This window comes from Pseudomonas sp. 3296, from assembly GCF_031456615.1.
In the GTDB taxonomy this organism is placed as follows: Bacteria; Pseudomonadota; Gammaproteobacteria; order Pseudomonadales; family Pseudomonadaceae; genus Aquipseudomonas; species Aquipseudomonas mucoides.
The window spans coordinates 173,015-230,685 of record NZ_JAVDUY010000004.1 but is presented as its reverse complement, the minus strand read 5'-3'; the positions used below and the strand labels follow the sequence as shown (position 1 = coordinate 230,685).

Here is a 57,671-nt window from a genome sequence, read left to right as displayed (position 1 = left end):
GGCTCGCGTCGATTTCCTGGGCACTGTTGGCCGGGTGGCCGAGGCCGGTGAGCACGGCGCGCAGCACCGACGGGCCGACTTTTTGCGGGCGGCCATTGGCGTCGATCCAGTCGACGGCCAGGCCAGCGCGGCTGGCCAGTATTTCAAGTTGCGCATCGCTCATAGGCGCTCTCCATCCGAGGGTAGCAAAGGGGCTGCGGCCGTGAGACTGACTAGCGCGCAATACGGGGCAAGTTTGCCCTCGTGCAACAGGCCGGCCGAGTGGGGCGGGTGTTCGAACAGCAAGATTGTGTCGGCCTGTGGGGTGTGGACCACTGGCGTGTCGCTGAGGTTCAGGTCAATGCGCAGCTCACTGCCGTCGCCCAGTCGCCAGCGAGCGCTGACTGCCCCGTGGCCGAGCACATCGGCGCCCAATGCCTGGGTACCGGGCAGGCGAGGGATGAGGTGCTGATGGCGCAGCTGTAACAGGCGGCGATACAGGTCGTGAATGGACGGTAGTGCGCTGGCCCCCAGCTTCGGTTGCGACACGTCGAAGGTCCGGGGCGCATTCGGGTCCGGAATCTGTTCGCGTTTATGCGGATCGGCAAAGGCGCTGAACGCCGCAAACTCGTTGCGTCGACCTTCGCGCACCAGCTCTGCAAGTTCACCGTGGTGGCTGGTGAAAAACAGAAACGGCGCCTGCGCGGCGAATTCGTCCCCCATGAACATCAGCGGGATCATCGGCGACAACAGCAGCAGTACGGTGGCCGCATAGAGTGCATCGGGGTGAGTCAGTTGATGCAGCCGTTCACCCAGCGCACGGTTGCCGATCTGGTCATGGTTTTGCAGGAACAGCACGAAGGCGGTCGGCGGCAAGTGACCACTGGGTTCACCTCGCGGCGTGCCGTGGCGGTTGAGATGGCCCTGAAACACAAAGCCCTGGCTCAGGCAGCGGGCCAGTTGTTCGGTGGGCTGCTCGGCATAATCGGCGTAGTAGGCGTCGGTTTCACCGGTCAGCAACACATGCAGGGCGTTGTGGCCGTCATCGTTCCACTGCGCATCGAAACCTTTTTCCAGCAGGCTCGCCTCGTTGTGCTCGTTTTCTACCATCAGCCACACATGACGGGAGGGGTCGGTTTGCTGGCGAACGCGCTGCGCCAGCTCTTCAAGGAAGTCCGGGCTTTCAATGGCGTGCACGGCATCCAGGCGCAAGCCGTCGAAGCGGTACTCCAGCAACCACATCAACGCATTGTCGATGAAGAAATCCCGCACCTCGCGCTGCCGGAAGTCGATGGCCGCCCCCCATGGCGTGTGTTTGTCTTCGCGGAAAAAGGCCTTGGCGTAGTGGTGCAGGTAATTGCCATCCGGGCCGAAGTGGTTGTAGACCACGTCGAGAATCACCGCCAGGCCAAGTCCATGGGCGGTGTCGATCAGGTGCTTGAGTTGTTCCGGCGAGCCATAGGACGCCTGCGGCGCGTAGGGCAAGACGCCGTCGTAGCCCCAATTGCGATCACCGGGGAATTGCGCCAGCGGCATCAGTTCAATCGCGGTGATGCCCAGTTCGACGAGGCGCGACAAGTGTTGTTCGACGGCACTGAAACCGCCGAGCACACCGACGTGCAGCTCGTAGATGACCGCCTCGTTCCATGGCCGGCCCTGCCAGGTGTTGTGTTGCCAGCGATAAGCCAGCGGATCGACCACCACGCTGTGGCTGCCAATATCGCCGGCCTGCGCGCGAGAGGCCGGGTCCGGCACCTCCAGCTCGCCATCGATGTTGAAACGGTAGCGGGTGCCCGCGGGGCAGCGGGTCTTGATCACGAACCAGCCATTACCTTGGGGCAACAGCGGCAAGGATTGTCCATTTTCCAGTTCGACACTGACGTAAAACGCATCCGGCGCCCACAACGCAAAACGCGTGTGCTCTGCGTCCAGCATGATTGCGCCGTGGGGCCAGGTCTCAAGGGTCCGTAACGGCATCGTTGAAAACCTCTTACTGTCGGCCTGATTTACCCAAGGCCTTGGCCACAAGTTGTTCGTAGAGTTCGGCGTAGGGTTCCACTGCCTTGCACCAGTTGAACGGCGCAGCCATGGCCCGGCACCGCATGGCATGCAGCAGGTCGGGGAAGGCGAACACCTTGAACGCACGGCTCAGGGCTTCCTGATAACTCTCGACGGTGGATTCATCGAAGAGGAAACCGGTCACACCGTTTTCAATGGTGTCGGCCAAGCCGCCGGTGTTGCGGGCGACCGGCAACGAGCCGAAGCGTTGGGCGTACATCTGACTCAGGCCGCAGGGTTCATAGCGCGAAGGCATCAGCAGGAAATCGCTGCCGGCGAACATGCGTCGGGCATCGGTCTCGTTGAAGCCGATGCGCACGCCGATCTGCCCCGGAAAGCGCAGGGCCAGTTCACGCATGGCCTGTTCTTCTTCCGGTTCGCCACGGCCGATGATTGCAATCTGGCCGCCGGATTTGACGATGTACTCGGACACCGCTTCGGTCAGGTCCAGGCCTTTTTGATAGACCAGGCGCGAAACCACGGCAAACAGCGGACCTTCGGAATCGGCCAGGCCGAACAATTCGCGTACGTGCGCAGCGTTCACGGCCTTGCCGTCCCAATCACCAATGCTGAACGGGCGGAACAGGTGTGTATCCGTCGCCGCGTCCCAGCTTTCATCAATACCGTTGGGGATACCGCTGAGCAGGCCTTGCTGGGTCTTGGCGGCGAGAAAACCGTCGAGACCGCAGCCGAAGGCCGGCGTGGTGATTTCCTGGGCGTAGGTGGCGCTGACGGTGGTGATGTGGCTCGAATAGGCCATGCCGGCCTTGAGGAACGACATCTTTCCGTAGAACTCCATACCTTCCTGTTGCAGGGCGTGCGCGGGAATCCCCAGTTCAGGGCAGGAGCCGAGGCTGGTCACGCCTTGATAGGCCAGGTTATGGATGGTGAACAGCGTCGGGGTGCGCTGCCCACGCCAGTGCATGTAGGCCGGCGCCAGGCCAGCAGGCCAGTCATGGGCGTGCACCAGATCCGGGCACCAGTGAATTTGTGCGAGATTGGCGGCGATATCAGCGGCGGCGAGGCCCAGGCGGGCGAAGCGAATGTGGTTGTCTGGCCAGTCGCGGCCATTGTTGGCGCCGTAGGGCGAACCTTCACGCTCGTAGAGTTCGGGGCAGATCAACACGTAGATGACCAGACCGTCCGGCATGTCCATGCGCCCGATCTTGCAGGGCGGAAGTGCGGCGTGCCCACCCAGTTCACCAATGATGTGGATCGGGTTTTCGCTGTGCAGCACCTGCGGGTATCCGGGAATCAGCACCCGCACATCGTGCAGATGCGACATGGCTCGTGGCAGGGCGGCGGAGACGTCGCCCAGGCCGCCGGTCTTGACCAGGTCGGCAATCTCGGAGGTCACGAACAACACTTTCTTTCTATTTGGATTCTGACTGGCAGCCGGTGCCAGCGTCTTGGTTCCCGGGACGCTGATGGGTTGCGCGCTCGGTGCATTGACGGCGCTCGATTCGCCGACCTGCTGATGAGCACGCTCTCCCTGAATATCTAAAGCCGCACTAATCATATGAATCTCCCGTGGTGTTGATCTAAAGCTTAGGTCTGGCACAAACGGTGTGGCCAATTCCTGTGGCCGGGCGCAAACGCGCGCGCATCGTGGCAAATGCTGCCCAATGCGGTGAAGCAGATGGGTTGGAGGGGCCGTTGCAAGGAATGCACCAGTCGCGTTAGCCCTACCTTTAACCTGACCCATGGCCAGGACCGAAAGTTTCGAGTTTTTTACAGCCAGATGACCGACCGGTTTTACCTCGCGAAAATGAGTCTAGGCCAGATCCTAGAGCGGGGCGGGTCAAGTGGTGAAATTGTTCGACAATCAGTTTCAAGAGGGTAAAAGAACCGCGCGCGCACGGGGAAGCGCACCGACGAAGGGCAGGTTTATTTTTCGGGATGGGTCAAAATGGGACTGGTAAGTCACGAAAATGGGCGGGTGGGGAGGGGGTGGCGCACTGTTGTGGTGCGTTTGGTTCGGGTTGATGGGGTGTGTTTGATGGCCTCATCGCGAGCAGAATCACGCCTACACGGGGACGCGGTCCCTTGTAGGAGTGAGCCTGCTCGCGAAGAACGATAACTCGGTATCAGGTGAACAATCGAATGGGTTTACCCGCCGACCACGCCTGAATGTCTTCGATCATCTGCGAAAAGAACAGCTGGTAGTTCTGCCGGCTCACATACCCGACATGCGGCGTCGCCAGCACATTTTCCAGCGTTCTGAACGGATGATGGTCAGGCAGAGGCTCAACTTCGAACACATCCAGCGCCGCCCCGGCCAGGCGATTCTTCTGCAACGCCTTGATCAGCGCGGCCTCGTCCACGATCGGTCCGCGGGCAGTATTAACTAGCAGCGCTGTGGGTTTCATCCAGTCAAGCGCCTGTGCGTCGACCAAACCACGGCTGCGATCACTGAGCACCAGATGCACCGACAGCACGTCGGCCTGCTCGAACAGCTCCTGCTTGCTGACATAGGTCACGCCCACTTCGGCAGCGGCTTCGGTGGTCAGGTTCTCGCTCCAGGCAATCACCTGCATGCCGAACACTTGCCCGAACTGGGCGACGCGCTTGCCGATGCTGCCGAGCCCTAGGATGGCCAAGGTCTTGCCGTGCAGATCACCACCCAGTCCCTGCTGCCAAAAACCCGCGCGCAAGGCGTTGGCTTCGGCCACGAGGTTGCGGGTCGCGGCCATAATCAGCGCCCAGGTCAGTTCCGGCGCTGCGTGTTTGTAACTGTCGGTGCCGCAGACCTGAATCCCCAACGCAGCGGCCGCTTTGAAGTCCAGCGCCGCATTGCGCATACCGCCAGTCACCAGCAGCTTGAGTTTCGGCAACCGACGCAGCAGGTCCTCATCGAACCGGGTGCGTTCGCGCATCACGCAAATCACCTCGAAGGCACCCAGACGCTCGGCCAGTGTTTCGTTGTCGGCCGGGTAGTCATGGACGAAACTCACCTCGCCAACGCTGTCCAGCACCGACCACTCCACCACGTCGCGTGCGACGTCCTGCCAGTCATCGATCACCGCAATCTGCACCGCCATCAGCCTTACCTCATCAATGAACGGGGTTGGTTCTGTTCAGCCAGTCGAGCAAGGCCTTGTGGAATTGCGCCGGTTCTTCCATTTGCGGCGCGTGGCCCATGCCGGGGAATTCAACCAGGGTCGACTGTGGAATCAGTTTTGCCACTTGTTTACCCAGCACGTCGTAGTGACCGAGCTTCGCCTTGACCTCAGGCGTGGCGATGTCACTGCCGATGGCCGTGGTGTCGGAGGTCCCGATCAGCAACAGCGTCGGCATCTTCAGGTCTTTGAATTCGTAATACACCGGTTGAGTGAAGATCATGTCGTAGATCAGCGCCGAGTTCCACGCGACCTGCGTATGCCCCGGGCCTTTGTTCAGGCCGGCGAGCATGTCGACCCAACGATCGAATTCCGGCTTCCAGCGGCCACCGTAATAGGTGTTGCGCTCATAGGTGCGGATGCCGTCGGCGTTGAGTTTGAGCTCACGCGCGTACCATTGATCGACGGTGCGGTAGGGCACGCCGAGGGCTTTCCAGTCTTCCAGGCCGATGGGATTGACCAACGCCAATTGCTCGACCTGCTCGGGGTATTGCAGCGCATAGCGGGTAGCGAGCATGCCACCGGTGGAGTGGCCGAGAAGGCTGGCTTTCTGGATGCCAAGGGCTTTGAGCAGTTGCTGGGTGTTGGTTGCCAGTTGCTGGAAACTGTATTGGTAGTGCTCGGGTTTGCTCGAGGTGCAGAAACCGATCTGGTCCGGGGCGATGACCCGATAGCCAGCCTCGCTGAGGGCTTTGATCGAACTGTCCCAGGTCGCACCGCAAAAGTTCTTGCCATGCATCAGCACCACGCTGCGGCCATTGGCCTTGCCATGGGCGGCGACGTCCATGTAACCCATTTGCAAGGATTTGCCTTGAGACTCAAAGGCGAAATGCTTGACGGTGTAGGGGTAATCGAAGCCCTGCAATTGAGGGCCGTATTCCGGCCCGTCGGCGTGGGCGACGAGGGGTAGTACGGCGGTCAGCAGCAGGCTGGGCAGCCAGCGGGAGAGGGCGAGGGGCATGGGTGAACTCCAAAGAAAACCTGCCGATGCTGGATCGGCCTGATTAGGGCGACATTAAACACAGGCAATCGCCGCGCTCGATCGTTCAACCCATCCAGCCCAGCGTGGCCAGGGCCAGCACGCCATAACGGGCGGCCTTGGCCAGGGTCACCATCAGCAGAAATCGTCCCAAAGGTTCGCGCATGACGCCGGCCACCAGCGTCAGCGGGTCACCGATAATCGGCACCCAGCTCAGCAGCAGAGACCAATGGCCGTAGCGCTGATAGTGCTGTCGAGCCTGTTCCAGGTGGCGAGGGCTGACCGGAAACCAGCGTCGGTCGCGAAACCGTTCGATACCGCGTCCCAACCACCAGTTCACCAGCGAACCCAGCACGTTGCCCAGGGTGGCGACGGCCAACAGCGACCAGAGCCAGTACTTGTCGCTCAGCAACAACCCCACCAGCACCGCTTCGGACTGCAGCGGCAGCAGCGTCGCGGCACCGAACGCCGCGAGAAACAGCCCGAGGTACGCACCGGACATCAATGGGCGGGGTAATCCGCCACCACGACATCACTGCCGTCCTTTTTCAGGCCGATCACCTGATAGGCATCGCTCATGCCATCCATTTCCATCCCGGGCGAACCCATGGGCATGCCGGGTGCGGCAACGCCCAGCAGGTCATCACGCTTGCTCAGCGCCAGCACCTGGTCCGCCGGGACATGGCCTTCGACGAACTTGCCATTGATCAGCGCGGTATGGCACGACGCCAGACGCGGCGGCACACCGTGCTGTTGCTTGAATTCGCTCATGTCGGTTTCGACGTGGTCTTCAACTTTGAAACCGTTAGCTTCGAGGTGACTGATCCATTTTTTGCAGCAACCGCAATTGGCGTCGCGGTGCACTTCGATGGGGATCAGGTCGGCGGCCTGAGCCAGGGAGGATATAAAAAGGACGCTCAGGGCGGCCAGACGCAAAGGGGTTCGCATGGAAAGGTCTCGACTCGGTGGCGGTCAAAAAAAAGAGGCATTTTGACCAGTTTAGCCACGGATGAGGGGCGAGATTGTTTCCAAGTAATACAAAGACAATGCAGCCAATGCAAAACCCTGTGGGAGCGACCTTGCTCGCCCCCACAGGGTTTGCTCCAGGCTTGAGGTACTCAACGAACCTTGAACCGCCCCATGATCGAACTGACGCGCGCATTGGCGTCCACCAGTTGCCGGGTATTCAACTCGCTGGCCTGACCGCTTTTCACCAGTTCATCCACCATGTGACGGATCTGCACCATGCTGCGGTTGATCTCTTCGGTCACCGCACTTTGCTGCGAGGCCGCGGTGGCGATCTGTGTGCTCAGTCCGTTGATGTGGCTGACGGAACCGGCCATTTCATCCAGGCCCGAGTTGACCCGCGCTGTCGCGTCGGCGGCGGACTGGCAACTGGCCTGGGTGTTTTCCATTGCGGCGACCGACGAACTGACGCCTTGGGTCAGGCGCGTGAGCATTTCATTGATTTCCGAGGTGCTGGCCTGGGTGCGGCCGGCGAGGGCACGGACTTCATCGGCGACCACCGCAAAGCCTCGGCCTTGTTCACCGGCCCGGGCCGCTTCGATGGCTGCGTTCAATGCAAGCAAGTTGGTTTGCCCGGCGATGGCGCCAATCACCCCGAGAATCTCGGTGATGCGTTGCGCATCCTGCTGCATGCTTTCGACTTTGTGGGTGGCGCTCGCCACTTCCTCGATCAACGCCACCACGCTGCTCGACGCTTCGCCCACCACCACCCGCGAACGGTCGGCGTTTTCGTTGGCGCGCTTGGTGAAGGCCGCTGTCTCTGCGGCATTTTGTGCGACGCTTTCAGCGGTCGAACTCATCTCGGTAATGGCGGTGACGGTCTGATCGGTTTCCGAGGCATGGCGCACCAGAATCTGACTGGTGTGGGCCGAGGTGCGTTGCAGGTTGTCCAGGCTCGAGGCCATGGCGCCGGTGGCCTGGGTCACTTCGCCGATCATGTTCTGCAAGTAGACGATAAAGGCGTTGACCGAGTGGCCGATGGCGCCCAGTTCGTCTTCGGCGCGGATGGTGATGCGTTTGGTCAGGTCGGCGTCGCCGGCAGACAGCGCATCGATATTGGCCTTGAGGATTTTCAGGCGCTGGACCAGTTGGCGAATCGCGTAGATCTGCAACAGCGCCAGCAGAATCACCATCGGGATTTGCAACAGGCTCAGGGTGCTGAGCACGTCATCACGCTGGGCGGTGATCAGTTTGCTCGGCAGGGCGGTGGCGAGGAACCACGGCGAGCCTTCGATGGGGCGCATGAAGAAGGTGCTGTCTTCGCCGTTGTTGTCGAATTCGACGCGCTGCGATTGGTCACGGTTTTGCAGGCCGGCTTTCACTTGGCTGGCGAACGGTGAGTTGCCCGCCAGTTCACTGATGTTTTTCAGAACGATGGGGCCGCTGATGCGCGAACTGTTGCTGATGATCTTGCCGTCGGCTTCGACGATCAGCATCTCGGCGCCAAGGTCTTTTTCCTTTTGCGCGATCAAGTCATTGAAGAAGCCCAGCGTCACGTCGATGGTCGACACGCCGTACGCCACGCCATTTTTCTGAATGGCCATGGCGCAGTTGGTGCGCGGCTCGGCACTGGCGTCATCTTTATAGGCCGCCGCCCAGGCACATTGGCCACGTGGCGTTTGCATGCCGCCCTTGTACCAGGCCTGGTCGTAGTAGTTCGGCGCGGCGTCACTGTTCCAGAACGTATTGACCGCCAGTTTGCCCGAGGCGTCACGGTGCCAGAAGGTGCTGAATTTATTGCGCCCGGCTTCACGTTGGCCCGGTAACGGCCAGATCCCGCCGCCAAAGACTTTCAATTCACCGTACTGATCCACCAGGCCTGGCAATACCGTGTCAATGCCTGCGCTGTCGAGCAAGGGAATGGTTTGGGTAATGCTGCGCTGTTGTGCCTGAACCTTGGTTAGTTCGCCCTGGATTTGTCGGGCGACGTCGGCGATGCGGTTGAGGGCCACCTGTTCTTCGGTATGGCGCAGTTTAGGCGCGACCAACTGGCTGATTCCGACCACCGTCAGCGCGAACAGCAACAGGATAAACAGGACCAGAAACAGCGTGTAGCGAGCCTGGATCGAACGGAATGTGGGCATGGGACCGGTCCTTGTGTGCAGCACTTTTATTATTAGGTTTGGAAGGGTTATCGCTGCTTCATCGGGCTATCGGCTTGGGCAGGGATAGCTTTAGGCACGATCGTCCAGGAACGGGCCTCAGCGGAAAGCGCGGTAGGTATTGAAACGGATACAAACAAACTGACCGAGACGTACAAAACGCTTGGTTAGTTGTGTAGACCCATCCGGGAAAGTTCGTCTAGACCAATAAAGCCAGGCACTTTCCAGTTTGTATCTGAAATGTACGGAAATTGTAAAAGACAGCAACCAGGGGTTGGAGTGGCCAGTGGCCATGGCCGATACTCGCCCGCTCTAAACCCACTCAAGAAGGATCTGAATATGGTCACGCAATCGGAAGCTCAGTCATGACAATCGGCAATACTGGAGGATGGACGGCCAAGGCGGGTCTACTGGTGCAGAACACTGGCGGCGGCAAGCCCGTGACGCACAGCGCCAGGGTCAAGCAAATGCTCGCGCTGGTGGGTACCAATCCAAATGCGCTGAATGCGGCGAGGATGGATGAGCAGAAAATATTCAGGAACGTTAAAGGCTTCGACCCGGAAAATGTATCGTCCAAACAATTGGGCAATCTCAGTGCATTTTTACGTGGCAGAGGCCTGATCTCCGATATTACGTCGATGACCTTGATGAACGCCGGGGACAAGTTTGACCGGTTCGGGGTACAGAATGATCCGGATGCGAAGTTCAATGCGCTGGAATACTTCGCCACACAACTGGACACCATCCAGAACAACAGCATCAAGGGCGATAAATACGCGGTTGGCCTGATCCCTGAATACAAGACTGCTATCTACGTCCTGCAAAACCTGGCCACTTATGGCAAGGGCAATGGCACGACCGCTCCTACGGACAAGGGTGTCAGCTCCAAGGCGTGAAAGGTTGCCGGCCCGCTCAGGGTGGAGCGGGCCAGGCACTGTTGCTAGCGGTCCAGCAACTTCATGACTTCCTCGGGGTAACGCAAGCCTGCGGTGGCATTGGCGGGGAATATCGACTCCAGCGCTTTCAATTCATCTGCGCTGAGTTTGACCTCCAGTGCCGCAACGTTTTCCTCCAGGTATTTGCGCTGTTTGGTTCCAGGGATCGGGATCAGGTAGTCACCCTGCGCCAGCACCCAGGCCAACGCCAATTGGCCTGCTGTCACGCCTTTTTCTGCGGCCAATGCCTGTACTTGCTGTACCAACAGCAAGTTCTTCGCAAAGTTTTCCCCTTGAAAACGCGGGCTGAAACGACGGTAATCATCCGCCGCAAAGTCATCCGGGCTTTTCAGTGCGCCCGTCAGAAAGCCTCGCCCCAATGGGCTGTAAGGCACAAACGCCACGCCCAGACGCTGACACGCCGCCAGGCAACCATTCTCTTCCTGGTCACGGCTCCACAACGAATACTCACTTTGCAGCGCGCTGATGGGGTGAACCTTGTGCGCGCGTTCCAGGGTAGCGACCGACGCCTCGCTCAAGCCCAGGTAACGCACCTTGCCGGCCTTCACCAGTTCGGCCATGGCGCCGACGGTTTCTTCGATGGCCACCTGCGGATCGATCCGGTGCTGGTAATACAAGTCCAGGGTTTCAACGCCGAGACGCTTGAGTGTGCCGTCGATGGAGGCGCGAATGTAGTCCGGTCGGCCATTGACACCCCGTGCGGTGGGATTGGACGGGGCACGGACAATGCCGAACTTGCTCGCCAGAAATACCTGGTCCCGTTTGCCGGCAATGGCTTTGCCGATCAATTCTTCGTTGGTGTGAGGGCCGTACATGTCGGCGGTGTCGAGCAGGTTGATCCCGAGTTCGAGTGCGCGATGCAGGGTCGCAGTGGCCTCTTGGGTGTCTACGCCGGTGGTGTAGAAATCGGTCATGCCCATGCAGCCCAGGCCGATGGCGGAAACCTGCGGGCCGTTTTTGCCCAATTGACGTGTTTGCATGAAATCAACTCCCTGTGGTGTGAGCGCACAGTGTCAACCTCGACAGAAACAAGATAAACCGGCTAAAACTGCTATCACTGTTCGTCTTTTCTAAATAATCATCAGGAACGCCAGAGTAATGGACCGTTTCAATGCTATGCGTGTGTTTACCCGAATCGTTGAGCTGGGCGGGTTTGCCAAAGCGGCAGACAGCCTGCAATTGCCTCGAGCGTCGGTCACTGTTTTGATCAAACAGCTTGAAGCGCATCTGGGGGTGCAACTGCTGCAACGCACCACGCGACAGATCAGCCTGACCCTCGACGGCGCGGCCTATTACCCCCGTTGTGTGCGGTTATTGGCAGACCTTGAAGAAACTGAAGCGGTGTTTTCCGCCGCTCGACACAATCCCAAAGGGTTGCTGCGGGTGGACATGCCGGCAGGGATTGGGCGCTTGATCGTGATTCCGGCATTGCCGGCGTTCACCCGACGTTATCCCTTGATCGAGCTGGAAATCGGTTTGAATGACCGCCCCATCGATCTGATCCGCGAAGGCGTTGATTGCGTGTTGCGCGGTGGCTCCGCGCTGGATGATTCATTGGTGGCGCGGCCATTGGTCATGCTGGACCAGGTCACCTGTGCCAGCCCTGACTACTTGCAACGCCATGGAATCCCTCAATGTCTGGCAGACCTGGAAGGGCACCGGATGGTGGAGTATTTCTCCGGCACGACCGGTAAGCGTTTTGGGCTGGAATTCCAGGTTGATGACGAGGTGCAACTCATGGATTTGCCCAAACAGGTGGCAGTCAACAGCGCCGACGGTTACCTGGCGGCATGTGAGGCGGGGTATGGGCTGATTCAAACCCCGTATTACCACGTTGCTCGCCAGCTTGATGAAGGCCGATTGTGTGAAGTGCTAGGGAGCGTGCCGCCTCCGGTGATGCCGCTGACGGCGCTGTATCCGCCTCACCGCCAGTTGTCCCGGCGGGTGAGGGTGTTTGTCGATTGGCTGGTGGAGCTTTGCGCGCAGCCGGGCCTTAACGTTTACCGGAAGGGTTCAAGCGGCTGAACAGGTGTTGGCCTGTGCGCTGACGTCGCGCTGCAAGTTATCGTGCAACTGTTGCATGTCAGGGCAATGCAGGGAGAGGTGACGCGGCTGCGCCCCTCGGTGAAACAGCGCAAACCACCCGTTGCTGCTCTGGGCGGGCATCAATCCGCTGAAGGTGAAACCCAGCATGCTCAAACGGTGCAGGTCCTCGGCAAAGTGGCGTGACAGCTCGATTTTGGCCGAGATGAGCCAATGGCTGGGCAACCTCCGGAGTTGGTCCAGCAATGCGTCGCTCAAACGCTGAATGACGACGACGTAGCGCTGGTGATTTTGCCTGATTTGCAACGGCATCGACGCTGGCGACAGCGTGGCCCGATAAGTCCCGAACACATCACACAAGCGTTGCATAAGCCTGCGACAACTTTCAGGCCATAGAACATCGGGCAATGGACGTGTGTGCCCCTCGGCCAGATAACAGCCGAGTACCATGGTTTCCGGCAGCGGCGTTGTGAGCGGGGACGGCGCGTAGTCGGGAAGCAATCCCGTGTTGTGAAACCCGATGCTGTGGGCCATGCGTTGCGTGTGGGGATGGTGCGTGACTTGTTTGATCAAGACGTTCTTGATCTGTTGCGCTTGCGACTGCAACAACAATTCCCGACCCAGGTGTGTCGCGATACGCTGACCTCGAGCCGCGGGATGGACCACGCTCAGCGCCAGCTCGGGGATGTCCGACAGTGGGTCACGGCATAACGCGGCGTGACCCAGCACGCATTCGCCGTCGACCGCCAGCATCGAGAACCATTGGCCGTCGGCGTTGTGCTGACTGATCATGTTCGGCAGATAAACGTCCGGTCGAGGGTAATGATCCCCATAGATCTGGCGAAACAACTGACTTACGGCGCGTGCATCACCTGGCTGGAAGCGACGATAAACGAGGGTCGACATTACTGACGCTCCGTTGACGGCGAGTCGTACACGCGCAAGTCCAGAACCCTCATCTGTTTGCCAGAGCGCGGGTGAAGGTTCAAATCGGTGATTGCACAGGGCACCACGCGCAGTTCCATCAACCCCTGGCGATTCAACTGCCCGATGCCGGGATAATGGACGGCCAGCGCTTCATGCAGCGCGCTGCAGATGGGGTCAATGCCGGTGCATGGCATGGTGGGCACCCACTTCACCGTCACGAGGTCTTTGACGCCCTCTTGCTCGATCACCAACTGCCATTGATCGCTGCCTGCGATGTGCTGCACGATCAACAGGATTTCATCGATCAGCAACGACAATGTCCCTACCCGAACCCGTTGACTGTGAGCACTGCGTCCCTTGAGCGCGAATTTGCGCATCGGCGTGGCGCTTGGCTCGCGCCAGCAAGCGCGGTCACCCACGGGATACCGCAGCAGGGGCATGAGCCGGCGCGTAAGGTTGGTGACCACCAGCAAACCGATACGGTCACACTCTTCGATGACTTCGCCGGTGTGTTCATCGACAATTTCCAGCAGTGTGTGGGGTTCAAACGTCCGATGCTCTCCCAAGGCACAGTCACGGCTACTGGCCCCTATCAGGCCGGCATCGACGCTGGCGTAACCGGCGGAGGCGATGCGCGCATTGGGAAGCGCTGTCTTGAGCATGGCGATTTGCGCGGGGAACAGGCTTTCGCCGCCGTACAGCAATGTATCGACGCCGCACAACACCCGTTGATGCCGACTCAGGTAGTCGGCAAATCGCAACAACTGGGCTGGAACGCCGGCAAGCACGTTGATCCGATGCTGATCTACAGCATCAGCCAGCACGTCCAAGTCGACATTGCCCGTGAAGGGAAACTCGCAAATGGAGTGTGTGACGTGCGCCAGTGAGTCGTGAAAGAACACGAAGCTGGCGTAAAGATCACCGGAAAAAAACAGATTGGCGACCCGGTCGCCGTTCTTCAGTTGAGAGGAAATGCTGTGTGCAAATGTGGTAACCAATGCCTGCCATTCATTGGGGGTATAAACGCTAAGTTTGCCTTGACTGGTCGAGCCCCCGGTTTTAAATACCAGGCCATCGTCGACAGGTCCTGTCAGCACGGCCCAGTTATTCAAGTCGTGACTGTCTGCCCAATACTCATCCACATTGATTAATGGCAGCGCGTTCAAGGTGACTTCGCACAGGGGCGAGTCTTGCAGATGATTGCGGTAAAAGTTCGAGTGTTGCCTTATAAAAGGCACAAGTTGTTCAAGCGTATAAATGGAATTCACGGAGCTCTCTTTATATCAGGCATGTCTACGGTTAAGAGACAGGGTGTTGCTAATCAGCGGTCTGTTTGTATTCGGTTATCAATAACCAAGGGCGTTTTGCCGCTGTGTTTGTTTCTTGTGAAGGCCGACTCCGCACATTCGTGAACTTCTAACATTAAAAAGCAGTTGTTTACCGCGCTCGACAAGGCTTCATCGGTCAATAGGGACTGGCGAACGCTACCACTGTCTGAATTGATTAAAACCCGCAGCCGTTCCATGCCGTTCGGTGCATGGTCCAGCTGAATTTGAATCGGTCTGCCGACACGCTCTTGCAGCGCCGATGGCGAGATGAATTCTGTGCCTATCCGTAGCAACTTGCCGTGGCGCTGAAGCAATTCGAACCGCGGCGATTCAAGTCCGCAAGGACAGGGGCCGGGTACCCAGCGACCGGTATCGCCCACGTCATACCGGCGCACGTCTTGGCCTTGCCGTGCCCGGGAGGTAAACAGCAGTCGTCCGATTTCATCAGCCTGAACGGGCACATCCTGTTCGATCTCGACGATTTCCAGATGCTGGGTATCGCACATCAAATGAAACACCCCATTGGCCGTCGCTGCGCAGGCATGCCCCAGGGGACCGGCATCGACCGAGCCATAAATCGTCGAGCGAATCTGCAACACCCCACAACTTTCCATCAGGCGCAGGCTGGCCTCTGCCGGGTGTTCACCGCCGAGGAACACTTTATGGATGCCGCCGTAAACGCGCAGACGCTCCTGCTCGTTGAAGAACAGGCGGTGCAAGGTGCTTGGCATGCCGATCAGCACGGTGACACGGTGGTCCGCAATCATTTGCGCAATTTCGCTGAAGTCATCATTTGTCGGTGCTCCCATCGGGAAATGGGTCACCTCCATCTGCTCAAGCACCTTGGTAAAACTGGAAAACCCGCCGTACAAGCCGCCGCCGTAAAACAGATTCATCACTCGGTCCGTCGAAGGGTCGAGGCCGGCGGCGAACATACCATCGGCCGCCGCGCGCATTTGCCGCTCGAAGTCGCGATAGCTGTACCCGGCCAACGCCGGCGTGCCACTGCTGCCCCCCGAACGAAAATACAGTTGGGCTGCGCCACTGATGGGCTGGGCCATGAACGCGTTTTTATCCATGATTGGCGTTTGGCTTGAAGGGAGGGCAGGTGGCGGCATGTCGAGTGTTGCCCGGCCAGTCGCTGTTTCGGGTGGCAAGCTCACCGAGAGGCGACGACTCAGACGCGACAGCGCGTAGACTCCGTCGTGCGGTTCTCCGGCGTAACCATCATGAATAGAACCGCAGGGCGCAATGCGTGTTACCCCCGCGTTGACCAACGTGCGTACCAGCTGTGGTGCTTTTGCGGGGGAACAGATTAGCGCGCAACTCTGCAGCACGGTACGCCACGGCAGCAGCGTCTCGGCGATCAAGTGTTGCGGCACGGGTTTTAGCATCAGCGTTCGGAACAGTGGCGATGGGGCCAGTGTTTGATCATGCTCCCAGATGATCCGCCATCCTGAGCCGTTCCAGACCTGGCCGGTCTGGTTTTTAAAGCAGTGATCCAGTCGAGCCATGGCGCAGCGGGTGATGATTTCCGAGGCTTCCTGGTCGGTCGGGGTCAGTGCCGGCCACTGCAGGGCACGGCGTTCAAACGCTTCGACCAGTTGTTCACCCAGCCCCTGCAACACCACGGGATCGTCACTGTCGACCAACAGCCATTGCGGGCTGGAGCAGGCCTGTTGATCCAGACTGCAGACTTCATCCACCAAGGCATCCAGCGTAGATGCAGTGGCCGCGTCTGGAGACAGGTAAGCGAAACTGATTCTGTGACCCCAGTCGATCCAGCGACATCCGGCCGGGATGTGCTGACGAATGGCTTTAAGGGACGCTTCGCCACCCCAGGCTGAGACGCCATCGGCGCGAGTGCACAGTTCAGGGATCTGTGCCGTGCTAACAGGCAGCACCGCAACGAAATCTGCCAACCTGTCGCTGGTGTCACACTTAACCAGTGCCGCGAGTAACCGAGCGGTCACTCCTTCGTCGCTGGAACTGGGGCGCAGCCAATTGATGTTGCCGGCCAGCAGGCTTTCGACGATCGCGCAGAACGCCAACAGCGGTGCATTGCCTGGCGTCACGTGCACCACCAGCCCCAGCGGATGCCAGCTTTCAAAACGTGTTTGGCGGTAGTCGATACGTCGCAGCGAGCGGGGTTGGTCGCCCAGTTCTCGTTCAAGCTTGGTGCTGAGGTTGCTGCGCTGACAGAAGTCGACAAGCCCTCGGCGTTGTTCGTCGTTGAGGGGCAAATCAACTGTTCGAGTCTGCAATTGCAGGGCAAAACGAGTGACGGTTTCGATCACGGTACCGCTGTCGATCGGTGCACTCAGTAGCCGTGGCAGTTGTTGGTGCAGCCGCTCAAGGGTTGCCTCAAGGGTGACATCGTCACGCAGTTGGCCATTGATCAAGTACATGTCATGCCTCTCCAATCAGTTCGGACGCGGCCATTGCGCAGCTTCGGCTAGCGGTTGTTCCGGCGCGTCCATGCAGTTCAAACCAGTCGGTCGTCAAGCCACACCCGCAGCTTGCTCCGGGGTGCAATGTCGCAAGATCACCCATCACCACGGCATGCGCCGGGCTTGAAGAAATGTAGGGCGATACGAACTCCAGCAAACCGCGTTTGCCGTAGGGCTGGGCGCTGAAGTCGGCGGGATTGCGAACGAAAACCTTCGAATAAACCGGCACATGAAAATGCTGGTGAGCACACTGAACGTAAGGCACTGCATGCTCGACGGCGCCGTAACCATCCCGGCAACGCGCCAGGTCGATACCCAGTTGGCGGTTGATCCGTTGGTACAACCGCGACAGAGGCATTTCCTGCGCCGCCTGGGTTTTCCAGCCGCCCCCGAGAAGCACCAATGACTCGGCCGGCAGCTTGAGGTCCGTCAGGCCGGTGTCTTCCATATGTTGCAACGCATGGGACAGGAACGCTGGAAATCCGAGAATGCGCACGGGCAGGCCTTCTTCAGCAAATTGCTGCAAGGCGTGGACAACTCCGAACGGGTCGAACGCGTGCCCATTTCCAGTGCGGCGCAATCCATAGGCGACTCGATTGATGGGGGCATAGCGACATAAAAACTGATCGGTGAAAGCGGTTCCAAGGCTAATGACTGCGTCGGGTTCATAACTCAGCAGCAAGTAATTGCAGGGACTTCCTGGAGTGTCCCAGCCGTAGTGCCGAAAAATGTGGCTCACCATGCCTTGGGCGGCGGCCATGCTGCGTGTGTCATAGCGCATGCGACTTTTTTGGCCGCTGGTGCCAGACGACGTCAGCTCAAGCGCGTCCTTTCCCGAGGAACCCAGCAATAAATGGCGCTTGAAATAGTTGGCAAAAATCGGCGGCAGTCTTGACCAGTCATTCATTGATGCCAGCGCGTTGGCATCAAGGCCATTGGCGTTCAGCCAGCGTTCATAGCCCGGCGTATGCTGACAATGGAACAGACTGATTTCACTCATCGCCCGATCAAACAGGCCGTCTGGTACCGAATCCAGGCAATAGGGTTTCGTTAACGCGCAAAGCGCATCGGTATAGGGTAAATGGATCATCAATGGACCTGTGCTTGGGGATCAGACGGTAAGTGCGACAGCGTTGCGGCGAAGAAAAAACCGCAAGGGCAACAGGCATAGAAGCCCGGCGATGCCCGCTATCAGGGAGAAGGATTCATGGCTGTAACCAGCGCCGACTGCCGCAAGCATCGAACCCCCGCCCCCCATGACAAGGATCGAGATCATGCCGATCATCGCCGAGACCAGGCCTTTGCTGTCATCGCTTGAGAACAACGCAAGGCGATAGAGTGCGGCGTTGCTCATGCCCAGACCGACCGCGTAAAGCCCAAGGCACGCGATCAGCACGGGCGTCGAAACGCCATAGGCACTGAGAGCGACCAATGCGATGAGCCCACCGCACAACGGCCAGAGCGAGTATCGAATCAGTTGTGGAATGTCGGTTTTGGCGATCAATCGATTGAGTATCAGGTTGCCAAGAATGACCGCGGCAAACACCGGGATTTGCCACAGGCCGTAAGCAAGCGGCGAAAGCCCTTGGTTGTGCATCAGCAGCAGTGGCGCCAACCCGATCCAGGCAATCAATGGCAAACTCATGATGCCCAGCGCGACACTGGCGCTCAGGAATCGCGTATTACCAAGCAGTGCGGCATAACGGCGCACGGTACCGCCCCATTCAAACGGCACGGCCATCAGGCGTTGACCGTCGTGGCGTAACGTTCCCACGGTTTCCGGCATGTACACAAAAAGCGCCAGCCAGACCGCCATGCCGCTCATGCCCAGCAGCAAAAACAGTTCCCTCCAAGTCAGCCATTCCAGCAGCAGGCTGCCCAACAGCGGGCCGAGAAGGGGAGAAAGCAGTGCGACATTTCCCAGCAGAGCCATGATTTTTACCGCGTCGGCTTCGCAGAACACTTCCTGCAATGCCGGGTAGCTGACGGCGATGACAAACCCCAATCCCATGCCCTGGATCAGGCGTAATCCATTGAACGCATAAATGCTTTGCACACTGAATGCAGCACAGCAGGCAAGGGCGAATACCGCAGAACCGATCAGTAAAACTCTACGGCGACCAAAGTGATCGGACAGTGGTCCGATAAGCCACTGCAACAGTATTCCTCCTGCCAGATACAGGTTGAAAGCGAAAGGGACATGTTGTGCACTCGCATTCAAGTCATGAGTGACAGTCAACATGGCCGGCATGATCATATCGCTGGCCATATAAGTCAGTAGTTCGAAAAGCGTTATTGCGAAGCAAAAGCCAAGCAAATGATACGGGCTTATATTGATCAAAGGCCTGTTCATATATTTCCTGTTTTTTGCTGCGAGTTAATTGATATGTGCTTTTGTTGCGCAGGAAGAGTATCCAATGAGCAGGGAGGGCTCTAATAAAGGATTGAAACAGGACGTTTCAGCTGTTTGCAAGATAATGCAGTGTGAATTGCACGGCGAAAAGCATTAATGGGTTTAACGAAAATGCCCGCGACAGTGCGGGCATTAGTTAAGAAATTATCGGATTTTTCCTACGCACTAAAGTAAATAATGTATAGCACTTATCCCGGTCGGAAGTTATCGATGCTCGTAATAACCGGGCCCGCCACGATTATAGTGGTGATCCCCATGCCAGCCGCCGTGGGGGAAAATGATGCAGCCACTCAAGGCCAAAATTGCAATCAGGGGAATCAGCTGTGTGATTCGACGAAACATTTCGAAATCCTCATGGTTAGCGCCGCTATGAAGCCAAATCTCTTCATCGGCTGTAACATGAGACCCCGTTTACAGCTCGCCATCCCCGAAGAAAGGTAGGGGGTTGGCATGCGTTCGGATACAAAGCGGATACATTTTCAGGTTCAGGAACTCGCAATGACTCAATCGCAACGTTTGAAATACTCGATTCTGGTCTCCCTGGTCGTGCTGGGGATCATGTTCGGCCTTTCGTATCTGCAAAACGAAGGTGTCATCAGCGAGAAGCTGTTTCAGTACATCGCCATTGGTGTGGCGGTGGTCGTGGTGGTGATCAACGGCGTGATGCGTCGCAAGGTCAAGCCTTGAGCGATGCATCTTCAACATGAATCACGATGGAGCATGGCTACAGCGTGCGGATGCAGACTGTAGCTTTTGTCCGGATTGAGCGTGATCACGCCTTCGCTGCACAAACGTTTCAACACTTCCCGCACGCTGAGAAAGGACAAGGGAATGTCCAGGTCCAGCAACTGGCTGTGCACGCCGCGCACGCCGAGACTACGATCGCTTTCAGCGGCAACCAGCAAGGCGTCAATGACTTTGAGACGAATCAGGCTGGTGCGCAGGCCAAAGCTTTTGAGCAGCAACCGGATGCGCTCATTGCCGTTGCGCTCGCCGCGCGGCTCGAAAATACCGGAGCCCATGGCAGGGCCCGAGGGTGCATTGCTACCGTCCATTGGCAGTTGCGAGTTGTACATGCAAAAACTCCTTTTCCGAGCCGGCCAGAAAATGTGAAGGGGGCTCTCTGTCATTTAGACGAACGAGCACGACAAATAATGAAGGCTCAAATGTAGAAAATTTGTCGGCGCCATGTGAGCAGCCCGTGAGAAGGCCATTTGGAATGGCTTTGCGAGCCTAAATTTTTGTCTGTTGTTTCGTTCCTGAGAGAAGGCAGGGTGTTTGTCTATTCGATCAGGAGCGAGTGTGATTATTTTCAGGCAGTTAACCAGGCTAAGCCTTGCGGGTTTGTTAGTGGCGCTGAGTCTTGCGGCAAACGCCCGCAGTCAGACAGAACAGGCGAGTGCTGACATTCGCCGCACCAGTTTCGGCGTGCCTCACATTCGTGCCGACAACGAACGGGGGCTCGGTTTTGGCATCGGGTACGCCTACGCGCAGGACAACCTGTGTTTGCTGGCCAATGAAATTGTCACCGTCAATGGTGAGCGCTCCCGCTATTTCGGGCCGGAACAACTGACTGTCGAAGCGCGTGAGAATCTGGTCAGCGACCTGTTTTTCACCTGGCTGAACACACCCGACGCCGTCGCCGGTTTCTGGCAGGCGCAAACACCCGAAGTGCAGCAACTCATAGAAGGTTATGTCGCCGGTTACAACCGTTCGCTGGCAGAACGCCGGGCCCAGGGTTTGCCCGCGCAGTGTCAGGGGGCCTGGGTGCGCGAGATTACTGCCCAGGACCTGGTCAAGCTGACACGTCGTCTTCTGGTCGAAGGTGGAGTAGGGCAGTTCGCCGAAGCGTTGGCGGGTGCCACCCCACCCCAAGTCGCCACGCAAGTGACCGCTGAGCCGTCGTCCTTCCAGGTGGCGGCCTCGCGCATGCAGCGGTTTGCGCTGGATCGCGGGAGTAACGCCGTGGCCATCGGCAGCGAACGTTCCTTCAATGGCCGCGGGATGCTGTTGGCCAATCCGCATTTTCCCTGGGTCGGCGCAATGCGCTTCTACCAGATGCACCTGACAATTCCCGGCAAACTGGATGTGATGGGCGCTGCGCTGCCAGGGTTGCCGATGATAAACATCGGGTTCAACCAGCACTTGGCCTGGACCCACACCGTGGACTCATCCAAACACTTCACGCTGTATCGACTGCAACTTGATCCCAAGGATTCGACCCGCTACCTGCTCGACGGCAAGTCCTTGCCGATGAAGAAACAAACCCTGACGGTGAATGTGCAGCAACCTGATGGTCAGACCACGCCGGTTTCTCATGTGGTGTACAGCACGTCCTTCGGCCCGATCGTGCGATGGCCTGGAAAACTGGATTGGAATCATCAATACGCGTACAGCCTGCGCGACGCCAACCTGGATAACGACCGGGTCCTGCAGCAGTGGTATGCGATGAACCAGGCGAACAGCCTCAAGGATTTTCAGGCCTCGGTGCACACCCTTCAGGGCATCCCGTGGGTCAACACCCTGGCCGTGGATGATCAGGGGCAAACGCTGTACATGAACCTGTCGGTGGTGCCAAACGTCAACGCCGAAAAACTGGCGAAGTGCAGCGATCTACGGGCCGGGTTGCAAGTGATCGTCCTTGACGGCTCCAACAGTGCCTGTGCCTGGGAAATTGACCCGCAAGCAGCGCAAAAAGGCATTTATCCCCCAGACAAATTACCGCAGTTGTCGCGCAAGGATTTTGTGCAGCACTCCAATGATTCCGCCTGGATGGCCAACCCGGCGCAACCGCTCACCGGGTTCTCGCCATTGATCAGCCAGGAAGGCCAGCCATTGGGTTTGCGCTCGCGTTTTGCACTGGATCGCTTGGCCACGCTGGAGCAGTCCGGGCCTTTGACGGCAGCGGATTTGCAACGGATGGTCATGGACGATCAGGTGTACCTGGCCGCACAGGTCATGCCGGATCTGCTGCAGTTTTGTGCCGGCAGCCTTGGCGCCGATGCCGCGGCGCTGACGCCGCTGTGCGGCCATTTAAAGGCGTGGGATCGCCGGGCGAATCTGGACAGCGGGCTGGGCTTTGTCCACTTCCAGAATGTCATGGAACCGCTGCAGCAAAACCCCGGTATCTGGCGCGTGGCATTTGATCCCAAAGATCCGCAAAACACCCCGCGTGGTCTGGCCATTGACCGGGCGGATGTCGCCAAGGCTCTTCGCGAGGCCATGCTCGTTTCGGTTGAACAGGTAAAAGCCCAAGGATTGAAGCCAGACGTACGCTGGGGCGATATTCAGGTGGCCAGCAGCGGCGGCCAGCAAACGCCGATCCATGGTGGACCCGGCACGTTGGGCGTCTACAACGCCATACAAAGCGTGCCGAGAACAGACGGCAAACTTGAAGTGGTCAGTGGCACGAGCTACTTGCAGGTAGTGACCTTCGATGACGAGGGGCCACACGCTCAAGGTTTGCTGGCGTTCTCGTTGTCCAGCGATCCGGGTTCGAAGTACGCGCGGGATCAGACGCTGGCTTTTTCGAAGAAGCAGTTGAGTGTGCTGCCGTTTACCGAGCGGCAGATCACGTCAGACCCGCAGTACCAGGCGCAGACAATTCGCGAGCAGGATGGAAAAGCCGGGGCGGTGGCTGCGCAGTAACAGCAAAGGCACTTGGATCAAAAACGGAGGCCGCACCCCACAAGGGTTGCGGCCTTCAGCTTTTAGGGGGGGTTAGCGGAATGGAGTTGAGGACCGGATTGCCGTCCTTGTTGCGGGTCAGGTAAACCGGCAGCACCTTGGGCAAGGACGCCACCAGGTTGTTGAGCTCTTTGATGTTGTAGATTCCGCCGAGACGGATCTGACCGGTACTGTGATCGGCCACCATCACGGGTTTGCTCAGGTAACGATTGATCAACGGCAGGGCATCGATGAGTGCCAGGTTATCAAGCACCAGTTTGCCACTGCGCCAGGCCAGCGAATTATCGTTGCCGTAGGTCTGACTGATTTGTGGCGTGTAGTCACCCTGTTTAAAGCGCGCCTGCATGGCGGGACCGAGACGTAAGCCATCGCCGGGGAGGTCGTCGTTGCTGGTGACCAGCACCGACCCTTCGATCAGGTTCACACGAACCTGGTCCTCGTACATCCAGACGTTGAATCGGGTCCCGGTGACCCGGATACTGCCGCTGGCGGCCTTGACGACAAAAGGGTGAGTCGTGTCATGGCTGACGCTGAAGAAGGCTTCGCCTTTTTTCAGCGTCACCCGCCGCTGATCCTTGTAGTTGCTGAATGTCAGATCACTGCCAAGATTCAGTTCAATCTGGCTGCCGTCGCTCAGGGTGATCTGACGGACCGTATCACGGGCTTCAAAGTGTTGATACGAGTTGGGCAACCAACCCAAACTCCACCCACTGTACGCCGCCAGTGGCAACGCCAGGGCGCACACCGCAGCAGCAATGCCGAGACTGCGCCAGGGCTTAGTGGGTTTGAGGCGCGCACCGTGATTGACGGCTTCAGGGCGCGGCAGATCCCCGGCAACCTCCCAGATCTCCAGCATGGCTTCATATTCGAATGCATGCAGCGGATGGGCGTCATGCCATCGCTCGAAAGCTACACGTTCTTCAGCCGTGCAGTCGACTGCATGCAGGCGCATGCACCAATGCGCTGCGGCATCGGTGATCGCATCATAGTCGGCGGGCGATAGAGAGTTGTCGGTCATTGACTCTTCCTGATTTCCGGCATTCTAACCTTGCGAGGAAGCCGGCGAGAACAGCCGTCATGGCAATTAACTATCAAATACGTCTTTTTTTAAGTTCAAGGGGTACTGACGTGCAGTTGCCGTCCCAAATGACCGATCAACCAGGCAACGCTGTCGGCGTTGCCAAGTAGTACTTTCAACCTGATCAGTGGGTCCCTTTTAAACATGTGGCGGGCCTCGCTCAGGTTTTCTGCGCCGGTCAGCGTCAAAACGTGTTCTTTGATCAGCTCAGTGTCTTCACTGGATGTATGACCCAGGTCTTCCCACTCGCCAGTGTCAGGGTTTTGCGCCATGAACAGTTGGGTATAGGGCGTCTTTATGGACAGTGCGGTGTCTTGAAGCATGGTCAACGCGCTTTTGAGCTGTTTGGCATCCTGTGTCACTGTTCCGATCAGGTCTGCGAACGGGCGTCCGGTGTCGAGGTATGAAATATCGACGGTTTTACAGACGATGTGTGAGAGCTCATGAATAAGGGTCATCGAACGGCTATGGGCGCCGATGGGGAAGTGTGCGTCGCTGAGGTGCGAGCGGTAGTGCTCGAAGCTGGAAGCGAAAAATTTTTCCGCCAGGTATATTTTGCGTTTTGGGTCCTTCGGTGCAACGAAGCCGAAGGTGTTTTCTGCATCTTCGATCACCCTGCCGATCGTAAATCGATTGGAGTTGGCCGTTCTGAGTGTCGGGTCGAGCAACGCTGAAAATATTTGCTCCACGACTTTTTCAAGCTGCTCCACATGCGCGGGCAGAACGTGCGACACGCCTATAAAGTCGGTGATGAGTTGGTGCACCGGGGTCACCGCAGTGTCGGTAGCCTTTAGTAATTGCAGGTTTCGAAAGCTGTTCCAGGCATAGGTGGTTGCCAGGTCCAGTGCTTCATCGATCTGACGTGCCCTGTACGGAAACAATCGCCGGATCTGTGCCATCCCACGGGCATCGACGTTCATGTCTCCCCAAACGGCTATTACGGTACCCAATCGGTCGATAAGGTTGAAGCGAGACGCCAGCCTCTGGCGGTCCAGGACCCATTGTTTTGCGGTGTTTTGGCGCAGAAAAGGCACATTTTTTGGGGTGCCTGCAATGCGCCAACGGGTGTCAAGTTTGACGACCGGATAGACGTTTCCTTCAACGGACGCGTAGTGTTTTCCGGAGGCTGGATGGGTGTAGAGCCCAAGTGTCGAGTCGGAGGTCAGTGAATGGAGATCGACGTCGATGCTTTCATGGCGCTTTAACTGCGTACGTTCGGGGGCGGTGGTATCGACCTCATGCCAGCTAAATCGGTTAGCGGACGACGTCGGAGCCGCTGCCCCCGTTGCTGCGGGTAATTGCACTTGATCGCCTGCTAATCGCCGCAACGAAGCCAGTTGAGCAATACCGTCAATGAAAGCACTTATTGCAGCCCCCCATTTGTGGGTTTGAAGGTCTTCGGCAGATTGCTTGATGTTGCGGTAACTGCGCCACACGGTAATGGGGTAAGCGACTTTCCCCATGAAAAACGAGTAGGCCTCGTGCAGGTCTTCGCTCAGTACGTGTTTGATGGTTTCCCATTCGCCCTGATTTTTATCGTCGGACTGACAACCGAGCAGTCGGCCCAGTAACGCAGCGTTGTCTTTGTACAACTGGCTGAAGAGGTGGCCCTTGATCGGACTGGACGCCAATGCGACTTCTTGAGGCGGCCTTTCGGAAGTAGCCGTTACGGCTCGCGTGGGGCGGTTGTGAGCGATCGTCATCCGGTTTTCAAGCAACGTCCGGTCAGACGACGTCAGGTTCATGAGTATCCAGTCAAGCAGCGGTCCGCGAGACTTCAACTCTGTCAGTAGCTGAGCTTCACTTTCATATTCCTTTATCCCATGACGGGGACTGTGCGGTGCGACAAGGACGTGGGGGGCTGCGCTCTCGGTGGCTGAGCCGATCAGGTAGACACCGGGCACTTTGATCGTCTGTGCGCTCTTGATCCCCAAGAGCTCGAGCGGACGGATAATGGCATGGGCACCCTCGACCGCCGCACGAGCGATGGCGTCGGGCATGTCCATGATTTGCCGGATCAGATCAAAGCCTTTTTCGCTCAGGCGTTCCTGCAGTTTTTCCGTGTGAGCGTAATGCATCAGTTGCCAAGGCAATTGCCTGTAAAAGCATTTTCTGCGATCGGCGTTGGCCGGGGTATCCGCAAGGGCTTCACTCAGTATTTTCTGCTGATGTTCCCCCGGCTTAAGATTTCGTATCAGGTCTTTGGTGTACTGTTCGTCCATCCCCTCGGGAATGACGCTGGTATCCAGCGATTGCAGTTTGAATCGGGCCTGATCCAGCTCCTTCATAGCCGTCAATGCGAAGTCGGTCAGGGTTTGAGTCCGGGCCGGTGAGGTCAGACGTGCGCTGATCTGGACCTGGACCTTGTCCGGATCAATGTTGAAGGTGTCCGCCTTCAGTTGTTTTTCAAGCTCCACGTGAGCAGTACGCTGCAGTGATCGCAGGCCGCTCAGGTAATCCTCGTCATCTTTGACGTTGTCGAGGTATTGCTGAAGCAGTTCGCCATGCAGCACCAGATCTGCAATGGACGCTTTGGCTAGCCATGCCGGAAGTTTTTGCTGCGTCGTCAGGGACTGGGCAATGTCCGACGCGCGACCTAACCCTGTCAACGGCTCACGCAGTGCCACCAGATTCAGAAGATCAGGCAGCCGCGCGGGGGGGAGTGGCGTGGCCAATGCGCGGGTAATGCATGCCTGGTCCAGATGGATGTAAGGCTTTTGGAGGTGATCGAGAAAGTGCCCGTGTATCCGCTGCAGTGGCGCCAGCACATACGTCCTGCCGGCCATTCGCTCGCTACGACCAAGGTTTTCCAGAAGGGTCAAACGCAGAGTGTCATTCTTGAGGCGCTGAACAAGTTCGGTCTGCAACTGTGACAGTGTCTTGAACGCTTCGAATCCCGATGCCGGCGTCCACAAAATCGCCTTGCCCGAGTGCTTCAGGTCCAGGCCTCCTCGTTCAGTCAGCACAAAACAACTCGCCAGTTTCAATGGGACCGTCACGTCGCCGGCCTTCAATGCCAGGGAAAATACGTCTGGCAAGAAACCGTTTAACGCAGCACGTTGCAGGTGTATCGGGCTATCGAGCACCGTTTTGATGATTGCCTGCTCGGTCGCACCCAAGGTGCGTGTCACCGTGTGTAGCTTTAATTCGCTGCGCAATGCCGTTGACAGGGTATGCGTAAAAGTCGATTGCAAGTCCGCCACGGATGAGTCGAGAAGGCTTTCTACCCGAGCGAGCGTATTGACGCCGACGGGAATGACCGGGTGTTGTTTGCGCCGTTGATCGAGCGCCTGCCCAACCGAATCGAGCCGTGTCATCTGCTCTTTGGCTGACTCGGCTCGCACCTTTGCCGGTTGCCCGCTAATGCGCTGATCGACCCGTGTACTCCAGCGGCCTGTGGAAGCGGTGGCCAGCAGTCGACCATCAATAAGACCACGGACGTCCAGAGCATTATCCAGCAGGGCATGTGGGGAGAGTGTGCCTTCACTTTCACGGTAACGGCTCAAGGCATGACTGAGGTTGTCCTGTTGCTTGTGAAGGATGTCGGTCATGACTTCGTCAAATACCGAACCGACGAGGGGAGTGCCTTCAATCAGGCGCTCCTGCGGCTCCATGGCCAGAAAGGTGAGACGTTCATCCAGCGACATGAAGTTGAGCAGCGCATCTTCGTGACCTTCACTGTTCATCATCTGCAGTACGATCTTTTTGACCGCTGACAAATTGTCAGTCGCTTCGATACCTCGGGAGGGGGTGTATAGAAAACCCAAGGTATCGGCACCCCCGATCATCAAGGTCGAGGCCAGTTCCACGAAATGCTTGAACGGGGCCGTCACCCTGACTTTTTCGATGCGCAACGCCGCATCCCCGGGTTCTTGGCCGACTTTCATCAGTTGCAGATACTCCTGCGTTGTCAAAATTCCGTCCTGACGCTGGAGCAGAAGTTTCAGTTGGAACGTATCGCGCAGGCACTCGCTGAAAAACGCCAGGCGAGGCATCCCATTGCTCATGGCGGTGTTCCAGAACATGTCGAGCAGGCTGTACAAGTGAGGGGTGAAACTTTGGGCGATCTCTTTGACTGCGCTTTCCCAGGCCTGGTTATCGGCGTCACTGCTCACGCGGTGAGCGGGATGCTCAAAGACTCTGGAGTCGCCAGGGGGCCACTGGTTGGTCAGGTAAAAGTGCAGAAGGGCATCGCCCAGTGAAAGCGAGGACGTCGTGTGCTCATAGTCACCCCCGTCGAAGGCTGACACTGTACTGATAAACGTCTTCAGTCGAGTCAGGCGCTGGTCCAGTGCTGGAAACGGTTTGTGCAACGCGTTTTTCAGGGTGTCGTTGAGCATGGACTGCAGCGTGGGCATCTTCAGCAGCTCGCCCATCATCGTCTTGATGTTCTGAGCTTGATTGTTATCAAGGGTGAGCTGCTGGTCCTGGAACACCGCGCCTTCGATTGTTGTTGTGGAAATGTCTGGCGCTGTGGCAACGGCTATAGCGCTACGTTGTTCAATGGAGAGGAAACGCAGTAGAGCAACCTTGTCGCTCGGCGACGCCAACCACTCCTTGAGTTTGAGTTTCAGCTCGTTCATGTCCGCAAACTTGATCAAGCCTTTCCATGGCGTGTAGAGCGTGACTTCTCCATCCCTGGGGCGGCCCATGGCGAAAGCACCGGCCAGTGGGACGTCCGCCGTGTCCGGCACGGTCAGCCATAGCCGGGAGACGTGCATGGGGCTGTTATGCGCGGTGCGGGCTACTTCGGTGGCCAGGTAAACGTTCTTGAGCCATTGCAGGTCATCGAGCGTGAAGTTCAGCGCATTTTCGCGGTTACCGGGCTCTCGGGCATTGGAGGCAGTTTGTGCCTCGTCAAAAAAATACGGCATTGAAGGAGCGGTCATGATTGTCCTCGATGTGCTGGGATCCGCAGGTCGCAGTCGTTAAGTCGAGGAATAACGGTACGGCCGCTATCAGGCTCATGTGCGGTACATATTGCTTGAGCCAATCTGGCTGCCGAGACTTGACAGGACGCCGGTACAGCAGCGCTTAATCGGTGACTCTTTTCAGGTTGCCTTGCAACCTCGCTTCACCCTGTTGCCCGCACCCAATAATAAAACTGGAGCTTCAGATGACCGCATCGCCCGAAATGGCCGTCAGTTCGAACACACAAACGCTCGATTTCGACGCGCTCGTTCAATTGCTCGAACAGATTTTTCTACGTCATGGCACCTCTGCAGACGTCGCCAAAACCCTGGCCATCAACTGTGCCGGCGCCGAGCGCGACGGTGCTCACAGCCACGGCGTGTTCCGCATTCCGGGTTATGTCTCGACCCTGAACAGCGGCTGGGTCAATGGCCAGGCCGTGCCAGTGGTCGAAGACGTGGCTTCAGGATTCGTCCGCGTCGATGCCGGCAATGGTTTTGCCCAACCGGCCCTGGCGGCCGCACGCTCCCTGTTGATGGAAAAGGCGCGCAGCGCCGGCATTGCGGTGCTGGCGATCCGCAACTCGCACCATTTCGCCGCCTTGTGGCCGGACGTGGAACCCTTTGCCTACGAAGGGCTGGTGGCGCTGAGCGTGGTCAACAGCATGACCTGCGTGGTGCCGCACGGCGCCGATCGTCCATTATTCGGCACCAACCCGATCGCGTTCGCCGCCCCGCGCGCGGATGGCGATCCGATTGTCTTTGACCTGGCCACTAGCGCCATCGCCCATGGCGATGTGCAGATAGCGGCCCGCAAGGGCGAGCGTTTGCCGGAAGGCATGGGTGTGGACAGCCTCGGCCAGCCGACACAGGACCCGAAAGCGATTCTCGAGGGTGGCGCACTGCTGCCGTTTGGCGGTCACAAAGGTTCGGCCCTGTCGATGATGGTTGAATTGTTGGCGGCGGCGCTGACCGGCGGCAATTTTTCCTTTGAGTTCGACTGGTCGAACCACCCGGGGGCCAAAACCCCATGGACCGGTCAACTGTTGATCGTCATCGACCCGAGCAAGGCCGCCGGGCAAAACTTTGCCGAGCGCAGCCAGGAACTGGTGCGGCAAATGCACGGCGTGGGGCTCAAACGCCTGCCGGGTGATCGCCGACATTCGCAACGGGCCAAGTCCGCTGCTCAAGGCATAACGCTCGATGCCGAGACGCTGGCGAACCTGCGGGCACTCGCGCAGTAACACAATCCTGTGTAGCAGCCTTCGGCAGCTGCTACGAGTCGGTGTTGGGCGGGCATGAAAAAGGCGAGCCAATGGCTCGCCTTTTTACTGTGCAAAGCGGGGAGGCTTAGCGCCGACCCAGCAACAACCCGACCACCAGCCCGAATCCGGCAGAAATGGCCACGGTTTGCCATGGATGACCGCCGATGTAGGTTTCGGTGGCTTCGACGGCGGGTTTTGTCCGGTCACGCACGCTGCTGACCGAATCCCGTGCCTGCTGGAGTTTCTGGGCGATTTGCTCACGCAGGGTTTCTGCTTCCTCGCCTACCAGCGCGGCGCTGCTGTTCAGCAGTTTTTCCGATTCTTCGATCAGCGTGGTCAGCTCGCTGAATGCCAGATCCTTGATTTGGTCTTCGGCGGTTTGTGCGGCGGTTTTGCGAGCCATTGAGGTACTCCTTGCAGGTAAGTAGGCAGTGAACAATGGAGTCTGGCGCGGGTGAAAAAGTTGCAGTGGATTTCCCCATCGAGCTTGCCGGACAGAAAATTCCTGAGTCGGACGTTTCGTCCTACAGTGTAAGATGTCGCCTATTTTATGCAGCAGGACATTCCAATGAGCTTCAATCTGGCCGACAAACCCCTCGCCGAGCGCGCGGCGCTGGAAGATGAAAAATCCCGTCTGTTCGACCTCTGGCAAAGCAACCTGGGCAAATCCAAGGGTGAGGCCGCGCGGTTGTTCGGTGAACGCGCCAAGCGCAAAGGCAAGTGGGCCGAATGGGTCCGAGCCGAACTCGACGCAATGTCGCCGCCGGAATACGCCAACATGGTGCGCAGTGAAGTCAATCGCCTCATGGCGGCCAACAAGTAAGGCGGGGCTTCAGGCGAAACACGCGACAATTGCTTCGCGCACTTTCAACACCACCGGGTCGAGTTGGGTGCTGGTGCGCCAGCCCAGTTCGATCGGGTAACGCGGCAAGGCCAAAGGGCAGGGCAGCAGCGCCAGGCCACTGAACGCCGCAATGCTCTGGGCAGCATGCGCGGGAATGGTCGCCACCGCTTGACTGCCTTTGAGCAAGTGCGGCAGCGCGGCAAAATGCGTGGTCGACGCACACACCCGACGACTCAAGCCCAGCGCCGCCAGCCCTTCATCGGTGATGCCGATAAAACCACCGGACGAGACAAGGAGGTGTTCGCGGGCGACGAATTCTTCAAGGCTGATGGTTTGTTGTGCTTCGGCGAGGCTGGCGCGATCCACCAGACACAGATATCCGCCTTCTCCCAACACTTGACGGCTGAGCAAACGCTCGGCAAATCCACCGGCGGTGATCGCCAGATCGATGCTGCGCTCCATCAAGGCGTGGGCGACGATCTGGCTGTGGGTTTGACGGAAGATCAGCCGCAACTTCGGCGCAGTGTGCGCAATTTCTTCGATCAATCGCCGGCCATAGGCGATCTCGAAATCGTCCGACATGCCCACCGACACTGAACGGCCGTCGTACTGATGAGCCGCCGGATCGACCATCGCCAGGCTCTGGCGGCATTTGTTCAGCGCATCGCTGACCACCGGTTTCAATTGATTGGCCTTCAGCGTCGGTGCCAGTCCGCGGCCGGTGCGTACGAATAGCTGATCGCCATAGACCTCGCGCAACCTGCGCAAGGCGGCACTGACCGCCGATTGCGTCACGCCCAGACGCAAAGCCGCTCGGCTGGCGCTGGATTCTTCATGCAGGGCTTCGAAGACTTTGAGCAAGTTGAGGTCGATGTTGGCGATATTCATTGTATTCATATCATTCAGCAGCGAATCGGGCTTTATTCATGATCCCGTGGCGCTGGAGAATGAGCAATACCTGATGCCAATGGAGTCATTGCGATGCCCAAGTCAATTGTTGCCGCGCTGCAAATCGGCGCCTTGCCCGGTGGCAAGGCCGACACTCTGGAACAGATATTCGCCTGGGAAAGCGCCATTACCGAATCCGGGGCGCAATTGGTGGTGATGCCCGAAGCATTGCTCGGCGGTTACCCCAAGGGCGAAGGATTTGGTACGCAACTGGGTTATCGCCTGCCGGAAGGGCGCGAAGCGTTTGCCCGGTATTTCGCCAACGCCATCGATGTACCCGGCGCCGAGACTGAAGCCCTGGCCGGGTTGTCGGCTCGGACCGGGGCCAACCTGGTGATTGGCGTGATCGAACGTGCGGGCAGCACGCTGCACTGCACGGCGCTGTACTTCGACCCGCAGGCCGGACTGGTCGCCAAACACCGCAAGCTGATGCCCACTGGCACCGAACGGTTGATCTGGGGCAAGGGCGATGGCTCGACGCTGCCAGTGATCGACAGTCAGGTCGGGCGGGTCGGCGCGGTGATTTGTTGGGAAAACATGATGCCGCTGCTGCGCACCGCGATGTCCGCCAAAGGCATTGAAGTGTGGTGCGCGCCGACGGTAGACGAGCGCGAGATGTGGCAGGTCAGCATGCGTCACATCGCCCATGAAGGGCGCTGCTTTGTGGTGAGCGCCTGCCAGGTTCAGGACTCACCCCAGGCCTTGGGCGTGGAGATTGCCAACTGGCCGGCGGATCGGCCGTTGATTGCTGGCGGCAGTGTGATTGTCGGGCCAATGGGTGACGTATTGGCGGGGCCGTTGCGTGACGGCGCAGGTCTGCTCACGGCACAAATCGATACGGACGATTTGATTCGTGCGCGGTATGACTACGACGTGGTCGGGCACTATGCGCGGCCGGATGTGTTTGAGCTGACAGTGGATGAGCGCGCCAGACCCGGTGTCCGCTTCAGCAACACATAACTCCCTGTAGGAGCTGAGCTTGCTCGCGATAGCGGTTTGTCATTCAACATTTTTGTCGACTGATCCACCGCTATCGCGAGCAGGCTCACTCACACATTGGTTATAGGGTGATCACACTTAATGTGTTTTCTTACGAACGGTTCAACGGTGCAACAGCCCCAGGCGTTGCGGGTTCAGCCTTGGTCGGCACATCAGGGTTTTCCATGACCTGCAGGATCGAGGCTTCCGGATCGAAATCGTCTTCTTCCAGCGCCATGAACTCCTCGGGCAGGAAGATGTTCAGCACGATAGCGCACAACGCCCCGACGGTAATGGGCGATTCAAAAATGTTGTGCAGTGCCAGCGGCAACTCGCGCAGCACCTCAGGCACCGCCGCCACGCCCAGGCCCAGGCCGAGGGAAATCGCCACGATCAGCATGTTGCGTCGATGCAGGCCGGCTTCGGCGAGGATCTTGATCCCCGCTACCGCGACGGTACCGAACATCACCAGTTCGGCGCCGCCAAGCACCGGTTTTGGCATCAGTTGCAGCACCGCGCCGATCATTGGGAACAGCCCCAACAGCACCAGCAAACCGGCAATGAAGAACGCCACGTAACGACTGGCCACGCCGGTGAGCTGGATCACGCCGTTGTTCTGCGCAAACGTGACCATCGGCATGCTGTTGAACACGGCGGCCATGGCGGAGTTGAGGCCGTCGGCGAGCAGGCCGGACTTGATCCGGCGAATGTAAATCGGGCCCTTGACCGGTTGTCGGGAAATCATCGAGTTGGCGGTCAGATCACCCGCAGCTTCCAGTGGCGAGACGAGAAAAATCACTGCGATCGGCACAAACGCGACCCAATCGAAGTTAAAGCCGTACTTGAACGGCACCGGCACGCTCATCAGCGGTACGTCGGGCAGACTGGCGAAATTGACGTCGCCCATCAGCCAGGCGACGACATAACCCAGGGTCAGTCCGATGACGATGGCGCCGAGGCGTAGAAACGGCACATCGACCCGGTTCAGCAGCACAATCGTGCCGAGCACCAAAGCCGCCAGCGCCAGATGACTGGCCGCGCCAAGGTCCGCCGCACCGAAGCCGCCAGCAATGTCAGTCATGGCGACCTTGACCAGCGACAAGCCCATCAACGTGATGATCGTGCCGGTCACCACCGGAGTGATCAGCATCCGCAGTTTGCCGATGAACTGGCTCAGCGCGACTTCAATGAACGCCGCGAAAAAACACACGCCAAAGATCGTTGAGAGGATTTCATCGGTGCCGCCACCGCGAGCCTTGACCATGAACCCGGCACTGAGAATCACACTGATGAAGGAAAAACTGGTGCCTTGCAGACACAGCAAGCCAGAGCCGACCGGGCCGAACCGTCGGGCTTGAACAAAGGTGCCCAGGCCGGAAACAAACAGCGCCATGCTGATCAGGTACGGTATTTCGCTTTGCAGGCCGAGGGCGCCGCCCATGATCAGGGTCGGGGTGATGATGCCGACAAAACTCGCCAATACATGCTGCAGGGCGGCGAAGACGGTGGCGGTCAGGTGCGGGCGGTCGTTGAGGCCGTAAATCAGGTCGTTGTTGCGCAAAACGGGGGCTTTTTCAGAGGCGGTCATGGTGGTTTGCGTGCCAAACGGCGGGCCGGGTCAGAAAATGGAGGCGCAGGATGCCAGCAGTGGGCACCGAGGGCAACGAAACAAAACTGCCTGAAAGGTCAGGTTTTGCTGAACGCGGCCAGCAAATCCTGCTCAAACGCCTTCTGCGCATCCCCCTGCACCTGAGCGCGATGTCGCGCCAGATGGAACGCCACTTCAAAACTCATCTCGCCTTCGCGCACTGCGCGCAACAACCCTTTGTCTTCCCAGCTGCGGGCGAAGTGGTTGGGCAAATAGCCGACATGTTTGCCGGACAGTATGAAGGCGAGGGTGCCTTCGACCTGTTCCGAGCGCGCTGAACATAATTTGCCCTGAAACGGCTCGTCACTGCGCAGGAAGCGGTAAGGGTGGTCGACCCGGTCGCAGGCTTGCAGCGCTTCATCGTCCGGTGTGTCATCGGTGAACAATGGGTGACCGGGGGCGCAATACAGGTGCTGGGTTTCGGTGAACAGCTCGCGATAGTCAAAAGCGCTTTGCACCTGGGAGAAATAGCCGATGGCCAGGTCCAGCCGTTGCTGCAGCAGCAAGCGTTCCATTTCCCCGGGCATGGCACTGATCAGTTCGATGCGCACCGATTCGTCCCGTTCGCGAAAACGCCGGATCGCATCGGCCACCTGTTGCAGCACCGATTGATCTAGGGCTTCGGACAGCCCGAGGCGCACTTCGCCAATCAATCTGCCCGCCACACCGTTGGATTGATGTCGAAACGCTTCGATGGATTCAAACAGTCCGCGTGTCGCGGTCAATAGCTGCTCGCCCTTGGGGGTGATCTTGAATCCACCCTTGCCGCGACTGCACAGGCGATAACCGAGCCGGGTTTCCAGCTTGGCCATTTGCTGGCTGATGCTGGATTGGCTCAGGCCCAGCTCACCTTGGGCCGCGCTGAAGCCGCCGCACTCGACCACACGGACAAACAGGCGTAGCAGTTGCAGGTCGAGGTCGTGAAGTTGCCCGAGCATCAAACATTACTCCGCCATAAAGTCAGGTTAACAAACTTGATATTTCGCCAATGTAACCGAGCGCGCAACCTGCAACCACTTTCTCTGGTCAGGTGCTCGTCATGGCTCCCGTGTTCAAGGTGTGTTTCCCCGCGTTGTTCCTCGCCATGGCCGTGTCGGCCCAGGGGCAGGAAAAGACCGTCAACCTCTACAGTTGGGCCGATTACGTGGCGCCCGAAACCTTGCAGGCATTTGAAAAGGAAACCGGGATTCACGTGCGCTACGACACGTTCGATTCTTCGGAAGTGCTGGAAACCAAACTGCTGACGGGTGGCAGTGGGTATGACGTGGTGGTGCCGTCGTCCAGCGTGCTCGCCCGTGGTCTGGCGGCGGGTGCACTGAAGGAAATTTCCCACGAAGGGCTCAAGGGTTACGCCAATCTCGACCCGGACCTGCTGGAAAAACTGGCCGCCGTCGATCCCGGCAATCGTTATGGCGTGCCGTATACCTGGGGCACGCTGGGATTGGGGATGAACGTCGAAGCGGTGCACAAACGTCTGCCGAATGTGCCGCTCAACAGCCTCGACCTGCTGTTCAAGCCGGAGTACGCCAGCAAGCTGAAAGACTGTGGCATCGCGATTCTCGATTCGCCGCAGGAAGTCATTGGCCTGGCGCTGCATTATCTGGGTAAAGATCCCTACAGCACTGACAAGGCTGATCTGACAGCCGCCGAGGCGTTGTTGCATCAGTTGCAGTCAAATGTGCTGTACGTCGCCACCGGCCGGCAGATCAACGACCTGGCCAATGGCAGCATATGCCTGGCGCTGACCTACAACGGTGATGCGAGCATGGCCGCTGATCAGGCACGCAAGGCCAACAAGCCGTTTGAGGTGGCGTACCGGATTCCCCAGGAAGGCACGCTGGTCTGGCAAGACAACCTGGCGATCCCCAAGGACGCGCCGCACCCCGAAGAAGCGCGGGCCTTCATCGAGTTCATGTTGCGCCCCGAATCCGTCGCGGCGTTGACCAACACGCTGTTCTTCGCCACGGCCAACCAGGCGGCTACTCCGCTGGTGGATGAAGCCGTGCGCACCGACCCGGACATCTTTCCACTGCCCGACATGCGCGCACGCCTGTACGCCGACCAAAGCATGAGCCTCAAGGACCTGCGGTCGCGTACGCGTCTGTGGACCACATTCCGTAGCCGCCAATAATTAAAAAGGAGATCACCATGGACGTCCCGATGCAAAACGATCAGGCCATGACCCGCGACAGCCTTTATGGAACTGCCGCCGAAAGCACCTACGCCGGTATCACCAGTTTCATGCGTCGTCGCTATAGCCGCGACTTGCGCGGAGTCGACGTCGCGGTCAGCGGCGTGCCGTTCGACACGGCCACCAGCAACCGTCCCGGCGCACGTTTCGGGCCACGTGGAATACGCGCCGCGTCCACCGGAATTGCCTGGGAACGCCACTGGCCGTGGACGTTTGATCCGTTCGATCATTTGGCCGTCATCGACTACGGCGATTGCGACTTCGATTACGGTTCGCCACACACGGTGCCAGAAAGTATTGAGGCCCACGCCGAACACATCCTGAACAGCGGCAGCGCGATGCTGACCTTCGGCGGCGACCACTTTATTACCTACCCGCTGCTCAAGGCCCATGCGCGTAAACATGGTGCGTTGTCGCTCATCCACTTCGACGCCCACAGCGACACCTGGCCGGATGAAGAGGGCAAGCGGGTCGACCACGGCACCATGTTCTGGCACGCGGCGAAGGAAGGGCTGGTGGATCCGTCGCGTTCGGTGCAGATCGGTTTGCGCACCACTAATGACGATCAACAGGGGTTCCAGGTGCTGGATGCGCGGCAGGTGCATCGTGAGGGTTGCGAGGCGATTGTCGAAGCGATCCGGGCGAGGGTAGGGGATAACCCGGTGTACCTGACCTTCGACATCGATTGCCTCGACCCGGCTTTTGCACCCGGCACCGGGACACCGGTTTGCGGCGGCCTGAGCACCGTGCAGGCACTGGAGATTCTGGGTGGGTTACGCGGGATCAATTTGGTGGGCATGGACGTGGTGGAAGTCGCACCGGCCTATGACCACGCGGACATTACCTCATTGGCCGCCGCGACATTGGCGATGGAAATGCTGTGTCTCTACGCCGCCCGCCATAAGGTCGACCGGTAAACACCTTAAACCCTGTAGGAGCGAGCAAGCTCGCACCTACAGTTCTAATGGGTGTCACGCCACCGGGATGATCGGCAGGTCCAGGGTATGGTCACCACTGAACCGTGAAAAAGAGCCGGCAAGCGTTTCGTGCGGCACGCCTTTGGCCACATCGCTGGCGCTATCGAGTCGCGACAATTGATCCGCGCTCAGTTGCACGTTCAGTGTCCCCAGCGTCGCATCCAGTTGCTCACGGGTGCGCGAGCCCAGAATCGGAATCAGCGCAGTGCTCGAGCGTTGGGCTTTTGCCCGCAACCAGGCAATGGCCACGTGCGTCGCGCTCGCATCGAGTTCGGCGGCAACGGCGAGCAGGGTGTCAAGAATGGCCGTTTCCCGTGCGCCTTTTTCCGCATGAATCAACATGCCGAGTTTGGTCGCGCGATTATCGCCATCGCTGGATCGGTACTTGCCAGTGAGAAAACCGCCACCCAATGGCGACCATAATGTCGCGGCCAGGCCCAAGGCTTCGGCCATCGGCAGTTGTTCACGTTCGGCAGTGCGTTGCGCCAGGCTGTATTCCACCTGAATCGCTGCAATCGGCGAAAAACCACGCACCTCGGCCAACACGTCGGCACGGGCGATACGCCACGCGGGGAAGTTCGACAGCCCCGCGTAATGGATCTTGCCGGCGCGCACCAGATCATCGAAACCGCGCAAGATTTCTTCCATTGGCGTCACGCCATCGCTCATGTGCGCCCAGAGCAGGTCCAGATGATCGGTCTTGAGGCGGGTCAGGCTTTCTTCCACGGCGCGAACCATGTTTTTGCGGTTGTTACCGGTGTGGGAAATGCTCGCGGACGGTGTCGTTCCCAAGGTGTATTTAGTGGCGATGACCAGGCGATCGCGCTCTGCCGCGATAAATTCGCTGAGCATGACTTCCGACTGACCCGCCTGATAACCGTTGGCGGTGTCGATGAAGTTGCCGCCGGCCTCCAGATAGCCATCGAAAATGCGCTTCGCTTCGTCACGCTCGGCGCCATGCCCCCAACCCGTGCCGAAATTGCCGGCGCCCAGCGCCAGTTCCGAGACCCGCAAGCCGGTTTTGCGGCCGAACACTTTGTAATGCATGGAGTGACTCCTGAGAAAAGACGCCGGGATTTAATATAGATGTTTAACAACATGTATTAAATATGATGCTTGTAATTTATGCCGTCAATGCGCTTTTCCTAAAGTGTTAAAACAGCCGACCACCGGACGTTTCGCTGCTGCCACTTTCTGACAGGGGCCTCTGCTAAGCTCCGACAATTAAGCTCCGACAACTTTTTCAGACAGAGCCAGTTCATCGTGTCGCGAACCACTCGTTTACTCACGTTGTTGCAAGTGCTGCGGGGCAAGAGTCGTCCGGTGACCGCCGCCACGCTCGCCAGTGAACTGGAGATTTCCGAACGCACGCTGTACCGCGACATCGCCGAACTCACCGCGCTCGGCGCGCCGATCTTCGGCGAAGCGGGTGTCGGTTACGTGCTGCGCAGCGGTCTGTTTTTACCGCCCTTGATGCTCAATGCCGGCGAGACCGAGGCCATCGTGTTGGGTTTGCGCTACGTGGATCAGCGTGGCGACGAGGTGTTGAGCAAAGCGGCGGCCGACGCATTGGCCAAGATTGCCGCCGTGTTGGCGCCTGAAGCCCAGGACGCGCTGCGCAACCCGACGGTGCTGCCCGGGCCACCCGGTTATGGCTATCCGGAAAATGTGGTGCCGTTGAGCGTGTTTCGTCACGCTATCCGCGATCAGTCCAAGCTGAATATCGATTACGCCGACGCCAACCAAGTGCCCAGCCAGCGGCTGATCTGGCCACTGGCATTGGGTTTTCTCAATGAAGTGCGGATCATTGTCGCCTGGTGCGAATTGCGCAGTGCCTACCGGACCTTTCGCACCGACCGGATTTGCGCCGCCAATGAGCCGGGCGAGCGTTATCCAGGGCGCCGTAGCGACTTGTTACGGGGCTGGCGCAAACAGATGCAACTGGATGAAGCGGGGCGTTTCACTCCTGACAAGAACTGACACAGACTTGTCTTAGCATGGGTGCAGAATCAATAAACAAGGAGCCGCAACCATGTCCAATCCTGCCTCGTCACTGGCCCCCGCAATCGCCGCCTACATTGCCGCCGCCAATGCTCGCGACACCTCCAGGGTCGCCAGTTTTTTCGCCGAGGATGCCAATGTGTTCGATGAAGGCCAGCACCAGATCGGCACCCGCGCAATCGCCCAATGGATGGAAGACACCGCGCAGCGCTATCAGCCCCGGGTCGAGGTGCTGGATGTTCAGCAGCGCACCGGCAAGGTGCTGGTGCACAACCTGATTTCCGGCACCTTTCCCGGCAGCCCGCTGGAACTGCGCTACATGTTCCGCCTCAACGAACAGGGGAAAATCGCCCGGCTGGACATCTCGCTATAGCTAAAATCCGCTCCCGTAGCAGTCTGCGGCAGTTGCTACAGATCGGACGTATACTCCCGGGCATGAATGTCGACTCTCCGTTAAGCGCCTGGCAACACGCCATTGAAACCAAGGGCTTCGTCCAGGACGAAGCCCAGGAACACGCCGTGTGGGCACTGCAAAAATGCCACGAAGCCTTGCATGAAGGGCGAACGCCGATCACCGGCGTTTACCTGTGGGGACCGGTCGGGCGGGGCAAGACCTGGTTGATGGATCAGTTCTATCAAACCCTGCGCGTGCCGGCCCGGCGTCAGCATTTCCACCACTTCATGGGCTGGGTGCACCAGCGTTCGTTTCAACTGACCGGCACCGCCGACCCCTTGAAGGCGTTGGCGCGGGAGTTGAGTGAGGAAGTGCGGGTCCTGTGTTTCGACGAGTTGTTCGTCAACGACATCGGTGACGCGATTATTCTCGGGCGCTTGTTTCAGGTGATGTTCGAGCAGGGCGTGGTGGTGGTATGCACCTCCAACCTGCCGCCGGATCAGCTCTACGCCGATGGCTTCAATCGCGACCGTTTTACGCCCGCGATCGAGGCGATCAAGCGGCACATGCAGGTGATCGCGGTGGAGGGCGGCGAAGACCACCGCCTGCATCCGGGCACCGCGTTACAGCGATACTGGGTGAGCGACGCCGCGCATCCCAATGCACTGGGCGACGTGTTCAAGGCCTTGACCATGGGGCAGTCCGTGTCCAGCGATCCGGTGACCGTCGGTTACCGTCACGTCAATGTCCTTCAGGCCAGCGCTGGCGTACTGTGGTGTCGTTATGCCGACCTGTGCGAACAACCTTTCTCGGCCATGGACTTCATGGCCCTGTGCGACACCTACAGCGCTATTCTGTTGAGTGAAGTGCCGAACCTCAGCGCACAAAAACGCGAAGGGCGCATCGCCCGAGGCACCGAAGACGCCGCCGAGCACGTCGTTGCAGGAGACCGCGAGCTGCCGCAACTGTCCGTGCACGACGATGGCGTGCGGCGTTTCATCGCGCTGGTGGACGAGTGCTACGACCGCAAAGTGCCGCTGTACCTCGAAGCGCAGGTGCCGATGGAGGCCCTGTACACCGAGGGTTATCTGGAATTCCCGTTCCGTCGCACGTTAAGCCGCTTGAAGGAAATGCAGCTGCAACGCTTTGCTGAAGCCTGATTTTCGGGAGCCGTGAACATGAATCAGCCCCTGTCTCACCATTTGCTGACCATGGCTTATCAAAACGCCTGGGCCAATTACCGACTGGCCAAGGCCTGGAGCCAGTTGACCCCGGCCGAGCTCGCGGCCCCGCGAGTCAGTTTCTTCCCCAGCCTCGTCGCCACCCTCAATCACATCCTGACCTGCGACTGGTTTTACGTGGACGCGTTGGAGCGCGAGTTGCGCGGTGATGATCCACACCCCGACTGCTACGTTTTTTTCAAGGAAGACGTGCCGTGCAGCGTCGGCGCAGACCTTAAGCGCGAGCAGTCGCTGGTGGACAATCGGTTGATTGCCTACTGCGAGCAATTGCGCGATGTAGACCTGGGGCGAATCGTCACCATCGCCCGGGACACGCCGCAACATGACAGCCGTCTACGTCTGCTGTCCCATCTGTTCGAACACCAGCTTCATCATCGTGGCCAGGTCCATGCCATGCTCAGCGGCACCTCGGTGGCACCGCCGCAACTGGACGAGTTTTTCTGCTCTGGCGAGTCAGGTTTACGGGCGGCGGATTTTGCCGAGTTGGGTTGGACCGAGACGCTGATCTGGGGTGTTTAAGGCAGGATCAGGTTGTCGGCGATGGTGACTCAGGCTAATGTCCTTCGACTTTGCGGCGCGAGTGACGCGCCGGGATAACTCGACGGGATAGCAACGATGGAAATGGAATCCGCAGACATTCTGGTACTTCAGGCCAGCTACACCAACCCGGTGCATGCCGAGGCGATTGGCGTGGTGCTTAATGCCTATGCCCAGGACCCGATGGGCGGCGGGCATGCATTGCCCGAAGATATTCTGCAGCAGTTGCCCGGAGAGCTGGCCAAACGTCCCCACGCTTTCACTGTGCTGGCCTTCGTCGACGGCGCGCCGGCCGGGCTGGTCAATTGCTTCGAAGGTTTCTCGACCTTTGCCTGTCGGCCACTGGTCAACGTGCATGACGTGTCGGTGGTCCCGCAGTTTCGCGGTTTGGGGCTGAGCCAGAAGATGCTGCAAAAGGTTGAAGACATTGCCCGTCAGCGGGGTTGCTGCAAGATCACCCTGGAAGTCCTCGAAGGCAATGCGGTCGCACAGGCGTCCTACGGCAAGTTCGGTTTTGCCGCCGGCATGTTCGATCCGGCCCATGGCCGCATGCTGTTCTGGACCAAGGCGCTTTAATTGCTCAGGCATAAAAAAGGGCGCCCCTCAGGACGCCCGGCTGGCTTCGATTACTTCGGTTTGTAGTTTTCGGTCACTTGTGCGGTTTGATCGCTCGGAACACGCAGTTCAATATTTTTGATCTCGAAGCCATTTGCCTTTTGCTGGGCGAGATGCAACGTCTCGTAGTAATACCGCATGCGTTCGGAGCCGTATTCTGCAAAGGCAGAGACTGAGCCGAACATCATCAGGCCAGCAACGATCAGGGTCGTACATTTCATGGGTGCCTCCCATTACGGGTTAAGGGCCTTTCGTCCATGAAGCAATGTCGCAGGGACATTATCTGCCGATTCCGCCAAATGGGAATGAGCACGCTAGAGCTTCCAGTCCAGGCTCAACGTGACGGTGCGCGGGTCACCCCAAAACACGCCGTTGTAGAACCCGACGTTGTCGTAATACTTCGTGTCGAACAGGTTATCGACGTTCAGCGATGCCGACAGGTGCCGGTCGAACTCATACCGCGACATCAACTTCACCACGCTGTAGGCCTCCTGGCGAATGTTCGCGCTGATGGTGATCACTTCATCATTGGCTCCCCGTCCGATCGGGCGCCTGGCCGCGCGGTAGACGTCACTTTGCCAGTTCACCGCGCCACCGACGGTCAGGGCCTGCCATTCGCCGGGCAGGCGATACGCCGTGGACAGCCGCACCATATTCAGCGGTTGAGGGGTGTTGGTGCGTTGCTTTTCACCATTGACCGAGTGGGTGTAGGTGTAGCCGGCCGTCATGTTCCAGCCTGCCATGAGCTCGCCCGAGACCTCGGCTTCAAACCCCTGGACCTTGTTGCCTTTGCCGCTGGATTTGAAAAACTCCTCACCGGTGACCGGGTCCGGCGGCACCGAGTCGTCGAGTTCGGCGACGTTGTCTTGCTTGCTCCAGAACAATGCCGTGGCGAGGTTGAGGCGTTCTTCCAGCAGGCCGCCCTTGAGCCCCAGTTCATAGTTGCTGCCCACTACCGGTTCCAGGTATTTGCGGTTGCTGTCGCGGGCGTCTTGCGGCTTGAAGATGTCGGTGTAGCTGACGTAAGCGGTGTACTCAGGCGTGATGTCGTAAAGCAGGCCGGCGTAGGGCGTCCACATGTCGTTGTGCTGCTGGCGGGTGGATTCGACGCCGCTCAGTTGCAGGTTGTTGTCGTAACTGTTGGACTTTTTCGAGATTTCCCACGTGCCATAACGACTGCCCAGTACCGCGTGCAGGTCGTCGGCCAGGGTCAGGCGCGTGGCCAGGTAGCCGGCTTTTTGTCGGGTCTTTTCATGAGCGCCTTGCAGGCTGGTGACGGTGTCGGGGAATTTGGGAATGCCGCCCATGTATTTCCAGTCAGGCACATTTTCGTAATCCGACGGCCGTGCGCCATCCACCGTGTAAGGATTGTCTTCAGTGCGTTGCGACTCGCCATAGCCGATCATCATTTCGTGGTCGCGCCCGAACAGTGAGTAAGGCCCGGCCACGTTGAAGTCATACACGTCCATCTCTTGCGTGCCGACCATGTGGCTGACGTTGGCGACCATGCCGCTGCGATCCGCCTCGGGGAAACCGCCACCGGCGTAGTAAATCTTGCCGTCGGTGTCACTCTCGCGATGGGTGTAGGCCGCTTTAAAGTGCCAGCCCGCGCCGAGTTGCTGCTCCAGCGTGGCAAACGCCGTCTTGTCCTTGAGCGGCCAGGAACTCCACGGCGTGGCCATGTTGGTGGAACGGCCCAGATGGGCTTTGCTGCCGTCGGCGTTCCAGTACGGGACCGTGCCCCAGGACGTGCCTTGCACCTGTTTGTCCTGATAGTCGTAACCCACCGCAAGCAGGGTGTCGTCGGTCAGGTCGGCTTCAATAATGCCGTAGCCGACTTCCCGTTGCAGTTGGTACTTGTCACGGTAGGAATGGCTGTCGCGATACGCCAGCACGCTGCGCCCGCGCAAGCGGCCATCGAAGGCCAGCGGCCCGCCGACGTCCACGTAACTGTAGTAATCGTCATAGCTGCCAGCGCTGACCCCGCTCAGCGCTTCCCACTGCGCGGTCGGTCGTTTGCGCACCATGTTGATCGTTGCCGACGGATCACCGGCGCCCGTGGTCAGGCCGGTCGCGCCGCGAACCACTTCGATGCGGTCGTAGATGATGGTGTCCGAATCCGACTTCATGTAGCTGAAGGTATTGAGCATCCCGTCGATCTGGAAGTTGGTGATCGAATACCCACGGGACGAATAGCTGACCCGGTCCGAGTCATTGTGCTGGACCACGATGCCGGTGGTCTGGCCCATGGCTTCGGACAGCGTGCCGAGTTTGAAATCGTCCATTTGCTGACGGGTGACGACGGACACCGATTGCGGCGTGTCCTTGATCGACAGGTTCAAGCGCGTCGCGGTGCTCATGGCGCCGGTGGTGTACGACTCGGTGTTTTCGGTGGTGCTGCCCAGGCTGTCGGCGGAAATGCTGGTGGCGGCCAGTTCAAGGGTGGCGGGCTGTTTGTCGGGATCAGTCTCGGCCAGCACATCAGGGCTGAGTGCGGCGCTGCACAGGCCGAAGGTCAAAGTCATGGAACGGGTGATGGGCGCGAACATCGCAGCCGACTCCTTGTCGTCAATGGAAAATTTCCGTTTGTACAAAGACGAAGAGAGGAGAGGGGATTTAACGATAAACGAGAATTAATCTCGTTTTAAAGTGTATCGAAGAGGGGTGGTTTTGCGCAGGGCGCAACAAAAGGGGCCGGAATCGGCCCCTGAATGGATCTACTGTTGAACGATTTTCGAATCAACTTTCGGCTTCATCAGGCTGAAGTCGATCAGTGGGCGCACCTGGCGCTCATAAGGGTTGCCGATCATCAATGGGCGCGGCTTGAAGTTGGCGCTGACCAGGCTCTTGCTGCGGTCCAGTTCATCAGCGCTCAAACCGGCGAGGTCAGCCCAGGTGTGAATCAGCTGCGAGCTGCTGTAAGGCCGGCTCAGGTCTGCGGCAAAACTCCAGTCATGGTTTTCGCGCCATTTCGGCGATGCCCAGGCCATGAACGGGATGGTGTACATCGGCGCGGTCGGTTTGTTCTCGTTACGGCCCAGGGTAGTGTGGCCGACGGAGTCGAACACGTCTTCGCCGTGGTCGGAGAGGTACAGCAGGAAGCCGTTTGGATCGGACTTGGCGTAGTCCTTGATCAGGCTCGATACCACGAAGTCGTTGTACAGGACTGCGTTGTCATAGCTGTTGTATGTCGGCACCTGGTCGTCGCGCACGCCGTCCGGCACGCCTTTACGGTCGGTGAACTTGTCGAACGTCGGCGGGTAGCGGTACTGGTAGCTCATGTGTGTGCCGAGCAAATGCACCACGATCAACTTGCGCGGCGCGGCATCGGCCAGTGCCTTGTTGAATGGCTCGATCACGTCGCCGTCGTACTGCGCAGCGTTCTGGTTACGGTTGTTGTTCAGGTACACCTGCTCGTCGGCCTGCTCGGAGAAGGTCGTCAACATGGTGTTGCGCTTGGTCATGGTTTGCTGGTTGGTGATCCAGAACGTCTTGTAGCCCGCCTGTTTCATCATGCTGACCAGCGATGGAGTGGACAGGTAAAGGTCCGGATTTTCTTCGTCAGCGAAGGTCAGCACCTGCTGCAACGCCTCGATGGTGTAAGGGCGCGGGGTGATGACGTTGTCGAAGACCGTCAGTTGATCCTTGAGCTTGTCCAGTTCCGGCGTGGTTTCACGCGGGTAGCCGTAGAGGCTCATGCGCTGACGGTTGGTGGACTCGCCGATTACCAGCACCAGGGTCGCCGGCTGGTTGGCCATGGTGTCCGTCAGGTTTTTCAGCGGTGCAATCTTGCTCGCGCTGTGTAGCATGTCTTGCATGCCCGCCAGGGTTTCCAGATAGCGGTGATAGGCCACGGCCATCTGCCAAGGCACGGCAGGCTCGATGCGGGTTTCGAACTTGTCGAAACCTTCTGCAAAACTGCCGGTGCGCGCGGTCTGTTTGGCCAGCGGGTAACCGACCACGGCAATCACAATGGCCGTCGCGGCAACCAGTGCCTGCCAGCGCGGCAAGACGACCGGGCGCAAGCGAGTCCACAGGAAATAGGCGAACAGCGTGTGGGCGAGGAACGCCGCGACCATCCACCAGGCGAAATACTGGGTCATGTACTCGCCAGCTTCAGAGATGTTCGACTCGAACATGATGAAGATGACGCTTTGGGAAAACTCCTGCTGGTAAATAAAGAAGTAGCCCAGGCTGGCCATCGAGCAGGCCCACAGCACGACGCCGATCACCGCCGCCATCACGCGCGTCTGTTTAGGGAACAACAGCATCGGCGCAAGCCAGATGGCGCTCATCACAAACGCCTGGCGGAACCCGGTAAAGCCCGAGGTGCCGGTCAGTTGAATGAGTAATTGGGTGATACCGGAAAAATACCAGAAGAACAGGAATAGCCAGAGGAATCCTGCCCAATCGAAACCTTTCGCAGACGCAGTGCTGCGTTTAAACAAAGCCATTCAACGCTCCAGCCAGAAATCACTTCGACGTCGTGCCATCCCTTGCCGACGAACGGAAACCACACGAGAACCGCGCGGCCATAATGAAAGGAATTATCAGTCAGTATTTGTGAAAAATTTGTGAACTGGCAGAGATCGCGGGGGCAAAACGAGGTCGGAAACAGCGCAAGGCTGTCTCCGATTCACCTGAAAAATCAGGCGTGAGGTGCGCGTTGGGTAACGGGCAAGGAGGGCGATTGAGTGCCTTGAGTCAGCTGGCGCAGTTGCGCGAGTTCCTGCTTCAAGAGGTCGCGCTCTTCTTTCAATTGACGCAATTCATCCCGACGAATCGTAACGTAAAGGGTCTGTGCTGGCCGTGCTGCGTGTACTGTGCCCATTGCTCACCTCGCAAATGGTTGTCTCAACTGTAGAACTGCCCCTTGCAAGCGGGTGCTGATCTACTATCGGCGCTGATTTTGATTTCTTTTGCCTCACAAGGGAACTTTTTTATTTTTCATGGTCGTTGTGTCTTCGGCGCGATTACCGACGTTATCAATCAGGATCGGGCACAATGCCCGGAAACTATGTGCCAACGCTCTGGACTAACCCCCCATGACTCACGTTGGGCTATAACCTTTGACACACACATTATTTGTAGTAGGGAGCATCAGCACATGCAACTCGGGATCATTGGACTGGGCCGCATGGGCGGCAATATTGCGCGGCGCCTGATGCTCAACGGGCATACCACTGTCGTTTACGACCGCAATACCGCCTTTATCGACACCCTGGCTGCCGAGGGCGCCACGGGCGTCGCAGACTTGCCGGCCCTGGTCGCCGGCCTGGCCAAACCGCGAGCGGTCTGGGTCATGCTGCCAGCCGGCGCACCGACCGAAGACACCATCGAGACCCTGAGCAACTTGCTCGAAGCTGGCGATACCATCATCGACGGTGGCAACACCTTCTATAAGGACGACATCCGCCGGGCCAAGACCTTGTCGGAAAAAGGCCTGCACTACATCGACGTCGGCACTTCCGGCGGCGTGTGGGGCCTGGAGCGCGGCTACTGCATGATGATCGGCGGTGATGCCGAAGAGGTTAAGCGTCTTGATCCGCTGTTCGCCAGCCTTGCACCGGGCATGGGCGACATCCCGCGCACCAAGGATCGCAAGTCCGATGACGATCGCGCTGAACGTGGTTATATCCATGCCGGCCCGGCGGGTGCGGGGCATTTCGTGAAGATGATCCATAACGGCATCGAATACGGAATGATGCAGGCCTTTGCCGAAGGTTTCGACATCCTCAAGACCAAGGCCAGCACCAACCTGCCGGAAGACCAGCGCTTTGACCTGAACGTCGCCGACATCGCCGAAGTCTGGCGTCGTGGCAGTGTGGTCTCGTCCTGGCTGCTTGATCTGACCGCCGACGCATTGGCCAGCGACCCGAAACTCGACGGTTACTCAGGTTCCGTGGCGGACAGCGGTGAAGGTCGCTGGACCATCGAAGCCGCCATGGAACAGTCGGTGCCGGTACCGGTACTGTCAAACTCGCTGTTCTCGCGCTACCGTTCGCGCGGTCAAGGCACCTTTGGCGACAAGATTCTCTCTGCCCAGCGCTTCGGCTTCGGCGGCCATGTGGAGACTTCGAAAAAATGACCCGTCTGATCCGCAATAAATCCAAGGCAGAGCCTGCACCACCGACCACGCTGTTTCTGTTCGGTGCCCACGGTGACCTGGTCAAGCGCCTGCTGATGCCGGCGCTCTACAACCTGAGTCGCGACGGTTTGTTGGGGGATGGATTGCGGATCATCGGCGTTGACCACAACGCCATCACTGACGATGCCTTTGCCCGCAAGCTCGAAGACTTCATTCGAACCGAAGTGGCCGCCAAGGTCGGCAAGGGCGATCAAGCCCTTGATCCGCAGGTGTGGGACAAACTGGCCCAAGGCATCAGCTACGTCCAGGGCGACTTCCTGGACGACAGCACTTATCAAGCGCTGGCGGCGAAAATCGCCGACAGCGGCACCGGCAACGCCGTCTTCTACCTGGCGACCGCGCCACGTTTCTTCAGCGAAGTGGTGCGTCGGCTCGGCGCGGCGGGTTTACTGCAGGAAACGCCTGAATCGTTCCGAAGGGTGGTCATCGAAAAACCGTTCGGCTCCGACCTGCAAACCGCCGAAGCCTTGAATGCGTGTCTGCTCAAGGTGATGACGGAAAACCAGATCTACCGGATCGATCACTACCTGGGCAAGGAGACCGTGCAGAACATTTTGATCAGCCGGTTTTCAAACAGCCTGTTCGAAGCCTTCTGGAACAACCATTACATCGACCACGTGCAGATTACCGCCGCCGAAACCGTCGGCGTCGAAACCCGTGGCAGTTTTTATGAACACACTGGCGCCCTGCGAGACATGGTGCCCAATCACCTTTTCCAGTTACTGGCGATGGTAGCAATGGAACCGCCGGCCGCGTTTGGTGCCGATGCGGTACGAGGCGAGAAGGCCAAGGTGGTGGGGGCCATTCGCCCCTGGTCCACCGAAGAGGCTCGGGCCAACTCGGTCCGCGGTCAATATGCCGCCGGCGAAGTCGATGGCAACCCGCTGCCGGGTTATCGCCAGGAAAACAACGTGGCACCCGACAGCACGACCGAAACCTACGTGGCGCTCAAAGTCATGATCGACAATTGGCGTTGGGTCGGCGTGCCGTTTTACCTGCGTACCGGCAAACGCATGAGCGTGCGCGATACCGAGATTGTGATCTGCTTCAAGCCGGCGCCGTATGCGCAGTTCCGCGACACCGAGGTCGATGAGTTGCAGCCGACCTACCTGCGCATCCAGATTCAGCCCAACGAAGGCATGTGGTTCGACCTGTTGGCCAAGCGGCCTGGCCCGGCGTTGAAGATGGCCAATATCGAACTGGGTTTTGCCTACAAGGACTTCTTCGAGATGCAGCCGTCTACCGGCTACGAAACGCTGATCTATGACTGCCTGACCGGCGACCAGACGCTGTTCCAGCGTGCCGACAACATCGAAAACGGCTGGCGCGCCGTTCAGCCGTTCCTCGATGCCTGGCAGCAGGACGCAACGGTTCAGCCATACGCGGCAGGTGAGGACGGTCCGGTCGACGCCGATAAGCTGCTGACCCGTGACGGTCGCGTGTGGCACAGCCTCGGATGACAGGCGCAACGCAACAGCCCATCCGTTTTCTGCTCAGTGACATGGACGGCACGTTGTTGCTGCCTGATCACACCCTCAGCCAGCGCACCATTGCCGCAGTCCGTTCGTTGCGCGAGGCGGGCGTGCTGTTCAGCCTCGCCACCGGGCGCCCGCCGAAAGCGATGTTGCAGCAGATCGAAGCATTAGGCGTCGATGTGCCGACGGCAGCGTTCAACGGCGGCACGATCGTCAACCCGGACGGTAGCTTGCTGGTGGCCCATTACTTGCCGGCCACCGCTGCGCTTACCACGCTGGCGCAGTTTGCCGATCTGCCGGACATCGAAGTCTGGGTGTTCAGTGGTGGGGATTGGCTGTTGAAGGACGCCTACGGCCCGATGGTTCCCCGGGAGCAGCATGGCCTGGGGTATCCGCCGGTGGTGGTAGAGAGTTTCGAACCGTACCTGGAGCGCATCGATAAAATCGTCGCGGCCAGCAATAACACTGGGTTGCTGATCGAGCTGGAAGCGCAATTGCTGCCCAAGGTTGAGGGGCAGGCCCAGGTCTCGCGTTCGCAGCCGGTGTACCTGGACGTGACGGCGATGCAGGCAAACAAGGGCGCGGCGCTGGCGACACTGGCCGAGTACCTCGGGGTTGCGCTGGAACAGACCGCCGCGCTGGGCGATGGCGGCAACGACCCGGCGATGTTTCATTGCGCCGGGCTGTCGATTGCCATGGGGCAGGCGGAGGAGGCGGTAAAGCGTCAGGCCGACGTGGTGACTGGTGCAAACACCGAAGACGGTGCGGCCCAGGCGATCGAGCGCTACATCCTCCCTCGCCACCCCACATAAATCCCCGTTACAGGAGTGAGCCTGCTCGCGATGAGGTCCTATCAGTCAACATCATCGTTGAATGTATGACCGCTATCGCGAGCAGACTCACTCCTGCAGTTTCTGGTCAGGGTTACAGCCAGTAGCTGACCGCATACCAGCCCAACACACCCATCACCACCGTGTAGGGCAACGCCATCCACACCATCCGCCCATACGACAAGCGAATCAGCGGCGCAATCGCTGAGGTCAGCAGAAACAGAAATGCTGCCTGGCCATTGGGTGTCGCCACGCTGGGCAGGTTCGTCCCGGTGTTGATCGCAATGGCCAGCGTCTCGAAGTGCTCGCGGGACATATGACCGGCAACGAACGCCCGTTTCACTTCCGTGATGTAAATGGTCGCCACAAACACGTTGTCGCTGATAGCCGACAGCAAGCCGTTGGCGATATACAACATGCCCGGTTGCTGGTCGGCCGGCAGCGCCAGGACCCAGTGGATCAGCGGCGTAAACAGTTGCTGATCATGAATCACCGCCACCACCGCAAAAAACACCACCAGCAACGCGGTGAACGGCATGGCGTCCTTGAACGCATTACCGATCCGGTGCTCGTCGGTGATGCCTGTGAATGCAGTGATCAAGATGATCACCATCAACCCGATCAGGCCGACTTCCGCGATGTGAAACGCCAGCCCCGCAATCAGAATCAACGCCGCGGCGCCCTGGACCAATAAGGCGGCGCGCTGGCGAGAGGTACGTTCGGCGTTGTCTTCGGCGGCATAGTTGGCCAGCACGGTGCGCACGTTGTCCGGCAGGAGAGTGCCGTAACCGAACCAGCGCAGTTTCTCCAGCAGCACACAGGTCACCAGGCCTGCCACCAGTACTGGCAGCGAAACCGGGGCCACTTTCAAAAAGAATTCGGCGAAGTGCCAGCCCATCTCATGGCCGATCAGCAGGTTCTGCGGCTCACCCACTAACGTGCACACACCGCCCAACGCCGTGCCCACGGCACCGTGCATCAACAGACTGCGCAGGAAGGCGCGGAACTGTTCGAGGTCTTCATGGTGGAGTTGCGGCAGGTGCTGGTCATCGCTGAACTCGCTGTCCTGGCGGGGATCATTGCCCGAGGCGACGCGGTGATACACCGAATAAAACCCCACGGCGGCACTGATAATCACCGCCGTCACGGTCAAGGCATCCAGGAATGCCGACAGGAATGCCGAGAGGAAGCAGAACATCAACGCCAGCAGCGCCTTGGAGCGAACCCCCAGCAACAAGCGCGAAAACAGGAACAGCAGCAGGTCTTTCATGAAGTAGATACCGGCCACCATGAACATCAGCAGCAGGATCACCGGAAAGTTGTGCACCAGTTCGTCATACAGTGCCTGTGGTGTGGTCATTTTCAGCAGCAGGGCTTCGATCAGCAGCAGCCCGCCGGGCATCAGTGGATAGCACTTGAGCGCCATGGCCAGGGTGAAGATGAATTCCAGCACCAGCAACCAACCGGCCACGACCGGACCTACGGTCCAGAGCACCAGTGCGTTGAGAATCAGGAAGCCGAGAATGCTCGCCTTGTACCAGCGAGGTGAGTGGCCGAGAAAGTTATGCGCGAACGCCTGGGCCATTGAACCGGACATCGGCTACTCCTTGTATTAAGAAGCGCGCAACTTGCCGTAACAAGATGGGAATATCAAGTGTGGGACAGCAGGATGTCTAGCCGAGATAGCGCACTACAACAGCCTTGTAGTTGCCATCCAGCGAATAACCACCAATGACGATTCTTCCGTCAGCCTGCACGGCAACCGACGTCGCGGTGTCGAGGCTGCGCCCCAGGCGCGTGCGAACCCAGCAGGTGCCTTCGGCAAAACCTGGATCCAGCTGTCCTCCAGGTAGGTACCGGGCCAAAAGGAAATCGGCTTCAATCCCGCCGATCGTGGCGCCCACCGCCAACACGCGGCCGTCATGCTGGCTGCAAGCGCCTGTCCATTGGCAGCCGCTGCGGCCGACTTTCAGCAGCTGTGGCTGACCGCCGTTGCAATGGGCGTCCGGGCGGCCGTTGCTGTGTATTTTGAAAGCGAGGCAATGCATGGGGTCGCGACTGCTGCCGAAACACAGCAAGTCACCATTGTCCTGCTCGATGATCTGGCTGAACTGAGCGCCGCGTTCCTCGGCCTTGAACGTCATAAAACCATCCACGGCGAACGTGTCATCCAGGCGGCCATCGGGGAGGTAACGGGCGAGCAAGCCTTCTTCGGGAAAATTGATCGATCCACCCACCATGATCCGGCCGTCGCGTTGCACCATCAGGCTGCGGACCCAGGAGTTCATCAGCAGATGCCGGACGATGACGAAGCCGCGGCCGTTGAAGGACGTGTCCAGTTCACCCTGGCGGGTGAGTCGTATCAGCAGGCCGACGTGATCGGCCAGTTCAAAATGATGGTTGGCCAGCAGCAGAATCCGGCCATCTGCCTGGACCTGGACGTCGCAGGCTTCGGCCCCGGGAACACCCGGGGGAAGCCAGAGGTCGCGCATGCCCTGGGACAGGTTTCCCGGCAGGCGTACGACACAGCGTCCGTTGTCACCAAAATGTTCCACCGGGTGGCCTTGCGAATCGAACAACGCTAGCGCTGGCAGCGTTCGCTGAGCATTTTCATAATGCAGGCCGGCCACCAGGAGGTGTCCATTGGCGAGGACGTGGACTTTGCCCGCCATGGCCTCATGACCACGCAGGAACTGCCCGATAACGCTGCCGTTTGAGCCGAATGCCAGGTCTGCCGAGCCGTCTTCCAGTAACCGGGCCAGACCAAAGCAATTGCCATCTCGCATGCCAACTGTGGCCGCCACCAGCACGCGACCGTTCGGGTCAATCTCCACGCTGTTGGCGATGCTTGAGGTACTGCCCGCGAAATACACTTGGGTTTTGCCACTGGCGGCGAAACTTTTATCGAGGTCGCCAGCAATGGCCCGCGATGCAGGTAGGGCAAATGCAGTCTGGTGTGGCATGCGCGCATCTCCTTGCGAGCTGACCGAAACCCGGAAACGGGAGGGCAACTGCCTGCGAAACATTCAATCCCTGAATGAGCGATCGCACAACTGTCATAACTAACAAGCGGAGGGTCACTGTGTGCCAGAACAGTGTCTTTTCGAACCACTGACAAGCCGACCCAGTAATACGAGGTGGGTAAGTTGAAGTTTCAAATGTGCTGCTACTGTCGAAAACAGCCAAACAAAAGTGGGGTGCGGGCGGATTACCTGGAAGTAATCCGCAAATGCCCTTAATGCGGCATGGACCACGATTGCAGTTTATAACCTTCCTGACTCAGTTCGGCACGGGCTTGCTGCAGCAGATGTTCGAGTTGTGCAGGATCGGAATAGGCGCTGCAGGGGATCTGGGTGCGGCCGATATGGGTTTTGGTGCGGTCGATGACGGTGATGCAGAGTTCGCCGTTGCCATCTTGTTGAGCCCAGGCGACGCATTGGAAAGGTTGGAATGCGCGGTCGGCAATCAAAAGAGCTTCGTTGATACGGAGCGGGGCGGTCATGGGATCTTCTCTCTGTATGCCCAATCAAGTGATGTGCCGTCGGTTGGGCTTACCGTTCGGCTGGTTACTTGTACTGATGCCCGCAATAGGGGGTCAGGTCACACCCAAACAAAAGAAATTTCAACTTTCTTTCATACACTCAATAGCAGGACTTCTTTTGAAAGCTGAATGAAAGGTTCAACTCGTTAGGTAACTAACCAAGTCGGGCTTATAACTTATTCAGTGGATGCTCTATAGTCAATCGATACAAGGCTGTGTCAAATTCTTGCTAATGTTACAGCCAGGTCCGCCAAATGACTGTTTTTCCTAATATTTCCTAATATTTGGCGCCAAGGAACAGTCATGATCGAAACGCCCGCGTTACGACGTCTGTTAGTAGTAGACCCCTGTGACGACTGCCATCGTCTGTTGCCAGGTTTGCGCTCTGTGGGTTGGGATGTTGATAGCTGTTCTCTGGAAAACGCCGCTGATCGAACCTGCGACGTTGGCCTGTTGCGATTGCAACCCTTTCATCTGGAACGCCCGGAAGCCGTCAAAGAGCTGATCAGTCGCAGCGGCACCGAGTGGATTGCCGTGCTCAATCAGGAAGTCCTGCGTTTGCAGAATGTCGGGGACTTCGTTTGCGAGTGGTTTTTCGATTTTCATACTTTGCCGTTTGACGTCTCCCGCGTTCAGGTCACCCTGGGGCGGGCCTTTGGTATGGCGCGCCTGCGTGGCCAGGGCACGATTCACATCGATCAGCCTGAGCACGAATTACTGGGCGACAGCAAACCGATCCGCGAACTGCGCAAGTTGTTGAGTAAACTGGCGCCCACCGAATCTCCGGTGTTGATCCGTGGTGAAAGCGGCACTGGCAAAGAGCTGGTCGCCCGCACCCTGCACCGACAATCCCAGCGCCACAGCAAACCTTTTGTGGCGATCAATTGCGGCGCGATTCCCGAACACCTGATTCAGTCCGAGTTGTTTGGCCATGAGAAGGGCGCCTTCACCGGCGCCCATCAACGCAAGGTCGGGCGGATCGAAGCGGCGAACGGCGGCACGTTGTTCCTCGATGAAATCGGCGATTTGCCGCTGGAACTGCAAGCCAATCTGTTGCGCTTCCTACAGGAAAAGCACATTGAGCGCGTCGGCGGCAGTCAGCCGATTCCGGTGGATGTGCGGGTATTGGCGGCGACACACGTCGACCTGGAAGCCGCCATCGAGAAGAAACGCTTCCGTGAAGATTTGTACTACCGCCTGAACGTCCTTCAGGTAGTGACCGCGCCGCTGCGTGAACGCCACGGCGACCTGTCGATGCTGGCCAACCACTTTTCCCACTTCTACAGCCACGAAACGGGCCGCCGGCCGCGCAGCTTCAGCGAGGACGCGCTGATTGCCATGGGCAAGCATGACTGGCCGGGCAATGTCCGAGAATTGGCTAACAGGGTACGTCGCGGGTTGGTATTGGCCGAAGGGCGGCAAATCGAAGCGCGCGACCTCGGGCTGATCAGCCAGCAAGCCTTCGCCACGCCCATGGGCACGCTCGAAGACTACAAGACGCGGGCTGAACGCCAGGCACTGTGCGACGTGTTGAATCGGCATAGTGACAACCTCAGTGTCGCCGCCAGAGTGTTGGGGGTTTCACGTCCGACGTTTTACCGATTGCTGCACAAGCACCAGATCCGCTAGGGCGGTGTAACGAAAAGGCCCGCTGCGACTTGCATCGCAGCGGGCCTTTTCCATTCCTCGTCAGGGTTAGAAGTAATAAGGGAATTTCAGGCTGAACTGGAAGTCCGGAGCATCGTCTGTCATGCCCATGGACAGGTTCGGTACGATGGTGAGGTTGTCGGTGGCCGCAATGGTCATGCCGATGTTGAAGTAACCGGCGTTTGCATCGCTGGCGACCACGGATTCCCAGTCCCCGCCATCCTGTTTCAGCTTGCTTCTGCGTTGCACCAGGTCAGACACCGAGAACGACATACTCATCTTTTCGTTCAGGGCGAACGCAATACCTGCGCCGATCTGGAAGCTGTCGCCGATTTGTACCTTGCCCGGGGTTTTCTGGTTGACCGTCGCGCTGATGTCGTCGAAGGATTCTTCGAAGTTGTGCGTGTAAGACAAGCTACCGAACAGCACCGCCGGGTCAAAGGTTTTGACCAGCGAAATGCCCGGGGTGACGGACCATACGCCGTTACCGGTCGGTAGGGTGTCAGGCACGAACAGGTTGGAGTTGGCGTCGGTCTGACGCAGTTTGATCCCGAACGGGTCCTTGCCTGTAGGCGCCTTGACCCGCAAGGTGACCACGGCATCCGGGGTGTTCACCGATTCGTCGAGGAACTTGTAGGCAATCCCGAAGTTCACGTCGCCAATGGTCGGGTCTCGGGTGACGGTATCTTCCGTCGTGACGTTGGCCGCGCCCTGATTGCCGCCGCCCGACTGATACGTCGACTCGCGATAAATCACGGGCACGTTCAGGTCGAATTGCCAGCGGTTGTCGAAGTTATAGCGGCCGGTAAGATCGAGCGTCCAGGTATCGGCCTTGATCCGGTCGAGGTTGATGTTGCCAAGGAAGATCGAGTCCAGTGCGAGAAATCCGTTGAGGATCAGTTGGCGGGTGTCGTATCGGGAGTACGTGATCCCGGTTTCGACGCTGAATTTTCCGCCGCCGAAGAATCCGCTGGCTTCGTCATACAGGTTGGAAACGCTCTGTGCCGGTTGTGAGTCATCAGCCAGCGATTGGCCGTAAGAACTGCCGCTGCCCCCTGCGGCTCCCCCCGATGCTGCTGCGGCGCCAGTCCCTGAGGCTACCGCGGTCCCCGCGTTCCCTCTCATGTCGGCTGGCGATTTGGCCAGTCGTTTTGGTGGGGGCGCTGCGGGTTGGTCCTCTACCTGGCGGACCCGTTGTTCGAGTACCGCCAAGGCTTTTTGTTGTACTTCGTATCGTTGCTTTAACTCCAGAAGTTCCTGTTTCAGGGCCTCTACATCGGCGTTGGGTGCTGCTTGCAACATTGCCGCCGGAAACAGAGTGCTCAAACAAACTACT

The 57,671-nt window shown here is 58.6% G+C and carries 48 protein-coding genes (2 of these 48 running past the window's edge); 18 read left to right on the top strand and 30 right to left on the bottom strand.

Annotated features, from left to right (window positions below; genetic code table 11):
- The 8 genes from malQ to J2X66_RS12320 all read right to left on the bottom strand — a co-directional run.
- A protein-coding gene (malQ, locus tag J2X66_RS12355) for a 4-alpha-glucanotransferase (protein WP_310264575.1) crosses the window boundary here: on the bottom strand, positions 1–163 show its beginning. It extends 1,916 nt beyond the left edge of the window; the window shows 163 of its 2,079 coding nt (coding positions 1–163); its start codon is at positions 161–163; its stop codon lies beyond the left edge, outside the window.
- Positions 160–1,956 (bottom strand): malto-oligosyltrehalose trehalohydrolase, encoded by a 1,797-nt coding sequence (treZ, locus tag J2X66_RS12350; RefSeq protein WP_310264573.1) that lies wholly within the window; start codon positions 1,954–1,956, stop codon positions 160–162. The genes malQ and treZ overlap by 4 nt, the downstream gene beginning before the upstream one ends.
- 13 nt (positions 1,957–1,969) lie before the next feature.
- Positions 1,970–3,556: a glycogen synthase GlgA gene (glgA, locus tag J2X66_RS12345; protein WP_310264570.1), complete on the bottom strand. Its 1,587-nt coding sequence runs from the start codon at positions 3,554–3,556 to the stop codon at positions 1,970–1,972.
- 568 nt (positions 3,557–4,124) lie between these two features.
- Complete coding sequence (locus J2X66_RS12340; RefSeq protein ID WP_310264568.1) at positions 4,125–5,078, bottom strand: D-2-hydroxyacid dehydrogenase family protein; 954 nt, start codon at positions 5,076–5,078, stop codon at positions 4,125–4,127.
- A 13-nt stretch (positions 5,079–5,091) separates the two neighbouring features.
- The gene (locus tag J2X66_RS12335; protein WP_310264566.1) at positions 5,092–6,117 is read right to left on the bottom strand and encodes an alpha/beta hydrolase; all 1,026 of its coding nucleotides are present in this window, start codon (positions 6,115–6,117) and stop codon (positions 5,092–5,094) included.
- A gap of 85 nt (positions 6,118–6,202) precedes the next feature.
- Entirely contained in the window at positions 6,203–6,637 is a 435-nt protein-coding gene (locus J2X66_RS12330) for a YqaA family protein (protein WP_310264564.1), read from the bottom strand.
- Positions 6,637–7,083: a DUF411 domain-containing protein gene (locus tag J2X66_RS12325; protein ID WP_310264562.1), complete on the bottom strand. Its 447-nt coding sequence runs from the start codon at positions 7,081–7,083 to the stop codon at positions 6,637–6,639. Before J2X66_RS12325 ends, J2X66_RS12330 begins: the two co-directional genes overlap by 1 nt.
- 170 nt (positions 7,084–7,253) lie before the next feature.
- Complete coding sequence (locus tag J2X66_RS12320) at positions 7,254–9,245, bottom strand: methyl-accepting chemotaxis protein (protein ID WP_310264560.1); 1,992 nt, start codon at positions 9,243–9,245, stop codon at positions 7,254–7,256.
- Positions 9,246–9,628: 383 nt separating this feature from the next.
- Between J2X66_RS12320 and J2X66_RS12315 the strand changes: the two genes are divergently transcribed.
- On the top strand, positions 9,629–10,159 hold the full coding sequence (locus J2X66_RS12315) for a hypothetical protein (protein ID WP_027923481.1): 531 nt from the start codon (positions 9,629–9,631) through the stop codon (positions 10,157–10,159).
- A gap of 44 nt (positions 10,160–10,203) precedes the next feature.
- On the opposite strand, the gene J2X66_RS12310 is transcribed toward J2X66_RS12315, so the two are convergent.
- Positions 10,204–11,199 (bottom strand): aldo/keto reductase, encoded by a 996-nt coding sequence (locus J2X66_RS12310; RefSeq protein WP_310264558.1) that lies wholly within the window; start codon positions 11,197–11,199, stop codon positions 10,204–10,206.
- 118 nt (positions 11,200–11,317) lie between these two features.
- Here J2X66_RS12310 and J2X66_RS12305 point away from each other — a divergent pair, with 118 nt between their 5' ends.
- On the top strand, positions 11,318–12,244 hold the full coding sequence (locus tag J2X66_RS12305) for a LysR family transcriptional regulator (RefSeq protein ID WP_310264556.1): 927 nt from the start codon (positions 11,318–11,320) through the stop codon (positions 12,242–12,244).
- Here J2X66_RS12305 and J2X66_RS12300 read toward each other — a convergent pair.
- The 5 genes from J2X66_RS12300 to J2X66_RS12280 are packed head-to-tail and all read right to left on the bottom strand — an operon-like array spanning position 12,233 to position 19,320.
- Complete coding sequence (locus tag J2X66_RS12300) at positions 12,233–13,168, bottom strand: GNAT family N-acetyltransferase (protein WP_310264554.1); 936 nt, start codon at positions 13,166–13,168, stop codon at positions 12,233–12,235. The two genes, J2X66_RS12305 and J2X66_RS12300, sit on opposite strands and share 12 nt — an antisense overlap.
- Positions 13,168–14,457 carry an AMP-binding protein gene (locus tag J2X66_RS12295; protein ID WP_310264552.1) on the bottom strand — a complete coding sequence of 430 codons (1,290 nt, stop codon included), beginning with the start codon at positions 14,455–14,457 and terminating at the stop codon, positions 13,168–13,170. Before J2X66_RS12295 ends, J2X66_RS12300 begins: the two co-directional genes overlap by 1 nt.
- Positions 14,458–14,510: 53 nt before the next feature.
- Positions 14,511–16,925, bottom strand: a complete 2,415-nt coding sequence (locus tag J2X66_RS12290; protein ID WP_310264550.1) for an aldehyde dehydrogenase family protein — start codon at positions 16,923–16,925, stop codon at positions 14,511–14,513.
- Position 16,926: 1 nt separating this feature from the next.
- Complete coding sequence (locus J2X66_RS12285; protein ID WP_310264548.1) at positions 16,927–18,057, bottom strand: acyl-protein synthase; 1,131 nt, start codon at positions 18,055–18,057, stop codon at positions 16,927–16,929.
- 21 nt (positions 18,058–18,078) lie between these two features.
- Positions 18,079–19,320, bottom strand: coding sequence for an MFS transporter (locus J2X66_RS12280; RefSeq protein ID WP_310264547.1), 1,242 nt, complete (start codon positions 19,318–19,320; stop codon positions 18,079–18,081).
- A gap of 558 nt (positions 19,321–19,878) precedes the next feature.
- On the opposite strand from J2X66_RS12280, the gene J2X66_RS12275 reads away from it, so the two are divergent.
- Complete coding sequence (locus J2X66_RS12275) at positions 19,879–20,067, top strand: hypothetical protein (RefSeq protein ID WP_310264544.1); 189 nt, start codon at positions 19,879–19,881, stop codon at positions 20,065–20,067.
- Positions 20,068–20,078: 11 nt separating this feature from the next.
- Here the strand turns inward: J2X66_RS12275 and J2X66_RS12270 are convergent, their stop codons facing one another.
- Positions 20,079–20,456, bottom strand: a complete 378-nt coding sequence (locus tag J2X66_RS12270; protein WP_310264542.1) for a fe2+ zn2+ uptake regulation protein — start codon at positions 20,454–20,456, stop codon at positions 20,079–20,081.
- A gap of 226 nt (positions 20,457–20,682) precedes the next feature.
- Between J2X66_RS12270 and J2X66_RS12265 the strand changes: the two genes are divergently transcribed.
- Positions 20,683–23,028 (top strand): acylase, encoded by a 2,346-nt coding sequence (locus J2X66_RS12265; protein WP_310264540.1) that lies wholly within the window; start codon positions 20,683–20,685, stop codon positions 23,026–23,028.
- Between the two features lie 55 nt (positions 23,029–23,083).
- On the opposite strand, the gene J2X66_RS12260 is transcribed toward J2X66_RS12265, so the two are convergent.
- Together J2X66_RS12260 and J2X66_RS12255 are read right to left on the bottom strand one after the other, a co-directional pair.
- The gene (locus tag J2X66_RS12260) at positions 23,084–24,085 is read right to left on the bottom strand and encodes a FecR family protein (RefSeq protein WP_310264538.1); all 1,002 of its coding nucleotides are present in this window, start codon (positions 24,083–24,085) and stop codon (positions 23,084–23,086) included.
- 95 nt (positions 24,086–24,180) lie between these two features.
- Entirely contained in the window at positions 24,181–29,034 is a 4,854-nt protein-coding gene (locus J2X66_RS12255; RefSeq protein WP_310264535.1) for a dermonecrotic toxin domain-containing protein, read from the bottom strand.
- 227 nt (positions 29,035–29,261) lie between these two features.
- Here J2X66_RS12255 and J2X66_RS12250 point away from each other — a divergent pair, with 227 nt between their 5' ends.
- A complete protein-coding gene (locus J2X66_RS12250; protein WP_310264532.1) occupies positions 29,262–30,299 on the top strand; it encodes an Ldh family oxidoreductase in 1,038 nt (345 codons plus the stop codon).
- Positions 30,300–30,405: 106 nt separating this feature from the next.
- On the opposite strand, the gene J2X66_RS12245 is transcribed toward J2X66_RS12250, so the two are convergent.
- Complete coding sequence (locus J2X66_RS12245; RefSeq protein WP_027923496.1) at positions 30,406–30,723, bottom strand: YqjD family protein; 318 nt, start codon at positions 30,721–30,723, stop codon at positions 30,406–30,408.
- Positions 30,724–30,888: 165 nt separating this feature from the next.
- Here J2X66_RS12245 and J2X66_RS12240 point away from each other — a divergent pair, with 165 nt between their 5' ends.
- A complete protein-coding gene (locus tag J2X66_RS12240) occupies positions 30,889–31,143 on the top strand; it encodes a hypothetical protein (protein ID WP_109786463.1) in 255 nt (84 codons plus the stop codon).
- Between the two features lie 9 nt (positions 31,144–31,152).
- Here J2X66_RS12240 and J2X66_RS12235 read toward each other — a convergent pair whose 3' ends face one another.
- On the bottom strand, positions 31,153–32,061 hold the full coding sequence (locus J2X66_RS12235; protein ID WP_310264527.1) for a LysR substrate-binding domain-containing protein: 909 nt from the start codon (positions 32,059–32,061) through the stop codon (positions 31,153–31,155).
- An 84-nt stretch (positions 32,062–32,145) separates the two neighbouring features.
- Between J2X66_RS12235 and J2X66_RS12230 the strand changes: the two genes are divergently transcribed.
- Positions 32,146–33,072: a carbon-nitrogen hydrolase family protein gene (locus J2X66_RS12230; protein ID WP_310264524.1), complete on the top strand. Its 927-nt coding sequence runs from the start codon at positions 32,146–32,148 to the stop codon at positions 33,070–33,072.
- Between the two features lie 130 nt (positions 33,073–33,202).
- On the opposite strand, the gene J2X66_RS12225 is transcribed toward J2X66_RS12230, so the two are convergent.
- Both J2X66_RS12225 and J2X66_RS12220 read right to left on the bottom strand, forming a co-directional pair.
- A complete protein-coding gene (locus tag J2X66_RS12225) occupies positions 33,203–34,678 on the bottom strand; it encodes a nucleobase:cation symporter-2 family protein (RefSeq protein ID WP_310264522.1) in 1,476 nt (491 codons plus the stop codon).
- A gap of 98 nt (positions 34,679–34,776) precedes the next feature.
- Complete coding sequence (locus J2X66_RS12220) at positions 34,777–35,676, bottom strand: LysR family transcriptional regulator (protein WP_310264520.1); 900 nt, start codon at positions 35,674–35,676, stop codon at positions 34,777–34,779.
- 101 nt (positions 35,677–35,777) lie between these two features.
- On the opposite strand from J2X66_RS12220, the gene J2X66_RS12215 reads away from it, so the two are divergent.
- Both J2X66_RS12215 and speB read left to right on the top strand, forming a co-directional pair.
- Positions 35,778–36,869 (top strand): polyamine ABC transporter substrate-binding protein, encoded by a 1,092-nt coding sequence (locus J2X66_RS12215; protein ID WP_310264518.1) that lies wholly within the window; start codon positions 35,778–35,780, stop codon positions 36,867–36,869.
- A 17-nt stretch (positions 36,870–36,886) separates the two neighbouring features.
- Positions 36,887–37,846: an agmatinase gene (gene speB, locus J2X66_RS12210; protein WP_310264516.1), complete on the top strand. Its 960-nt coding sequence runs from the start codon at positions 36,887–36,889 to the stop codon at positions 37,844–37,846.
- A gap of 54 nt (positions 37,847–37,900) precedes the next feature.
- Here speB and J2X66_RS12205 read toward each other — a convergent pair whose 3' ends face one another.
- Entirely contained in the window at positions 37,901–38,953 is a 1,053-nt protein-coding gene (locus J2X66_RS12205; protein ID WP_310264514.1) for an aldo/keto reductase, read from the bottom strand.
- Positions 38,954–39,169: 216 nt separating this feature from the next.
- On the opposite strand from J2X66_RS12205, the gene J2X66_RS12200 reads away from it, so the two are divergent.
- The 5 genes from J2X66_RS12200 (at position 39,170) to J2X66_RS12180 (ending at position 42,655) form a co-directional block, all read left to right on the top strand.
- Complete coding sequence (locus tag J2X66_RS12200) at positions 39,170–39,886, top strand: YafY family protein (RefSeq protein WP_310264512.1); 717 nt, start codon at positions 39,170–39,172, stop codon at positions 39,884–39,886.
- A 52-nt stretch (positions 39,887–39,938) separates the two neighbouring features.
- Positions 39,939–40,280: a nuclear transport factor 2 family protein gene (locus J2X66_RS12195; RefSeq protein WP_223520585.1), complete on the top strand. Its 342-nt coding sequence runs from the start codon at positions 39,939–39,941 to the stop codon at positions 40,278–40,280.
- A gap of 62 nt (positions 40,281–40,342) precedes the next feature.
- Positions 40,343–41,461 carry a cell division protein ZapE gene (gene zapE, locus J2X66_RS12190; RefSeq protein WP_310264509.1) on the top strand — a complete coding sequence of 373 codons (1,119 nt, stop codon included), beginning with the start codon at positions 40,343–40,345 and terminating at the stop codon, positions 41,459–41,461.
- A gap of 18 nt (positions 41,462–41,479) precedes the next feature.
- Entirely contained in the window at positions 41,480–42,061 is a 582-nt protein-coding gene (locus J2X66_RS12185) for a DinB family protein (RefSeq protein ID WP_310264505.1), read from the top strand.
- A 102-nt stretch (positions 42,062–42,163) separates the two neighbouring features.
- The gene (locus J2X66_RS12180; RefSeq protein ID WP_310265259.1) at positions 42,164–42,655 is read left to right on the top strand and encodes a GNAT family N-acetyltransferase; all 492 of its coding nucleotides are present in this window, start codon (positions 42,164–42,166) and stop codon (positions 42,653–42,655) included.
- Positions 42,656–42,705: 50 nt separating this feature from the next.
- Here the strand turns inward: J2X66_RS12180 and J2X66_RS12175 are convergent, their stop codons facing one another.
- The 4 genes from J2X66_RS12175 to J2X66_RS12160 all read right to left on the bottom strand — a co-directional run bounded on the left by J2X66_RS12175 (position 42,706) and on the right by J2X66_RS12160 (position 47,525).
- Entirely contained in the window at positions 42,706–42,915 is a 210-nt protein-coding gene (locus J2X66_RS12175) for a hypothetical protein (protein ID WP_027923511.1), read from the bottom strand.
- 93 nt (positions 42,916–43,008) lie between these two features.
- Positions 43,009–45,243, bottom strand: coding sequence for a TonB-dependent siderophore receptor (locus J2X66_RS12170; protein ID WP_310264501.1), 2,235 nt, complete (start codon positions 45,241–45,243; stop codon positions 43,009–43,011).
- A gap of 168 nt (positions 45,244–45,411) precedes the next feature.
- Positions 45,412–47,148 (bottom strand): phosphoethanolamine transferase CptA, encoded by a 1,737-nt coding sequence (locus tag J2X66_RS12165; RefSeq protein ID WP_310264498.1) that lies wholly within the window; start codon positions 47,146–47,148, stop codon positions 45,412–45,414.
- Between the two features lie 194 nt (positions 47,149–47,342).
- Complete coding sequence (locus J2X66_RS12160; RefSeq protein ID WP_081743948.1) at positions 47,343–47,525, bottom strand: DUF6026 family protein; 183 nt, start codon at positions 47,523–47,525, stop codon at positions 47,343–47,345.
- A 276-nt stretch (positions 47,526–47,801) separates the two neighbouring features.
- Between J2X66_RS12160 and gnd the strand changes: the two genes are divergently transcribed.
- Genes gnd through J2X66_RS12145 form a run of 3 tightly spaced genes read left to right on the top strand, consistent with a single transcriptional unit; the run spans position 47,802 to position 51,129 of the window.
- A complete protein-coding gene (gene gnd, locus J2X66_RS12155) occupies positions 47,802–48,782 on the top strand; it encodes a phosphogluconate dehydrogenase (NAD(+)-dependent, decarboxylating) (RefSeq protein WP_310264495.1) in 981 nt (326 codons plus the stop codon).
- On the top strand, positions 48,779–50,302 hold the full coding sequence (gene zwf / locus J2X66_RS12150) for a glucose-6-phosphate dehydrogenase (protein WP_027923515.1): 1,524 nt from the start codon (positions 48,779–48,781) through the stop codon (positions 50,300–50,302). Before gnd ends, zwf begins: the two co-directional genes overlap by 4 nt.
- Positions 50,299–51,129 (top strand): HAD family hydrolase, encoded by an 831-nt coding sequence (locus J2X66_RS12145; RefSeq protein WP_310264491.1) that lies wholly within the window; start codon positions 50,299–50,301, stop codon positions 51,127–51,129. Before zwf ends, J2X66_RS12145 begins: the two co-directional genes overlap by 4 nt.
- Before the next feature lie 112 nt (positions 51,130–51,241).
- Here J2X66_RS12145 and nhaB read toward each other — a convergent pair whose 3' ends face one another.
- The 3 genes from nhaB to J2X66_RS12130 all read right to left on the bottom strand — a co-directional run bounded on the left by nhaB (position 51,242) and on the right by J2X66_RS12130 (position 54,649).
- Entirely contained in the window at positions 51,242–52,744 is a 1,503-nt protein-coding gene (gene nhaB / locus J2X66_RS12140) for a sodium/proton antiporter NhaB (RefSeq protein ID WP_310264489.1), read from the bottom strand.
- A gap of 76 nt (positions 52,745–52,820) precedes the next feature.
- A complete protein-coding gene (locus tag J2X66_RS12135; protein WP_310264487.1) occupies positions 52,821–54,110 on the bottom strand; it encodes a hypothetical protein in 1,290 nt (429 codons plus the stop codon).
- Between the two features lie 272 nt (positions 54,111–54,382).
- Positions 54,383–54,649: a hypothetical protein gene (locus J2X66_RS12130; protein ID WP_310264485.1), complete on the bottom strand. Its 267-nt coding sequence runs from the start codon at positions 54,647–54,649 to the stop codon at positions 54,383–54,385.
- Positions 54,650–54,991: 342 nt separating this feature from the next.
- Here J2X66_RS12130 and J2X66_RS12125 point away from each other — a divergent pair, with 342 nt between their 5' ends.
- On the top strand, positions 54,992–56,317 hold the full coding sequence (locus J2X66_RS12125; protein ID WP_310264482.1) for a sigma-54 dependent transcriptional regulator: 1,326 nt from the start codon (positions 54,992–54,994) through the stop codon (positions 56,315–56,317).
- Positions 56,318–56,383: 66 nt separating this feature from the next.
- Here J2X66_RS12125 and J2X66_RS12120 read toward each other — a convergent pair whose 3' ends face one another.
- Positions 56,384–57,671: the 3' portion of a hypothetical protein gene (locus J2X66_RS12120; RefSeq protein ID WP_310264480.1), read on the bottom strand. It continues 26 nt past the right edge of the window; the window shows 1,288 of its 1,314 coding nt (coding positions 27–1,314); its start codon lies beyond the right edge, outside the window — the gene reads right to left on this strand; its stop codon occupies positions 56,384–56,386.

Coding starts and splice junctions, on each gene's coding strand:
- treZ (WP_310264573.1), bottom strand. CDS start 1,956: ATGCCGTTACGGACCCTTGAGACCTGGCCCCACGGCGCAATCATGCTG.
- glgA (WP_310264570.1), bottom strand. CDS start 3,556: ATGATTAGTGCGGCTTTAGATATTCAGGGAGAGCGTGCTCATCAGCAG.
- J2X66_RS12340 (WP_310264568.1), bottom strand. CDS start 5,078: ATGGCGGTGCAGATTGCGGTGATCGATGACTGGCAGGACGTCGCACGC.
- J2X66_RS12335 (WP_310264566.1), bottom strand. CDS start 6,117: ATGCCCCTCGCCCTCTCCCGCTGGCTGCCCAGCCTGCTGCTGACCGCC.
- J2X66_RS12330 (WP_310264564.1), bottom strand. CDS start 6,637: ATGTCCGGTGCGTACCTCGGGCTGTTTCTCGCGGCGTTCGGTGCCGCG.
- J2X66_RS12325 (WP_310264562.1), bottom strand. CDS start 7,083: ATGCGAACCCCTTTGCGTCTGGCCGCCCTGAGCGTCCTTTTTATATCC.
- J2X66_RS12320 (WP_310264560.1), bottom strand. CDS start 9,245: ATGCCCACATTCCGTTCGATCCAGGCTCGCTACACGCTGTTTCTGGTC.
- J2X66_RS12315 (WP_027923481.1), top strand. CDS start 9,629: ATGACAATCGGCAATACTGGAGGATGGACGGCCAAGGCGGGTCTACTG.
- J2X66_RS12310 (WP_310264558.1), bottom strand. CDS start 11,199: ATGCAAACACGTCAATTGGGCAAAAACGGCCCGCAGGTTTCCGCCATC.
- J2X66_RS12305 (WP_310264556.1), top strand. CDS start 11,318: ATGGACCGTTTCAATGCTATGCGTGTGTTTACCCGAATCGTTGAGCTG.
- J2X66_RS12300 (WP_310264554.1), bottom strand. CDS start 13,168: ATGTCGACCCTCGTTTATCGTCGCTTCCAGCCAGGTGATGCACGCGCC.
- J2X66_RS12290 (WP_310264550.1), bottom strand. CDS start 16,925: ATGTACTTGATCAATGGCCAACTGCGTGACGATGTCACCCTTGAGGCA.
- J2X66_RS12285 (WP_310264548.1), bottom strand. CDS start 18,057: ATGATCCATTTACCCTATACCGATGCGCTTTGCGCGTTAACGAAACCC.
- J2X66_RS12280 (WP_310264547.1), bottom strand. CDS start 19,320: ATGAACAGGCCTTTGATCAATATAAGCCCGTATCATTTGCTTGGCTTT.
- J2X66_RS12275 (WP_310264544.1), top strand. CDS start 19,879: ATGACTCAATCGCAACGTTTGAAATACTCGATTCTGGTCTCCCTGGTC.
- J2X66_RS12270 (WP_310264542.1), bottom strand. CDS start 20,456: ATGTACAACTCGCAACTGCCAATGGACGGTAGCAATGCACCCTCGGGC.
- J2X66_RS12260 (WP_310264538.1), bottom strand. CDS start 24,085: ATGACCGACAACTCTCTATCGCCCGCCGACTATGATGCGATCACCGAT.
- J2X66_RS12255 (WP_310264535.1), bottom strand. CDS start 29,034: ATGACCGCTCCTTCAATGCCGTATTTTTTTGACGAGGCACAAACTGCC.
- J2X66_RS12250 (WP_310264532.1), top strand. CDS start 29,262: ATGACCGCATCGCCCGAAATGGCCGTCAGTTCGAACACACAAACGCTC.
- J2X66_RS12245 (WP_027923496.1), bottom strand. CDS start 30,723: ATGGCTCGCAAAACCGCCGCACAAACCGCCGAAGACCAAATCAAGGAT.
- J2X66_RS12240 (WP_109786463.1), top strand. CDS start 30,889: ATGAGCTTCAATCTGGCCGACAAACCCCTCGCCGAGCGCGCGGCGCTG.
- J2X66_RS12235 (WP_310264527.1), bottom strand. CDS start 32,061: ATGAATACAATGAATATCGCCAACATCGACCTCAACTTGCTCAAAGTC.
- J2X66_RS12230 (WP_310264524.1), top strand. CDS start 32,146: ATGCCCAAGTCAATTGTTGCCGCGCTGCAAATCGGCGCCTTGCCCGGT.
- J2X66_RS12225 (WP_310264522.1), bottom strand. CDS start 34,678: ATGACCGCCTCTGAAAAAGCCCCCGTTTTGCGCAACAACGACCTGATT.
- J2X66_RS12220 (WP_310264520.1), bottom strand. CDS start 35,676: ATGCTCGGGCAACTTCACGACCTCGACCTGCAACTGCTACGCCTGTTT.
- J2X66_RS12215 (WP_310264518.1), top strand. CDS start 35,778: ATGGCTCCCGTGTTCAAGGTGTGTTTCCCCGCGTTGTTCCTCGCCATG.
- speB (WP_310264516.1), top strand. CDS start 36,887: ATGGACGTCCCGATGCAAAACGATCAGGCCATGACCCGCGACAGCCTT.
- J2X66_RS12205 (WP_310264514.1), bottom strand. CDS start 38,953: ATGCATTACAAAGTGTTCGGCCGCAAAACCGGCTTGCGGGTCTCGGAA.
- J2X66_RS12195 (WP_223520585.1), top strand. CDS start 39,939: ATGTCCAATCCTGCCTCGTCACTGGCCCCCGCAATCGCCGCCTACATT.
- zapE (WP_310264509.1), top strand. CDS start 40,343: ATGAATGTCGACTCTCCGTTAAGCGCCTGGCAACACGCCATTGAAACC.
- J2X66_RS12185 (WP_310264505.1), top strand. CDS start 41,480: ATGAATCAGCCCCTGTCTCACCATTTGCTGACCATGGCTTATCAAAAC.
- J2X66_RS12180 (WP_310265259.1), top strand. CDS start 42,164: ATGGAATCCGCAGACATTCTGGTACTTCAGGCCAGCTACACCAACCCG.
- J2X66_RS12175 (WP_027923511.1), bottom strand. CDS start 42,915: ATGAAATGTACGACCCTGATCGTTGCTGGCCTGATGATGTTCGGCTCA.
- J2X66_RS12170 (WP_310264501.1), bottom strand. CDS start 45,243: ATGTTCGCGCCCATCACCCGTTCCATGACTTTGACCTTCGGCCTGTGC.
- J2X66_RS12165 (WP_310264498.1), bottom strand. CDS start 47,148: ATGGCTTTGTTTAAACGCAGCACTGCGTCTGCGAAAGGTTTCGATTGG.
- J2X66_RS12160 (WP_081743948.1), bottom strand. CDS start 47,525: ATGGGCACAGTACACGCAGCACGGCCAGCACAGACCCTTTACGTTACG.
- gnd (WP_310264495.1), top strand. CDS start 47,802: ATGCAACTCGGGATCATTGGACTGGGCCGCATGGGCGGCAATATTGCG.
- zwf (WP_027923515.1), top strand. CDS start 48,779: ATGACCCGTCTGATCCGCAATAAATCCAAGGCAGAGCCTGCACCACCG.
- J2X66_RS12145 (WP_310264491.1), top strand. CDS start 50,299: ATGACAGGCGCAACGCAACAGCCCATCCGTTTTCTGCTCAGTGACATG.
- nhaB (WP_310264489.1), bottom strand. CDS start 52,744: ATGTCCGGTTCAATGGCCCAGGCGTTCGCGCATAACTTTCTCGGCCAC.
- J2X66_RS12135 (WP_310264487.1), bottom strand. CDS start 54,110: ATGCCACACCAGACTGCATTTGCCCTACCTGCATCGCGGGCCATTGCT.
- J2X66_RS12130 (WP_310264485.1), bottom strand. CDS start 54,649: ATGACCGCCCCGCTCCGTATCAACGAAGCTCTTTTGATTGCCGACCGC.
- J2X66_RS12125 (WP_310264482.1), top strand. CDS start 54,992: ATGATCGAAACGCCCGCGTTACGACGTCTGTTAGTAGTAGACCCCTGT.